Genomic DNA, 57,671 nt, shown 5'->3' with positions numbered 1-57,671 from the left:
TTAAAAACTCGAAAATTCTTGAGAAGATTGAAGTGTCTCTGGGTCCAATCTACACGGTTGTTTTCCTATCCAAACAATTTGGCTTTTATATATCTGGCATTCATTTCAGCAATGCTGTTGATTGATATTTCTGCAGGACATTCCACTTCACAAGCAGCTGTAAAGGTACAACTGCCAAAGTTCTCCAATTCCATTTGAGCCACCATATCCAGCAAACGCGAGTGCTCTTCCGGACGCCCTTGGGGCAATTGGTTCAGGTGATTGATTTTAGCGGACGTAAATAATGCTGCCGAAGCATTCTTACACGCTGCCACACAAGCGCCGCACCCGATGCAAGCGGCAACATCCATAGCACGTTCCGAAATCTCCTTGGAAATTGGGATGGCGTATGCTTCTGGAGCAGTTCCTGTTTTTGCGGTGATATAAGCGCCTTGTTGAATAATACGATCAAAAGCACTCCGATCTACCACCAAATCCTTAACAATGGGAAATGCTTCTGCCCGCCACGGTTCCACAACAATCGTATCGCCATCTTTAAAGCTTCGCATGTGCAATTGACAGGTGGTGATATGCTGATGTGGGCCATGGGCCCTACCGTTTATAAACACACCACACTGCCCACAAATGCCTTCTCGACAATCAGATTCAAAAGCGATGACTTTTTCGTTTATTAAGACCAGCGTTTCATTGAGGTGATCCAAAGCCTCTAAAAATGACATGTCTTCTGTAAGACCATCAACCTCGTAAGTTTTAAAATACCCTTCGACTGCGGCATGCTCTTGTCTCCAAATTTTAAATATGACATTCATAGTAAAATTATTTATAGCTTCTTACTGTGGGCTGCACATATTCAAATTCCAAGAATTCCTTGTGCAATTTAAAATCCCCCTTGTTATATTCCCAAACGGAGACGTAGGCGAAATCGTCGTCATTTCGCAGGGCTTCTCCTTCGTTGGTTTGATATTCTTCCCTAAAATGGGCTCCGCATGATTCGTCGCGCTGTAAAGCATCTGTACACATCAAGATAGCGAGCTCGATAAAATCGGCAAGACGCAAAGCTTTTTCTAACTCCGTATTCATTTCGTTAGCTTGTCCTGTCACTTTTACATTCTTCCAGAATTCTGTTTTGATATTTTTTATTTGGACAATGGCTTTCTCCAAACCTGCCTTGTTACGGCTCATAGCACATTCATGCCACATTACTTTGCCCAATTCACGATGGAAATCATCTACAGTTCTATGACCATAAACCTCCAAAATCTTTTTAATCAAATCACGCACCTCACTCTCAACCTTCATAAACTCTGGATGGTCCGCTCCTGGATGTTTCGCCCCCAACTCACCTGCGAGATAATTATTAATAGTATTTGGTAGAATAAAATAGCCGTCAATACTGGTTTGAAGCAATGAATTGGCGCCAAGACGGTTGGCCCCATGATCAGAGTAATTACATTCGCCTATGGCGTATAAACCAGGAATACTAGTCATTAATTCATAATCAACCCACAGGCCGCCCATTGAGAAATGCGCGGCAGGTGAAATTGTCATGGGTTCGTGGTAGGCATCAATTCCTGTGATCTTTTCATACATATTAAATAAGTTCCCGTACCGCTCTTCAATGGTATCTTTTCCCAACCGCTCAATAGCATGTTTAAAATCCAAATATACAGCGTTCTTTAATTGTCCCACCCCATGTCCTGCATCAATACGCTCTTTAGCTGCGCGTGAAGCAATGTCTCTAGGCGCTAGATTTCCAAAACTTGGATAACGTCGTTCCAGATAATAGTCGCGCTCCTCTTCGGGAATATCCTTTGCTTTCCTACCGTCATCCTTTCTCTTCGGCACCCATATCCGACCATCATTTCGCAACGATTCTGACATCAAGGTCAATTTTGATTGGGCTTTACTGGTTTGGGGGAGCGCCGTAGGATGGATCTGGGTGAAACTAGGTGCAGCAAAATAGGCGCCTTTTTTATGGGCTTTCCAAATTGCACTTCCATTACAACCGACAGCCAATGTTGATAATCTAAAAACTCGGGAGTAACCACCCGTGGCAAGCACCACGGCATCCGCCACAAAACGCTTGATTTCGCCCGTGGCTAGATCTCTAGCAATCACACCTTTCGCTTTCCCTTCAATAAGAACAATATCAAGTACTTCATGCCTGGCTAGCATTTCTACTTTTTTGGCGCGGATCATTTTAGACAATTGAGAATACGCTGCCAAAACCAACTGTTGTCCAGTTTGTCCCCTAGCGTAAAACGTACGTTTTACCTGTACACCACCAAAACTCCTATTCTCTAAAACGCCACCATATTCCCGGGCAAACGGAACGCCTTGTTGCACAAAATGATCAATTAACGGTGCCGAAAGTTCTGCAAGTCTATAGGTGTTTGCCTCACGAGATCTAAAATCGCCTCCCTTTAGGGTATCGTAAAACATTCGCCACACACTATCGCCGTCATGCTGATAGTTTTTTGCCGCATTGATACCTCCTTGAGCCGCCACGGAATGTGCCCGGCGTGCGGAATCCTGATAACAAAAGCATTGCACATTATAACCGAGCTCCGCTAAAGTGGCGGCAGCTCCAGCTCCGGCAAGCCCGGATCCCACTACAATAATATTTAATTTCTTTCGATTGGCTGGATTGATCAAATTGGAGGTCGCCTGATAGTTTTTCCATTTGTCTTCCAATTTCCCTTCAGGTATTTTCGCGTCTAGAGTCATAGAGTTACTATTTGAAATAAACAATTAAAGGAATAATTCCGAAACCGACACTTATGATAATAGCATAGATGAGCGCTACTGAAGCGAGTATTTTAAGTCCTTTTTTGTGATAGAAACCTAAGGTTTTAAAAGCACTTTTGAGGCCATGATGAAGATGAAATCCCAAAGGAATCATCAAAATGACATAAAATAGCATATAATAAATATTGTTGAACAACAGATATGCCACCTCATATACATCGGTATTACCATTGCTATCCACACCTACCTGCTCACCGATTCCCAATTTAACCCTGGCCCAAAAGTTAGCCAAATGGACCACAATAAAAATCAATATAAGCGTTCCCAAAACGGCCATATTCTGAGACGCCCAAGTACTGTATTCACTTTTACGGTTCACAGCATATTTTCCAATGCGGCATTTTCGATTTCTATAAGTTACGATGGCTGAATATATCACATGCAATATAATGGACAGATAAATTAAGTAGGCAATTACCGAGATTATCAAACTTTCTCTTAAGGTTGCTGAATATGAATTGTACAAACCTCTCGCCGTTTCCTCAGGAAGTAACAAGAGTGCATTGGCCGACAAATGAACAAGTAAAAAGATACATAGAAACAAACCTGTCGTAGCAATTACACCTTTTCTAAAAAACATGCTCATAAGTGGAAGTTTTATGCGAATTAGTAGCCATATAAGGCCTGATATATTTCATTTGTAAATCGTTAGATCTGTGTTGGACTTTCTAAAAATAGAAATTTTCATAACAAAATAAAGTGATAAATATCATCTCCTGTCGAAAACACCGATTAGCAGGGCTCTTTTGCGAGAATATTTATTTATTCTTGTGTATTGACATTAGAATCGTTCCAATCCCATAGCACAATGACCCATGGGGTCTGATACAAATCTGTATAAATATGGATTTCCTTGAACCCCACTTTTTTATGGGCATTTCTTGAACGATGGTTGGTCAAGGCGATTTCCGTGATGCAAAAGTCATAGCGATTGGCAAATGTATCTTTATAAAGTTGAAGACACTTTTCAAAAACGCCCTTGCCTCTGTAATTTTTGTGGACACAAACCTGTCCAACAACCATATAATTATATTCGGATACCAATTGACCCTTATAATCGATTTTCTCGAACTCCTCAAACATCGGGAGAATTATAGGAATATCAGACTTTGATTGTTTTGTCATCGCCAGCACATACCCAACAACTTCCTTATCGTCTTTTGCCACAATTTGGGGTTCAATGGCATTTAAGTTTTCAAGCATTTCAAGGCTATGGTCTACCGTCACAAATCCATAGGTCTCAATCTCCTGATCTGATAGATTCTTTTTCAAATTGGCTTTTTGCAAAGTACAAATACCTTTCAAATCGGCCATATTTCTATATGTCGTAGTATAGTTGATCATGTGGGCATGAAAATGTAGATGAATATAACTATATAATTCAAGGATTTTATCGCATCAGGACATAAAAATAATCTTTTGAATTTATAATTTTTTGTAGATACGCTGCCCTCATCGCTTCGATGGTTAAAGGCCTATTGGCATTGTTTAATTATGATCCTCAATTTTATCAGATTTCATTCAAAGATGTAAGATTCGATAATAGATTCTAAAATGCGTTTATACCCACCAGTGGTTTTTAATACGCCAAGGTTACCTCAAATGAAAAGACAATTCGTTACATACCTCGTAGATTACCCATAAAAAAACCAACAGCTCGTAAGTGTTGGTCTTTATAATAAAAACTGTTTAAGTCTTTATTGAATCACAATTTTTTGAGATGTCATAGCACTTCCTTTGGTGATGTTAGCTATATATACACCAGAGGACACACCTGTTAAGTATATAGTTTTAGTAAACTTAGCAGAATCATTATCGAATGTATTATTATATATCAGACGTCCGCTAAGGTCGTAAACATCTATTTTAATAGCATCATTACTATTTACATTAGAATTTAACCTGATTGTAAATTCCCCACTACTTGGATTAGGAAAGATTACAAATTCTTTGACAGAAAAACTCGAAACGTCCAGTTCAACAGGAATACCACCAGTAATAATAAGACTATAGTTTTGCGAGCCATTAGTCAGTGATCCTTTATGATTGATAGTTACGGTATAGGTACCATTCACAATCGGCGTGTCTATTTCAATTTTCTCAAAATTATCTACATCATTTGTAGAATTTCGTGTTGCTGCTGCCGAAGGATTCTCAGCATTTAATTTCCACGGAAAGTAATCTGTACCATCTCTGGTCATTTTCACATCTAAATCATTTACTAAAACAGGGGTTCTGTCATCAAGAAGCTCATCCACTACAACGCCTTCTGGATCTGTCCACGACATTGAAACCATTAAAGGTTCATTCCCTAAGGCTTTTACATAAAATGTTTTAGATTCATTATCGTTGAGGGTAGATTGCTCAATATGAGAACTTACTGTAGTATTAGAAATCGCCTGCGCCGCTTTTTCTCCATTGGCCAAACCCCATCCAAATTTATAGTCAGGACCTAGATAAGGGCCTGCTTCATCTGCAGTGTGGAGCAGTAAGCCTTTTGCCGTAGCGGCTAACATATATTCTGAATTCAAATTATTATAATGCTGTTGCAGCAGCAATAAGAGCCCTGTTGTGGCCGCAGATGCCATTGACGTACCACTTAATCTTTTATAAGCAGAGTTTGATGAGTCTGAAGACGACAACACATTAGTTCCCTGGGTCGAAATATCAGGTTTAATTCGTCCATCATCAGTGGGACCCCAACTACTGAAATTTGCAATTACCACACTTGTCGAATCTGAATAGCTCAGAACTTGATCAACCGCAGCAGTGGTAATAACGTTTTTTGCAATTTTATTTCCAGATAATAAGTCGTAACCGTCTTTAGTTGGATTAATAATCACATAAATATTTCGATCGTTGCCTACGGAAACAACAGGGAGATAATAAGGATATGTATGAGCAATTAAATCAAATTTATAAGACTCATCGGTATATGCTCCAAATTGCCATAAACTCAAATCTTCAGCAAGGTAACCATAAGCATGATTAGAAACCAACAAGCCAAGGCCAGCTTGTTCGGCCATTTCTGCTGCGTCATTATCGGAAGTTCCAGCTATAACACTAGCCTCATAAGCAATACCCCGTCCACTATTTAAGGGTGTACTATTTTCGCCGGAACTCATTATGGTTCCAGCTATATGAGTGGCATGCAGCTCAAAATTACCGTCATTATCAAAATATGATATTCTACCATTTAAATCAAAATGTCTAAAACTAGGAACGCCCTTACCCGCTTCCCAGACACCTGCAACCATATTTTGTCCGTTTAAATTTAAACCTAAGGCGCCATCTGAGTTTAATCTATCAACTCTTATGGTTTGGGCAGAAACACTATTATGGGAAGTATAGTATAATGGCTTGCCATCCAAAGTTATTTCTCTGATAGCCCCGACATCAATGTTTGAACGTTGATGGATGGACAGACTTTTCAAATAGTTTTGAATCCTAATTTGTTTTTCAGCATGCGCTTCTTCAAGGTATCGAATGACTTCTGCCGATTTTCCTCTGTCATAATTTGATGTGATTTTGGCCCTCTCAGCCTGTGTTTGACCCATTAAGAGTGAGGAACTCATAATAAAGAGTCCATAAATGTAAAACTTTAAATTCATAATGTCTGATTTAAAATATGTTAGTGATACGTTTGGCTTCATTTAAGGTTCATAATATCTATCCCTAATTAATGGACAACTCCTCGAAATCATTATTTCAAAATTGGAATAAGGACTGCTTATTTTTATAGCATCGCAGACTATTTAAAATGTCAGCATCAAGGGTCACATTTCTTCATGTTTCTTTATGCGACTTAGATAATTTTCTTTTAGCGAGGCAATATGGAGCACTGAAACTTGAGTCCTTATTTTCGGGCAATAACTCCTACTTACAACCTGCTTAGTACTTTTATTTCCAGATGTTATGATGGCTATATTTGGTCTTTAAGGTTAGTAACTTCCAAATGCCCTATAAATTAAAAGCTAAGCTCATGTTTAAAAATAATCCAATGTCAAATTTCATCACAAACAATAAAGAGATAAGAGCCAGCCTTTGTTCGATTAAGTTTTAACTTTGCGCGAAATAAATTAATACGAATTCATTTCATGACTGACAACGTCCAAAGCCAAAAAAGTAGAGGCTGGATATTAGCGGCTTTAATGATAACCATGGCTTTAGCAGCCATGGACAATACCATTGTAGCTACGGCCATTCCGCAAATTGTGGGCGATTTGGGTGGATTTTCATTATTCAGTTGGTTATTCTCTATTTATCTTCTGATCCAAACTATTACGATTCCCATTTACGGGAAACTCGCCGATATTTACGGACGCAAACCCATCCTTATTTATGGCGTCATTGTATTCCTTTTAGGCTCTGCTGCTTGTGCCGGGGCTTGGGATATGATTAGCTTGATTGTGTTTCGAGGCCTGCAAGCCGTTGGTGCAGGTGCCATTATGGCGACGGTCAATACCATTGCTGCCGACATTTATACACTTGAAGAACGCGCAAAAATCCAGGGTTGGCTTTCCAGTGTTTGGGGCGTTTCGGCGATTATGGGCCCAACCATAGGTGGTGCCTTGGCCGACTATGCCTCTTGGCGTTGGATTTTTCTGATCAATATTCCCGTTGGGATTGGTTCTATTATTATGATCAGCATATTTCTCAAGGAAAACAAACCGATTAAATATGCCAAAATCGATTGGCTTGGTGCTTTGGCGCTATTGGTCACGGGCGGATTTATCATGTTCGGACTGATGCAAGGGGGACAATCTTGGGATTGGATTTCTTATGAGACCCTAATTTTCACCGGAATTGCTGCCGTTTTAGTGTTTATTACCATGAAAATCGAGTCGCGCGCCGAAAGTCCCATCCTACCGAGATGGGTCTGGCGAAAGCGCGTTCTTGTGGGTGCCAATTTGGCTACCATAGGCATGGGCTGTATGACTATGGGACCCAATATGTTCTTACCTGTTTTTGCCCAATCGGTCATTGGCGTTGGGGCGATTATGGCAGGTTTTATTCTGGCGAGTATGAGTATCACCTGGCCAATATCGTCATCATTTTCGGGTAGACTGTATTTACGGATCGGGTTTAGAAACACTGCGCTGTGCGGTATTTCCATTGTGATTATCGCTGTGGCCAGTTTTCTGTTTATGCCTTACCCGGGTGCTGTATGGACGTTGGTGGCTATCCAGCTACTCATGGGTGCCGGATTTGGTTTGATCTCTACGCCTTTGATGGTTGGCGTGCAATCGACCGTAGACTGGGGAAAAAGAGGGGTTGTGACAGGCGCCAGCATGTTTTCGAGATATTTTGGCCAAAGTTTAGGCGCTGCCATTTTTGCCGCTATTTTCAATTCGGTGTTATTTGATAAAATGACTGAGGCTCCAGAAGGTTTGCAAAGCACGCTACCCAAAGTCAATGAGGTTGTAGAGGTATTGCAATCTGCACATTCAGATGATAGCGTTCAGAGCTATCTGCAACATGCATTTTTCGATTCCACACATACGGTCTATATTGGCTTATTGACCGTGGGGCTGCTTACGCTCATTATTTTATTGCTCACTCCGAAACACTTTGGGAAAATTGATTCGTTTTAGATGGCAGATGACAGATGACCGATGACAGGGGACGGAAGTACAAACTGGACACAGAATATAACTTATTTTTCTCCCGCAGATTATGCGGATTTTCGCAGAAGGAACCCTGAAAAAACAGAAAGTTGTCCACATAACTTAGTGGAACTGGGAAATTGATGGACTTGAACTTTAGATGAGAGACGACCGAGGACAGGGGATGGAAGTACAAACTGGACGCAGAATATACTTATTTTTCTCCCGCAGATTACGCGGATTTTCGCAGAAAGAACCTTGAGAAAACAGAAAGTTGTCCACGTAACATAGTGGAGCTGGGAAATTGATGGGCTTGAACTTTAGTTGACAGATGACCGATGACAGGGGACGGAAGTACAGAAAAACTGGACACAGAATATAACTAATTTTCTCCCGCAGATTACGCGGAATTTCGAAGAAAGAACCCTGAGAAAACAGAAAACTGTTCACTTAACATAATGGAACTGGGAAATTGATGGACTTGAACTTTAGATGGCAGATGACCGATGACAGGGGACGGAAATACAGACAAACTGGCCACAGAATGTAAATTATTTCTCTCTCGCAGATTACGCGGATTTTCGCAGAAAGAACCTTGCAAAACAGAAAGTTGTCCACATAACATAGTGGAGCTGGAAAATTGATGGGCTTGAACTTTAGATGACAGATGACAGCTGACGGAGGATGAAAGCCGACCGCCTACTGAAAAACCCTGAACTCTGAACTCTAAACTCATAACTTTACTTCCCCTTCCAGCTAAAACCTCCGAAATAGTGCCTATCTTGCGCCCTCAATTTTCCATATAAAATGGGACGTGGTTCGAAATTCTCCCACGTTAAAAAACTAAGAAAAAATTTATGTCCTCTATAAAACACTCGCTACTGGTATTATTACTGGTCGGATTTCATATTCTTATTATTGCGTCTAGCAATTACTTGGTACAGTTTCCAATCTCTGTTTTCGGTTTCAAGGCCACTTGGGGTGCGTTTACCTTTCCGTTCATCTTTTTGGCCACCGACTTAACCGTACGTTTGTTTGGAGCGCAAATGGGACGCCGAATTGTTTTTTATGCCATGTTTCCAGCCTTGGCCGTTTCCTATTTTATTACCGTTGCTTTTCGCCAAGGGGCTTGGCTGGGAATTGACACCTTACTCAGCTTTGATCTTTTTGTGGCACGAATCGCCATTGCCAGTTTTGCGGCTTATGTGGTGGGGCAGATTTTGGATGTGTTTGTGTTCAATAAACTTCGGCAGCATAAACAATGGTGGCATGCGCCATTGGCTTCCGGGATTTTTGGAAATTTTATGGACACTCTGACATTCTTCTTTATTGCCTTTTACAAAACATCAGACACCTATCTTGCAGAAAATTTGGTCGAAATTGCTACCGTCGATTTTATTTTTAAAATCATCATTAGCGCGCTGTTTTTCCTTCCGCTTTATAAAGTCATTTTAGATCGGGTGACAAAAAAATTAAAGGAAAGGAACCTTTAAGGCTAAATAATAGCTACTCTATTTTCTGCAATACATAAAATACCAGCCCTCCCAAACCGTAACAGACCACATCCCATATATCGCCCGTATAACGCTCATCCTGTTGTGGAAGATAGTACTCAAAAACAACGGAATACAGGACTACCAAACTAAGAATGGTAAAACCATTTAATCGTAAGGTCTTATCCTGTTTAATCAACCAAACTCCGTGCAAGCCTATTGTGGCAATTATTGGAATTGCTAAGAAATCATTGAGATAATGGAAAACCCAAGCCGGACCGGCAATAGAATAGTATTTTGAAGTCTGTACGACAAAAAACACGGTTAATGACAATAACACATAAATATGTAACCGCTTTAAAGGAAGAAGTCGTATCATATAAAAAGCATGGCAATCAACCACGCAATGAACATCCCGATGGCCATTACCACCGCCCAAATTGAATAGAAGATGTAATAAATGCCACGAACAAGAAAAAATCGATGATTTTTCATCCGATCAGAAAAAGACGCCTTCTTTATTGGCTTCGTCTTTAAATCAGGTGCCGATTCATTTGCGGTTGCGCTGTTTTCAGAAGCCAAAGTGGCATCGTCCAACTTTGAAACCGATTTGTTATGTGTGTTATTTATGTTTTCTATCTCCTCTGACATCCCTATAGAATTCAACTTACAAGAATACAAATAATTATTTACGATGCATACCAATTAAGCTATTGTTTAACATTTTATAACAAGAAATTTTGATTACTGAGACACGCGTAAAACCAATGAGCCTATTGTCGTTCTAATTTAAATTTCAAGTCCATTTACGGTCCAATCTGAAGTTCATGTGGGTTAGAATGAAACGATCAAACACCTCAATGCCACCTGACAAGTGCAAAAATTACGTTACTCAATTTTTTAATTCCGTAGCAAAAAAAAACAGGTTCAATTGTTATTGAACCTGTGTTTATATAATATTTCTATTATGGTTGTATCAACTAACAACCATCATTTCTTAAGCCTCACAACTCGCACAGTCTTTCTTCTGTGCAAACTTCTGCGCAGCATTCATACTGTGTTGGTAGTAAAGTGATTTCAATCCCAATTTCCAAGCGGTAACGTGAATTTTATTGATCTCCTTAACCGGCATTTCCGGATGCACAATGATGTTTACTGATTGGCCCTGATCAATATGATTCTGACGGTTGGCAGCTTGATAAATCAAGTCCAATTGGTCAATTTCCGAATAGGTTTTGAACACATCCTTTTCGTGATCGGTCAGGAAATCAAGATGCTGTACAGAGCCATCGTTGTTACGGATATCTCTCCAAACTTCCACATTATTATAACCTTTCTCTTCCAATAGCTCCTCCAGATAGGAGTTCTTGATCGTGGTTTTCACCTTTGCGATATCCTTCACATATACATTGGACCAAATCGGCTCAATACCTTGTGATACTTGACCCAAAATAAACGCCGATGATGTGGTTGGCGCAATGGCGTTCAACGTAGCATTCCGTCTGCCGTAGCCTTTAAGAACTGCTGGTTCTCCAAATTTCTCTGCCAACTCTTCTGAAGCTTTATATGATTTGTCTTGAATCACCTTAAAGATTTCACTGTTCAGGTTATAGGCTTCCTGACTGTTTAATGGCAACATTTTTGACTGTAGCAAAGAATGCCAGCCCAAAACACCAAGACCTAAGGCACGATTGTCCTTGGCAAAGTTATAGGCGCGTTCCATAAACAGAAACGTTTGTCGGTCTTCTCTACTATCAGAATCACGGTAAGTTTCCAATTTATCAACAAACTCGGTAATCACTGCATCCAAGAAATAGACCATAGTCTCTACCGCATCCGTATCTTTCCACTTATCATAATGCAATAAATTCACGGAGGAAAGCACGCAGACAAAAGACCAATCGTCATTGGACGGCAACATAATTTCCGTACATAAGTTACTGGCATAGATCGGAAGATTTTTGTCCTTATAAACATCGGCAGCACCAGTATTGGCATTGTCCTTAAAGAAAATGTAAGGATAGCCCATTTCGCCTCTTCGTTGAAGCACTTTAGCCCAAATAGAACGTTTTGCTTCATCGCCAGCAATCATTTCTTCCATCCACTCGTTAGTGACCGTCACACCGTGGGTCAGTTCCTGAATAGGATTCCCCTCCGTACCTATCTCCAAAAACTCCATGATGTCTGGATGCTCCACCGGCAAATATGGTGAAAAACGACCACGTCTCACAGATCCTTGACTCACAACATCTACCATAGATTCAAACAACTGCATGATATGTACGGCACCAGACGCTTGTCCGTTATTTTTTACTTCAGCACCACGATGACGGATTTTCCCAAAATACCCTGAAGTTCCTCCTCCGAGTTTAGACATCATGCCCACTTCAGATTGTGTATAAAGAATATTGCCCATGTCGTCACCAATATGCGATCCGAAACAGCTGATGGGAAGGCCTCTTTTCTTTCCGAAATTTGACCAAACTGGCGATGCCAAAGAGAAAAACCCTTCAGACATATAGCCATAAAATTTATCCGAATATCCAGGGATACCCAAAATTTGTTCGGCTCTATCGGCTATTTCACGAATACGTTCTTCAGCGGTAACACCTGGCGTTAGATAACCAGAGGCCAAAAAGTTACGGCTATGCTCATTAAGCCATTCAAAACCTTGTGATTTTGATTCTTCCTTTTTTTGGAGCGCTTCTTTTCGAGCGTTTACAAGGTTGTCAGTTTCTAAATTTGTTTTTGATGTTTGTGTGTCGAGGGTTTGGTTCAGATTGTTCATTTAAAAAAGGTCATCACTGGTTATACTTTGAGTTCTTTTACTGTAATTGATAGAGCGTTTCACGAAGAAGTCGCCATGCTTGGTCCCGATAATCTCGTCATCAAACCATTCTGTTTGTGCAATCAAGCTTTCGTCTATCTCAAATATTTTTGCTATCCCTATGCTCTCAAGGGAATTGTTAAATCGGTTCTTAATAAATTCATTAACCACGGCTTTTGGGAGGAAGTCCAACTCGCCATCTTCAAAAATCCAATCCACGATCCTGCTTTCAGATGCAAAAGCTTCTTTACAGACTTCCTGAATCATCGTGTTATAGCTGTCATCAAACCAATCTGGATTTTCGTCTTTGATTATTTTAATGAGATCAATTCCAAAATCGCCGTGAATTTGCTCTTCCTTAGAAGTTGCTTCTACCACATTAGAAATTCCTTTTAGCATATTCTTATGCTTATTAAAGGCCATAATGATTAAAAACTGAGAGAACAATGAGACATGCTCGATAAAGAGGGAGAATAACAAAACCGATTCGGCATACTCCTTATTATCTTCGCTTTTGGCGTTTTTAAGTGCGGTTTCCAAATATTGGACCCGCATCATAATGGCTGGCTTTTTCTTAAGAGTTTTAAATTCTTCATTCAGACCTAAGATTTCCAAGAGATGGGAATAAGCGTCATGGTGGCGCACCTCACTTTCGGCAAATGTGGCGCCTACGGAACCAATTTCCGGTTTTGGCATTCGGTGATAGATATCTCCCCAGAAACTCTTAACGGCAACCTCAATTTGTGAGATGGCAAGCATGGTGTTCTTGATAGCACTGCGCTCCACTTCCGTCAAACGCGTTTTGAAATCCTGAATATCACTTGTAAAATTAAATTCGGTATGGATCCAATATGAATGTCGGATGGCTGGCACATATTCATAGAGTGCAGGATACTCGTAAGGCTTCAGATTGATACGCTTTTCAAAGATGTTTAGTTTACGTCTTTGGGTCTGTTGATTTCTATAAAGTATATAGCCTTTTGCAACATCAAAAAATCCGCTTTCCATCAATTTTGTTTCCACAAAATCCTGAACCTCCTCTACGGTAGGAATATAGTTCCCATCCTGACGTTTCCGTTCTAGAAGTGCTTTATAGACCGTTTCAGATATGCGTTGTGCATCTTCCGGCCCTCCATGGTTTGCAGCGGTCATCGCTTTCAATATCGCATCAGTAATCTTTTGTAAATGAAAGGGTTTTGTGGCAAAATCCCTTTTAATCACCTGGGTAATCTCCATACAAATAAGTGCTAAAAATTAGAAAAAATCTCGAAGTGTAAAGATGCCTATTTTATAGATGACTTTTAGAGCATAGTAAAAATTGTTGTCAAATGGTTATCAACAATTGATAATAGAAAGAAAAAAATTAAGGCTGTAACCTCTAAAAACCAACAGCTATTTTTGAAACAAAATTAATCTAATAATGTGCTCATAGTTGCTTCAATAAGTTGAAATATCACATTTTAAAAGCATTGAAATTTTTGAATTCAAACATCATCATGATGACATTTTAGATCTATACGATGTTTATAAAATACTAATAACAACTCAATTTCACTTTTAACAAATTAACCCATGAGAACTAAAATTATTTTACTACGTTTTACCTTAATGACTTTTATAGGTATAGCCCCATTATCGGCTCAGATTCCAACCTTTACTTGGGTAAAGCATACTGTTGGAGCGGAGCGGGGCCGCATTAATAGCAATGCTATCACCTCCGATGCCGATGGCAATGTGTACACCATTGGTAGATTTTCTGACACGATCGATTTTGGCTTGGGAGACGTCAAAGCTGAACTAACCTCTGCGGGTCAGGATGATATATTTATTCAAAAATTAGATCGTGACGGCAATTTCCTTTGGGTAAAACAAATGGGGAGCACAGGATTTGATGAAGGAACGTCAATCACTATTGATAAAATAGGAAACTTGATCAGTACAGGTTACTTTGTAGGAACGGTGGATTTTGATCCCGGCGTCGGAGCGGCGACATTAACATCAGCAGGTAAAAGCGATGTATTTATTTTAAAACTAGATCCTAACGGGAATTTTATTTGGGTAAAGCAAATGGGAGGTCCAAAAAGCGAGGAATGCAATGCTGTCACTACAGATGACGCCGGAAATATTTATGCCACAGGAAGTTTTTCCACCACTGCCCATTTCGATCCGGGATCCGGAATTGCGAATCTAACCGCTGTTGGCGAAGAAGATGTCTTTGTCTTAAAATTGGATCCGGAAGGACATTTTATCTGGGCCAAACAAATGGGTGGTACTGACGATGACGAGGGTTTTTCCATAGCCGTCGATACAAAAGGGAATGTCTTTACTGGCGGATATTTTCGGGACACAGCCGATTTTGACCCAGGGACGGCAACCCATCTTTTAACCTCCGAGGGAAGAAGAGACATCTTTATCCAAAAACTTGATTCCGATGGAAATTTCCTTTGGGCACATCGTTTCGGAAGTCTGGAACGCGACTCTGCCGAAGCGATTTCAGTTGACAGCGATGATAATGTAATTCTTACCGGGAGTTTTAACGGTTCGGTAGATTTCGATCCTGGAACTGAAACTTTAATTTTGGAGGCTGAAGGTTATTATAACACTTTCATCCAAAAAATCACAAACGACGGAGATTTACTATGGGCAAAAAAAATTGGGGGCCCGGGAAATAATTATGGACGGTCTATTACTGTGGATTCCAACCGAGATGTTTACACTTTTGGATTATTTACCAGTACTGCAGATTTCGACCCTGGTGCTGGAACTTCGTATTTAACATCCGCCAGAGCTTTTGACATGTATATTCAAAAACTGGACAGGAATGGCAACTTTTTGTGGGTTGCACAAATTGGTGGTATGGGTGATGGGCGGGCCAGTTCGATTGCCATTGATGCAAGTGCGAACCTCTACACAACGGGATCTTTTAGAGGTGATTTAGATTTCGATCCTAGCACGGGAAACCATACTATTGACGGTGGAGAATTGTCGGATCTATTCGTTCAGAAATTCGGTCAACCTCAACTAAACATTTTAGAAAATTCGCTATCTGAAACATTCGTAATACATCCCAATCCTACAAAAGGTGCATTTGCGGTTGAATTTAAATCTGTTCAAAAAGCAATGAAAGCAAGAGTGTTTTCAGTGACCGGTAAAATGCTAATGGAAAAAGAATTTCGAAATACGAAATACCTAGAATTGCAACTTGAACATGCCGCCGGAATATATCTTCTGGAATTAACCAATTCACAAAACCAGAAAGCAACGGTCCGCATTTTAAGACACTAACTTTTTAAAGAAGAATGTGTTAATTTGTTAACAATCGTCTAAGGTAGTTTATTTGAGCCAGTGGTTCCAGGTTGTCCATTGGCCTACTAATATCACACTTTGTTAAAAATTTTTTCGGGATTTACGTTTTATGGAAAGAGACGCATAAAAGTTATGAAACGCTCTGTTTTATTTATTTTTCAAACGGTTACGCAACATACAAAGTACCCCAATTTCCTCTTTGGACAGGTTTTCGGCATCTTTGAGCAAGGCTTGGATTTCCTTTTCAAAATAATGCAGCGTACGACCCTCTAAATAGTCGTCGATAATACGCGGATCAATGTAGGAACTACGGGCGACGGCCGGCGTATTGCCCAAGCGTTCTGACACTTGGTTAACGGCCTCCTTAATGTTTTTGTCCAATAACTTTTGGTCGCTTTCTTCCACCACACCCAATTCGCCCAAAGCAATGGCAGCAATCATCGTACCGGCCCAAGTGCGAAAGTCTTTTGCCGAAAACTCCTCTCCCATGACTTCCCGAATAGGAATTAAGGTCGTCACTTTTGACGTCCACAATGTTACCATCTTCATCCAAGTACTTCAAGATCTCATACCCGGGCATGTCGTCAATGGCTTTGACTATTTTAGCAAGTTTTTTATCCACCACGTGTTTTTCCTGTTCTTTCCCCGACTTTCCTGTGTAGGAAAAAAATAAGCTCGTCGCCATTTATTGTTAAATGTTTGTTCCGAATGGTGGTAAGGCCGTACGATTGGTTTTCTTTGGCGTAAACCTCACTGCCCGGTCTTAAAAATGCCGACTCCATCAACCGGAGCATGGTGGCTAAAACTTTATAGCGAAAGAACTTTCTCTGTCTCAGATGCTGTCCGGTCACCCGCCTCATATGCTCCAACTGATCGTCGAAAGCAATAATCCTATCTAATTTTTCGCCATTTTGATGTTCAATATAATCGGGTGGATAAATGTACTGTTTTCGGTCCTTGTCATCCCGCCCAGTCACCAGCAAATCGGCCTTAGTGTTTGCATTGATTTATACCTCGTTCCATGCAGATGGAATCACCAAGCGTTTGATCCAATCCCGGATCTCTCCAACTTTGACGGTAGCACCGTTTTCGTTGCGATAAGTAAAGTCTTTACCACGCTATTTTCTGTAGTACATGCTATAATTTTGAATTAAACTTAATATAAAACGTGGTTGTTACTCATAAAAAATGCAACACATAAGTATTTTTTTCCGTAACGAAAAGACAAGGTTACGCCTCCAAAAGCATTAAGCATGCATAGTATAGAAAGTAGGTTCACAGAGCCAGGATATCTTTTAACCATTATTTTTCCAACGGAAGGTAGACTTAGTCCATTTTTGTAAAGAGGCGTAAAAAGCTTAATTTTGGTAGCATCTTTTTAACAGGATTACGGATTATCTTTCGCTAACTTAAATTTTGCACCATGCGCAGCATTTCCCCGCTCTTAGTATTGTTTTTGTTATTTTATTTGGGATTTCAAAGCTGTGCCGTAAAAAAATCGGAGCCTGCTACCCCACCTAATATTATTCTGTTTTTAATTGACGATATGGGCCTGATGGACACCTCGGTCCCTTTTTTGACCGATGCTGCCGGCCAGCCACATTCTTATCCTTTAAACGATTTTTACATCACCCCAAACATGGAAAACCTTTCCGCACAAGGCATTCGGTTTACTAATTTTTATGCACATTCGGTCTGTTCGCCATCACGTACCTCGATAATGACGGGACAAAATTCGGCACGGCACGGAGTGACCAACTGGATTCGTTCAGAGTCTGACAATCGTACTACTTATGGGCCCTCGTCGTGGAACTGGAAAGGCTTGACCAAGGCATCTCTGACCCTTCCCCGACTTTTACAAACGCTCGGTTATAAAACCATTCACGTGGGCAAAGCGCATTTTGGACCGTTTGATAGCGAAGGCGAAGATCCGCTTAACATTGGTTTTGAGGTCAATATTGCAGGCAGTTCTATTGGGCAGCCGGGCAGCTATTTGGGTACCGAAGGCTTTGGCCATACGGGCGGTAATAAAAGCAGGGCCGTTCCGGGACTTGAAAAATACCACGGGAAAGACATCTTTTTAACTGAAGCCTTAACGTTGGAAGCCAATCAAGCCATTTCCGAAGCCAAAAAAGACGGTAAACCATTTTTTCTCAATATGTCACATTATGCCGTGCATGCTCCGTTTTATTCCGATAAGCGTTTTGCCGATCATTATAAGAATTCGGGGTATTCAGATCAAGCTCAAGCTTATGCCACGCTTATTGAAGGCATTGACAAATCTCTCGGAGATATTATGCAACACGTCAAAGAGTTGGGAATTGGAGAAAACACTCTTCTGATTTTTTTAGGCGACAATGGATCGGATGCCCCACTTCCTATTGAAGATAATTACAGCAGCTCCTCCCCTTTAAAAGGTAAAAAAGGAAATCATTGGGAAGGCGGTATGCGGGTTCCATTTATTGCAGCATGGGTAACTCCCGATGTCAAGAACAAAAACCAACAATTACTACCCATTTCCCAAGGAGCGGTACAGCCCCAATTGGGGACCATATTGGATATTTTTCCAACCATTAATCGCGTGGCCGGAGTGCAAACGCCACCCGCCTATCCACTTGACGGTTTTGATCTGCATCAGCAACTTTCCGGAAAGTACAATCAAGATCGGGACCTAATCTTTTTAAACCATTTTCCACATGGCGACCATAGAAGTAATTATTTCACGAGTATGGTTCAGGCTGATTGGAAATTGGTTTATCATTACCATCCCGAAAGCAATCAGCCCAGCTACGAACTTTTTTACTTAAAGGACGATCCGTTTGAAAGCAAAAATTTAGCGGACACCCAGCCAGAACGCCTCAAATCCATGATGCAGGCCTTAGCTAAAGAACTGGCCGACAAACAGGCCCTTCTCCCCGAAAAAGATAATCATCCTTTACCATTGATAATCCCTGAATAAAACAGATCTTTTACGGTTCAATAAAGATGAAGAACGACAACATAAACCCTATATTACCGACCAAAAAATCAACAAAAAACCATCCTGAAACTCTGGTTGGTCTGTCAAATTTGCAGGAACTAAAATCTATCCAGCGTAAAAAAAACCATAAAAAACACCCACATCGGCAAGCACGAAACTCATCGTCTACGTCAACAATGACTTAATCTTAAGAACCTTGGCAAAAACACTATATACCATTTATGTCATCGAACTTTCCAAGCGTGTATTTACAGAAAACACAAAATTTCGGAAGGCCAATCCACAGTTTAATGGTGTGCTGCAATGTTTGTACGTTGGTCAGACCAGCAAAACACCAAAAGAGCGCTTCCTTCAACACAAATCAGGCTATCGCAATAAAAAAGGCCATAAATTATCGGCCAACCTCGTGGAAAAATACGGTTTATATTTAAGGCCAAGTTTATACACCCATATCGATCCATTTCTGACCAGAGCGGAAGCCGAGGAAGCAGAAGAACAGATTGCCTTAGAGCTTCGTCGGGAAGGTTATGCGGTTTGGTTTAATTGAATTAATTGATCGTCTTAAAACCTTAAGTCACACGGATCTTTCTCCCTTTCGCATTTAATATAATAATAAGATCCTAACTTGAAAACTAAAGTATTTCCAAAAACCAAATAAAACATTTTCATTTTATCTTAATGAAAATTAAAAACCCCGAGAAGTAAATCCCGAGGTTCTTAATACTTTGACTATTTAATTGTTACTGAACAATTAAGCGTTTATTGACGATTCGTCCGTCTTGTTTTAGACTTACAAAATAGACGCCGCTATCCAATGGGCTCTTTGGGTGAATAGCAATTTTATTCGCATCAAATTGGGTTAGGGCTGTAAAAACTGTTTTGCCCAACATATCAGTGATGCTCACTGTGACTTTTTTGCCTTCAAATTGCGCAGCGCTCAGATAAAATGAGGCTCCTGATGCTACGGGATTGGGATGTAATTGAATAGCTTCATCCTTATTAAAATCCTCAACAGACAAAGGAGCGCCGTTGCTTACTTCTAAACCAAAGGTGCCCGATTCTGAGCCAAGAGCCGCCACTTGAATATAATAAAGGGCGCCTGGAGTGAGTTGGTCAAGATCAGGCAGTGCAGAGCCTCTAAATTCCACGCCCTCCTTCTCTGCATCACAAAAAAGCTGATTTCCAAGCGTAGACATATCAGTACAGTCGGTAGGTGCATTATATACAGCAATTGTATAATGTTCCAATGTTCCAGAAATGGTGTTAAAAACCACCTTACCACTTGTTGGTGCAACAAATTTAAACCAAGCGGTCTGTAAATTATCAGTGATGTTCCAACACACTCCAAAAGGTTCGTCCGGTTGCACTGTTCCATTTATTATGGTAAAAGCATCCGCAGCAGAAGTCTCATCGAGGGTTAGAGGTATGGCATCACATAAATCATCATTATTCTCCTTGGTCAAAAACGTAATTGGGCCAGCGATAACACTGTCGCCGTCGCTGCCACCACATTGTGCTTGGACATAGAATTCATACTCGGTATTTGGTTCGAGATTATTTAACATTGTACTTGGCGTTCCGTTAACTTCATGCGTTTGAAAGGTGTTTGGATCCTGAAGATCAACCCCTGTTTTGCCGTACATCACCAACCAGTCGTTTTCCGCTCCTTTAGAAGTCCAAGAGATGTCTGCCGTTGCCGCCGACACATCATCAACCTGCAAGTCTTGAGGTTTTGCACATGGCGAAATGGGCTCCCAGTGCACATCATCCAAATAGATGAAATAATAGTAATCACGTCCATCATAATTGGCGTATGCACTAATACCGATGTATTCCCCCTCATAGCTTTGATCAAATTTTACAACATACTCGGTAAACTCCGTAGGCGACGGGATGGTTTCAATAGATTTAAATTTGGCCATATACCCTGTACCACTTACCGTTCCAATCCTTAAAAAGGTAAAACTATGCCCTTGTGGTTGAAAAATAGGCGATTTAAATGTGAACCGCAATTGGTGATCACCATCAGAGAGATTATTAACTTTTGGAGAAATTAATGTTTTAGAGGCGCTGCTCATAAACGAATCATGACGACTATAGAAGCTAAACACATGCGGTGCCGAGGGTGCCGTCGGATTTTCACGAACTTCCTCGTGATTGGCAATATGACTATCATTCCCCACAACCCTCCAACAGTACGGTACCATTCCGGCACCTGTAGTGTCAAAGTTTTCTGTGAAACTATCAACGGCCTCGCATTCCGTCCAAAATTTCTCCGGCCCCGTTAAAGTGCTGTTTCCATCACTACCATTACATACGGAGTGAACATAAAACTCGTAGGTATTATGAATGTTTAGATCGGTCAACATAAGGTTGGGCGCACCGCTAACTTCTATGGCTGTGCCTTGGGTTAACGGATCAAAGTTTTCAATATTACTATACGTCACTACCCAATTGGTTTCATTGGCTCCAGGTGTCCAAGAAATATTTGCGCTATCTGACGACACGGCATCCACCGTTACATTTGTAGGTCGGAAACAGCTGGGCGCTTCCAATGAAATATTATCAATGAAAAGCTGATGACTTACAGCATTCAACGTGCCTTTTATCCCTATAAAATAGACACCGTCATTATCTGGTGTAAACGTGCCAAAAATATCCTGATAGCCATCGGAAGTTATTTCGGTGGACGGAATAATTTCCGTAGTCATTGCCATTGCCGAATCATCCGTTCCAAGACTTGCCATAACAGTTGCTACACTTCCTGAATCGGAGTTTTCATCATTCTTCATAGCATAGAAACTTAACTGGTAAGTCGTTCCACCCGTCAACTCAAAGCTATGAAAAATCCAGTTCTCATTATTATAATCAAGTCGCGCAAAATAACCTCCAGCATAAGTATTATACCACTCATCTACGGCTTGCCATTGGCTCGTACCTGAGATACTCTCATGCGTCCAACAACCGTCCAACGGCCGCCTTGGCAAGTAGCCTTCCTCAAAGCCTTCATGGAATGGTAGGCTTGGCGAGCAGAGGGTCTGAAAATTAATTGGACCAATAAAAACGCTGTTTTCAGTGGCATTACATTGGGCCTGCACATATACCTCATAGGCCGTATTTGGCGTCAGTGTAGGTAAAGTTACTTCAGGACTATCGGTAACAGAAATGGTATGCCCTTCGGTTTCAGGATCAAATCCAATCACATCGCTATAGCTTACCAACCATTCATTTTCATTGCTGTTGCCTGCAAGCCAAGACACATCAGCACTGGTATTTAGGACCTTATCAACCATTAGGTCAGAGGGTTTTAAACAGGTGGGGATTGGTTCCCAACTAACGTTATCCACATAGAGGTTGGTGGTAGTGTACGCGGTTCCAAAGTTAACCTTAAAAGCAATATGGGTATCTGTATAACCTGCATCAAAATTGATGATATATTCATTATAATCTACACCACTGATCATTCCAAAGGTCTCAATGGACGTAAAAGTCGTTTCATCATCCGGATCAGTCATGGTACCAATGCTCATAGTTGCAGATTCACTTCCGCGTGCCATAAAGCGCAAACGGTGGGTGGCATTAGATAGGTTGTTAACTTGAGGTGAAACCAAATAGAAATCGGCTGGATTTGCCACATTGTTCTTAAAATGGAAGACATTTGGTGCCGAAGGCGATGTACTACTTGATTGTACACCCAGGGATGTGACAGGTCGGACGGAATTGATCAATAATGTATTCCAACATTCGGGAACGGAACCTCGTCCTGTGGTGTCAAAATTTTCCATAAAATCACTTACGGGATCACATGGTGCCATCTGTTCCAAGAGCTTCATTGAAGCTTGACTCGGACTTGCCATTAAAAAAGTCAACAGTAAACTGCTTAAAAAAGTAAAGTTTTTCATCATAAATAGAATTAGTTAGATTATCGTGTGGGGAGATAATAACAGGTGATTAAATGCCATGTGAATGCCTTCAAATAATCAAACACGTTTATAATGAGGGAAATGGATATTGAAAAACTTTTAATCCAAGAATAAACAGAAATCACCACTACTAAGAGAGATGAAAGGATGCTAACGACGAAGACATCAGCGACCAATATAAGTAAAATACATGATTGTAACCAAACTGATCATTACCAAAATTGATTAATTCGATGTTCTACACGTCTTATAACTGGGGTCTAATTTACACAGCGAACTTATAACCAGAAAGTTAGAATCAAAATCTGGGTTTTTGTTTTTTAAAAAACTTAGTAGGGCAAAAAATTGTTTGAAACTTACACAATCTCAATTGTACTATATCCAGACCCTGTTTTCTCCAATCGGATTTGAGTTGTGATCCGCTCCTTTAAGGCTTCTACGTGCGAAATCACGCCAATAGATTTGTCGCCCTCGTTTTGCATTTTCTCCAAAATAGTAATGGCTTGATTTAAAGTCTCCGGATCTAAAGTACCAAAACCTTCATCAATAAAAATAGATTCAATCTTGACGTTTTTTGCGGCCAAATCAGATAGCGCAAAGGCCATGGCCAAACTTACCATAAAGGTTTCGCCGCCGGATAAAGTGTTAATGGATCTTCGGGCATCCCCTTGATGACTGTCAAACACTTTTAAAGAATCATTTTTATCGGCTTCATCTGCGGTTGGGATGTCCAAAAGATAGCGGTCGCTCATATCTTTTAAGCGCAGATTTGTATAACCAATTAATTGTTCGAGGGTTAAATCCTGAACGAAATTTGAAAATCGTTTACCACTGGAGTCGCCAATTAACCCATTCATGGTTTTCCATAAGTTTTCTTCCTTCTTCAGGTCTTTTAACTTTTCAAGTAGCACTTGTTGTTTTTCCTTGGCTTTTGCATCTGCTTCCAAGGTGGTTTTTAGCCTGCCAATCTGTTGGTTCAAACTACCGAACGCCTCTTCCAATTTGGCGTAATCAGCTTCCAAAGCGGACAAGGGAGCATCGGACTTGATCAACTTTTTATATAACGCAATTTCTTTGATTGCGTTGTCCTTTTCTGTAGTTAATCGCTCCTGTCGCAATTCTATGCGTTTCTTTTTATTTCGGATGTCCTCTGCCTGTGATTCTGTTAAAATAAACGATTTTAATTGCTGCAGCGACGCAATAGCCTCCTTGTCTAAAATGGCGTTCAACTGCTTATTAAAAAGGTCTTTCTCTTTGGATGCAGTCTCCAGTTTTGCTTTTAAAGTCGCCAAGGTCCGATTTGAATTTTTGATATTCTCGAGATTGGCTGACCACCCAGAAAGTAATCTTTGAACTTTGCCGTCTAAGCCATCACCCTCGAAAAGTTTTTTTCGTTTTGCTTCCTTCTCAGTTTTTAATTCAGTGCTCTGTTGCCACTGTTTGGCAACCTGATTTAGATTTTCCAATAAAGTCCGTAATTCAAAGGCCTTTTTCACTTGCTCAACCAGCTGCACCTCCTTCATAAGCTGGTTTTCTAAATCCTGAAGGGCCTGAGCATCAGGAATATCTTTTAGCCTTAAGGCTTTGCAGAGTTTTTCAACCTCATCGAGTTGCGGTGCAATCAAGGCTTTAAGTTCCGTAATCTCTTTCGATAAAAGCTTGCTTCTTTTTACTTCGTTTTCCCAATTGGTCTGTGTAGCCGTTTTTAAGGCACGCTTGGTGGTCAATAATTCCGATTTCGATTTGAGGAGGGTTTCTTGCGGATTAAAAACTGGTTCGTTTATAGCAAACGGATGTTCCAAGGCGCCGCACAGCGGACAAGCTTCGCCATCCACCAAAGCAGTTCGGTGCGCCTCCAAACTTTGGTGTTTTTTACGATGCTCTTCGGCTTTGGTCAATTGCTCGACCTTAGTCTCCAAGAATTTTAATTCGTCAGTTAAGACTTTGAGCTGGCCATTATATTTTTCAACCAACTCTCCACAGGTTTTCAACTCGGACGCTTTGGAGTTTTTATTTTTTAATTCGGAATTATAGTGGGTCAAGGCTATTTTGAGCGCTTGGATCCGTTGCGATTTTTCTCTAAACTGAATTTCCTTTTCCTCTGCAGCCGCCTTAGTATAGATCTGGGATTTAGCTATAAAATTTTCAATTTTTTCCTCGATTGGATGAATCCCCTCCTTAAAAACCTTAGGTTGGGAATCCCAACGAAGGCGTTGCGTATCTTTATTAACATCGGATAGGATTTTTTTGACCGTGTCTTCGTGCAGCTTTGCCTCTGCCCGCGCCAGATCCTCTTCTTTTTTTAGTTCGACCACCTCTTTATTAAATGCGGTCAGGGCGTTGACAAGGTCTTCCGCAGTCAATTCGCGCTTTACTAAAATCGAGCCTTCTTGAAGCAGACGCTCCTTTTCTCTGATGATGTTGGTTTGGTTGACCTTTTCGCGTTCGAGTTCTCCAGTCTGCTCCTTAAGGTACTTTTCTTTTTGATCAACCTCCGAAATCAATGGGGCATGTACCACATATTTCGTGTGGTTCTTTAAAGTGACTTCTTCCTTCTTGAAGTTTTCGATATCTTGAATCAACTCCTTTTGCTGGGCTTCATTTGTAGCTAATACCGTTTGGTGTTTAAGAATGCCCTTCTGGTTTTCAATCTCCAGTTTTAAAGCATCCAATTCTTTTTTTTGACTGACTTTGGATGCATTTAAAGCGATTTCCTGAGCTGTTAATTTCTTTCTATCCTCCTCTTGCAGCAATTCGACCCCTTCAAGCCTGACCTCATGCTTAAAACGTAAATCCAAAACTTCTCTATATCTTCTGTACACGGCAATACCAATTGCTCTATAGTCTTTTGCACCCGTAATATCTTCCAGCAATGTATTGCGTTCATCCCTCTTCGCCTGTAATAATTTGCTGAATTGCCCTTGAGACAATACCATCGCCTTTACAAACTGATCATAACTGAGCCCGATTAATTCTTCATTTTTAACGGGCACCGCAGATTTTCCACTCTCAAGAATTGCACCAGTGGCCACATCGATGATTTCCTGCTTTCTATCGTTAAGATTGTTGTTCCGATTTCTTTGAATCGACCAATGCGAGCGGTAGGTTTTTTGTTTGACGATATATTCTACCTCAGCATAGCAATCGGTGGCATTACGGGTCATAATTCCTCCTTCATGATCAATTACCGATTTACTGATGGAGCCTATCCGGGGGACTTTATTATATAGCGCCAATGTAATGACATCCAGCAAGGTCGATTTCCCAGAACCTGTAGCACCAGTAATCGCAAAAAGTCCGCTTTCTGCCAAAGGCCCAGATAAAAAATCGATATGATGTTCGCCACGAAGGGAGTGAATATTTTTAAAACTGATTTTACTGATTTTCATATCTACAGATTTAGCTCTTCTAAAATTTGACGAAATGCATGCTTCAATTCCTCGGTGTTTTCCTGATGCCCATCAAGTTCCAATCGTTTTTCAAACATCTCCATGGGCGTCACATCAGCAACACTAATTCCTGGCTCAAAGGCTTCTGAAGCGCCACGTATTTTATTAAGGAAATTCAATTTTGATTTGACGATTTTAAGATGATCGTTCTCGTAGTTTTCCAATAAATCGTCCAAATCGCGGCGGATCTGTATATTTTCATTGGGTTCATTCACAATGATTTCGGCAAGGGAAACGAGATCTGTATGCGACGTATAACTATATAATTGTGATTTAACGTCTTCGAGGGTGCCTTGAAACGCCAGCAAATGTCTGAACTTCGGGATGGGCAGGATATCCACCTGAACCTGTTGTCCGCTGACTGAAATAACATTGACCTGTTTCACCTCTTCTTTTTCACTAAAACTCAAAGAAATTGGCGAGCCCGAATAATAAATATTTTTTGATACGGCATAAGGTTTATGGATATGCCCCAAAGCTACGTAATGTGGCGCATCGCCAAAAATAGTTCCTGAAACGCCTGCCTGATTGCCAATTTGGATATCTCTCATACTATCAGAAACCTGAGCGCCCTGAACGTATAAATGCCCCATGACTATGAAGCAAGTTCCCGGATAATGTTGCGCGTAATGCAAATTGACATTAGAAAAATAAGATTTAATCCCGTCCCGAATCTGCTCAATCTTATCGCTATAAGATTCCCCAGCCACGGCATTCCTGATATCCTTATCTCTTAAAAATGGCACCGCGGCAATCACTACCTCCTCGTCTTTCTTAGTATATTTTATAAAGAGATCATTGATAGCCTCAGGCGCACCACCAATCACATCAATATTCAGAAACCCAAGAATGTCCTTTGGCGCATTTAAAACCAAGGCAGAATCATGATTGCCACCGGTCAAAATAATTTTACATTCGGTAGCAAGCATACGTTTTAGAAACCCGTAATATTGTTTTAGTGAGGCTTGCGAGGGATTGGCTTGATCAAATACATCGCCTGAAACCAATAGTAAATCGATGTCTTCTTTCGCAATGGTATCCAATAGCCAATCGAAAAACAATTCCAAATCGTCGGACAAGTCTACCTTATGCAACTGTTTACCTATATGCCAATCGGCCGTGTGTAATATTTTCATTTAAAATCAATTAGGATCTGAATTCAAGATTTATGGTTAGGCTCATTTCGCTAATGCAAACCAAATTTAAAACAAAAAAACGTTTGGTAATAAAGATGGAAAAACCCTCAGAAAGCGCATAATTTTTATACTGTTTCAATCAGACCCTAAACTTAAGAATATTTGATTGAAGTGGATACAGATTTCCGCAAAAGAGGACCAAACTTTGGTATTTAATGAACTATCTCGACCCGTGTATACGAGGTATCAAATTCGAATTATTTTTTTACATCGACGCAGAGCATCGGGGAATACAACCCAAATATCCCGCATTGCTTCGTAACTTTTTAAAATTGAGTTTCACTAATTTAAACCAGTCCAATTTCAAACATCCGAAAAGATAGTTGATAAATCATGCTGACATTTTAGAAGGTCTCACGATGGTTATTATTGAATACCAATCTTCAATATTTATAAATCCTTAGTTAGGATAATAAAAAGAAACTTTCAATGTCAATTATTAAACTCATTAAAAACTAAATTATGAACGTAAAATTAAACTTTGTATTCTCATTCGCAGTGCTCATGATAACGTCCTCAGCACTATTTAGCCAATCGCACGAATTGGATTGGGTGGTTCCCCTGGGAGCTGAAGGAAGAGAAGAAGGAAAATCGATTGTCACGGACGTGGAGGGCAACGTGTATACTGTTGGGTATTTTGAAAATACCATTGATTTCGATCCCGGTGAAAACACCTATAATTTAACCTCCGCCGGATTTTTCGACATATTTATCCAAAAGCTCAACCCCAATGGCGAGTTTTTATGGGCTAAGCGTATTGGAGGCATAACAGCCGATGTAGCCAACGACATTACCATTGATGCCACAGGAGATCTCTATATTACTGGAACGTTTACTGAAACCGTAGATTTTGATCCTGGCGAAGACACTTATAATTTGACTACCGGAGCAACAACTCCGCACGTAACGAACATTTTCGTACTCAAACTTGATGCCGATGGCGATTTTATTTGGGCAAAACATATGGTAGGTGATGGCTATTCAAGTGCGCAATCTATCACCACGGATACCAATGGACATATTTTAGTGACAGGAGGATTTTCTGGCACTGTGGATTTTGACCCGGGAGAAGGCACCGTCAACTTAACCTCATCTGGAAACCAAGACCTCTTTATTCTCAAAATTGACAGCAACGGCAATTTGATTTGGGTAAAACAAATGAGCGGTGCATCAAAAGCCTTTTCTATAGACACAGATGCAAATAGCAATATCCTTACTACCGGTTATTTTTGGGAAACCGTAGATTTTGATCCCAATGATGGAACCGTCAATTTGACATCGCATGGTTTTAATGACATTTTTGTGCAAAAACTTGATGTGGATGGCAACCTTCTTTGGGTGAAGCAGATGGGATCGGAAAAAACAGATCAAGGCATTGCACTCACCGTCGATATGGATGGCAATGTGTATATCACAGGTGGATTTAGTGGCACGGTGGATTTCAATCCCGATGCAGAAACTTTAAGCCTGACCTCTAACGGTCAATCGGATATCTTTATTCAAAAGCTCGATCCAAATGGCAATCTACTCTGGGTAAAGCAAATTGGTGGCACACATTACGACATAGGGAACGCTATAAAAACAGATGCCAATGGTGATGTATACATTCTTGGGAACTTTAATAACACGATAGATTTTGATCCTGGGGAAGGCATCTTTAATATGACAGGAAGTAGCCACGATATGTTTTTGTTAAAATTAACGAGCGACGGCAGTTTTATTTGGGCAAAAAACAGCTTTGGAAATTTTGAATCCGGGTCAAGCGCAAATTCCATGGTCATTGATGGCGATACTATTTACTGCACTGGTTCTTTTACCGGGATGACAGATTTTAACCCATTAGGTGACGCATATGAACTTACATCCAAAGGTTATTGGGACATCTTCATTCTGAAATTCAGTCTTCCGTCACTCAATCTCGTTGAAAATTCACTTTTGGATAACTTTATAATACATCCAAATCCCACCAAGGGCAAATTCTCCATAGAATTCAAAAGCCTACAAACCTCAATGGACGTCCAATTATATAATCTTGCAGGCCAATTGCTTATGGAAAAACGATTCCAAGACCTTAAAATACTACCGTTAGAGATTCAGCAAGCCGACGGCATTTACCTTCTTGAACTCAAAGATGGTCAAGGTCGAAAAGCCACGGTTAAACTGGTGAAAAATTAAAGTAGCGAATAATTAAAAATTAAAAAACTATAATAAGAACATTGGAATAATGTAAGATTTTACATTTGGTCCGACGACTGTAAAATAATCGCCATTGCCCAATCAGAATATGGTCTTATAATCTTTCCTGATTTTGGTCTCTTAAGCCACTCAAGTCTATATTCTTGATTCTATCGGCGAAGCGGTCCTGATGTACTTCCCTATTCTTTTTTCTAAATACTTAATCCTATGAACTCAATTTTTCAAATCATGCATCACTAAAATCGGTACTTTACTGCTATAGGCAATTCCTTTAACGAGAGGCTGATTGAGAATGCTGGCAAAAAACGAATGCTTGCTATTTATAAAAGCCACCATATCACTTTCTCTACTTTCCACAAAACAATTAATGGCAGCAGGAACAGACAGCTGACTCAATAAGTGGAAAGAATGGCTAACCTCTTCAAAATATTCGTCCAAGAGCTTTTTGTTATTGGTCTGCTGCTCGTTTAATTTATCTTCTTCTGAAACGTGTAATACTTTTATGGAGGCATGACTGCTTTTTGCAATATTGATCAAATGTTTTAATTCCTGTTTCTTAAAACTGGTTTTATAGTTTGTTGGAAAAACAATCTCCTTAGGAATTTCACGCTTAGCCAGTTGTGGCACCACAATCACCGGGCAATTCCGTACCTATTCCATAACATCAATTGCCGTACTGCCGTAAATCTTACTTCTGGCATTGGTCTGACCACGGGTGCCCATCACAATCAATTCTATGTCTTTTTCTTCCACAGCAGCTTTAATGGCCTGTAATGGCTCATTAAAAGTGGAAATTGTTCGAAAACTGTGTTTCGAGTTTCCATGGTCATTAAAGGCCACTTCACTCAACAGTTTGGCCAGCTGATTATCAGAGTTACTTTTTGTGGCTTCATATAAATCGCTGCCCGGCTCCATCCCAATCAGACTCTCAAGATTGGTTGGTTTTATAAAAAAGACGTTTAAAAGATAAAAAATACATTCTTGATCTTTATATAGTTCCAAGGCATATTTGATGGCCTGTAGCGCATTGTCTGAAAAATCAGTAGGTAATAATATTTTTCTTTTCATGGATGTTTATTTAATTCATTGTTGTTGCCTAAAATCTTGACCTTATCAAAACATTGTTCGCCAACGTTGCTATTTAATAAGCGCCCTAATACTTAGTACTTGATACTCGATACTTGATACTTAATACTTTATTCTGGTATCACCAAAAAAGGTACGATCGGTTGGAATCCAATCTTTTTGATTACCGGTTCCTTGATGACTTTTTCAACAAAACTATGTTTGTAATTGACCATAGCAAGCACATCAATATCAAAGTCAACCACAAACTCATTGATCTCATCAGATTTTGTCCCAGATTTTTCCATCCAGTGAAATGTATATTGATGGTTTACCAAATGGGCTTGAAGGTCTCTCATGTTGGTTTCTTGCAGGACATTTAATCCACCTTGCAAACTGAGGTGCAAAATATAGATATGTGCTCGGTATAAATCGGCAAAATTGAGCAATGCCTGTATTTCTTTCGCTTCAAAAACACGCGTGAAATCAGTAGGAAATGCAATGTGTTTTGGCACTTTAAACTCATGGGCATCGGGTACGGCTATCATCGGGCAACTTTTCAAACTTTGCATAATCTTGACCGTATTGCTTCCTAAAAAATATCTATTCACGCCAGTGGCTCCTTTAGTTCCGGTAATAACCATGTCAATGCCATTAATCTTTACCGCTCTTTTAATGGCCTGTGAAATCTCTTCAGAAGTACTAATGACCTCAAACCCGTGCTTGGGATTATTTAATTGCGCTGCACGATCTTTCAAGGCATCCAACTCGTTTTTTGAAGTTTCAGCTAAAGTGTCCAAATACTTTGCGGTTATATAGGATCTTGAGTCTGAATGGGCGAGGGAAATAGAATTTAAAAAATAAAAAGTACAATCACGATCAGCGTATAGGTTTAAAGCATACTGGGTGGCCGTCCAGGCATTGGCCGAGAAGTCGGTTGGAATTAATATATTAAGTTTATCTAATGACATCATATTCTAATTTTTATTGCTGTTTTGAGGGAATGACAAGAAATGGAATATTTAAATAAAAGCCAATCTGATTGATGGTATCCTTAAAAAACAAATTCTCAAAAAATGAATGTTTATTATTGATCATGACCAACAAATCAATGTCGTGTTCTTCCTTAAATTTGTCAATAGCTGCAGGAATCTCCATGTCTTCAACATCATGAAACTCATAGGCCATTTTATCAAAGAAGGTTGGCAATTTGTTTTTGTTCTGATGTTGCTCATCACTAAAACCATAGCCGGTATTAACGTGCAAGGCATTGATTTTGGAATTGTGCAGTTTGGCTATTTCCTTAAGTGCATGTAGTTGTGTTGCGCTAAACTCCACTTCTAAATCGGTTGGGAATAATATTTCCTTTGGCACTACATATTCAAAGTCTGAAGGAATGGCCAATACAGGAAACTTAACCTCTCTAAATACTTGAACCGTATTAGAACCAAACAGTATTTTCTTTGCGCCCGTTGCGCCTTTGGTTCCCATAACCACCAGGTCAATATTCCGCTCAGAAATCAGCTCTTTAATCCCCGCAATCAGGGTTTCAAATCTTGCAATGGTTTCAAATTTATGGTTTGGATTGGTTCCAAATGCTTTTAAAAGCTTCGTTATAAGGTCATCCAGACCTTTTTGAGAGGCCGCTCTTATGGGATCACGAAGTCCAAATTGCGCAGGACTTTGCAATACGTAGGTCAGATCATAAACCACTGGTGTATAAGCATTGAACAGATGAAAGGTACACTGATGATGTTCAAAAAGTTGAATGGTATATCTAATAGCATTCAAAGAATTGTCAGAAAAATCAGTAGGTAGAAGGATATTTTTCATAATCAATTTTTAAGACGCATGGCTTGAACGTGTCGAATTCTGCATTGCCAATAACGGAATCTTAAGATCAAGACTTACTTTATCGATAGTGGACGGGAACAACATATTTTCTAAAAACGAATGCTGGGTGTTCACCATAACCAACATATCAACATCATGTTTTTTAATATATCCTTGAATGGTTTCAGCCACCTGCCTGCTATTCTCAGTAATGAAGTTTATTTCCGTTTTACAGATGGTGCCTTTCATAAACGCCTGATTGTCTTCCTGTCTGAGCGATAATTTCTCAACTTTAGAAACATATAAAACATCAATAATACTTCGGTAAGGCGAGGCCAAATCACATAACAACTTTAATTCTCTACGTTTGTAAGGAATCAGGTAATCGGTTGGAAACAAAATACGGTTTGGCTGGGTGTTGGTATAATTCTTGGGTATGGCCAAAACCGGACATTGTACATATTTTAAAACTTGGAAGGTTTGGCTGCCAAAAACAATTTTACGATCATCAGACTTACCTTTTGTTCCCATGACAATTAAATCGATATTTTTAGTGTCTGCAATAGTGTTGGCTTCTTCTACCAGACTACCAAAAGCTGAAATACTGTGATAGGTGTATCGCGGATTAGGTGCCAGCTCCTTCACCGTTTTAAGCAGCTCTTTCAAGCTCGCTTCAGATTCGGTTTTTACACGCTCCAGAACCTCATCAAAATTGTCACGGGACACCAAATCCTTATGTTCATAGACATCTTTCTGATAGGCGTGCATAAAATAAAACTCAACCTTTTCATATTTAAAAAACTCCAAGGCATAGTTGATGGCATTCATTGAGTTTTTAGAAAAATCTGTTGGAAAAAGAATAGAAATCATAGTGAATAATTTTGATTGATATGGGATAAAGTTAACAGAATAAAATCACAAAAACTATGATATATGTCATTTGGAGGGCTGCCTAATTGCCGCGCCGGCCTCGTCGGCAGACAGGAAAGCAAAAAGCCTTCAGATTCAGCGAAGCTAATTACAGGTTAAAACAGACCAAAATAATAAATGACACAATCATTTCACAAAGAATCACTTCACCATTGGTTGAAGTTCATGTACGCTAAAGAGCTCTACGTGGAACCTGTGTGATTCTGTTTTTCGACCACCTCGCCAGCATGAACGGACGGGCAGGCCTTCTGCTTCTTTGCTGAAGCAAAAGCCACTCCCCTTTAAAAAAAGGAGCATTTTAAATTGAGCATGACAGCTAATTTATTAATCCGTTGAATTCTCTCAATACTTGCCCTGAGTTCTCGTTTCTCAAAAATCAATCTCCGTGTTGCTCTGTGAACGCTCCGTGCAACTCTGTGTCAAAACTAAAAATCTACGCAAGAAAAAGTAGGCACAGGATAGACATAAATAAGATTCCTGCGAAAACAGGAATTAGTCTATTTGTCGTGCATCACCAAAAATGGAATATGCGTATGGTATGTCATTTCCTCAATTTTATTATGGAACAAAATCCGCTGAAAGTAATTCAGGTTCTTGGCTACCATGGCCACCATTTTGATATCCCTACTCTGCACAAAACATTCAATGGCATCTTCGACGTTTCTATTGGTAAGTTTATGAAATTGGGTATCAAATTTATGGAAATATTCATTGAGCACATCTTTATTGTCTTGCTGTGCAATAGTTAGCGTATCCTCATTGCTCGTAACATGCAACACCTGTAAACTTGACTTATGAGCTTCCAGAATATTATAAAGTGGCTGTAAAAGATCTACCGCATAGGTTAGCAGATAATCGGTTGGAAAGGCCACTTCTTTCAAATCGGTGAATTTTGCATCCTCAGGAACCACCAGTGCAGGACACTGAACTTTTTTTATAACATCGGCGGCATTACTTCCAATAATAACCTTTCTCAATCCACTGGCGCCCTTAGTTCCCATAACAATCATATCTATCTTCTTTTCCACCACATGGTTACGGACGGAATCCACAAAAAAGTTATAATCGGTTAAGGTGAAAAAATGATGGTTGGAATTCGCCGGGAATTCTTTTGAGATGCGCTTCAATAAAGTATTTAATTGCTTTTTTGCGGGTTTGGTAAACGTTTTTTCAACAAAATCCTTCGTTTGAACATAGGGCGAATCTGTCGCAGTCACATAACTTAAAGAGTTGACATGCAATAGATAAAAAGTACATGGTGTTTTTTCAAAAAATTTGAGCGCAAAGCCAATAGCATTCCATGCGTTTTCAGAAAAGTCAGTTGGTAAAAGTATGTTTTTCATGTTTTACAATCATTAGAGTAAGCAAAACAAATATATAAGGAAGAATACTCCCATTAAATGATATCGGTCATATATGTCCGATTTTAGATTATTAAAAATCAATACTGCCCGAGAAAAGTACATATTTCACTGAATTGTATTGGCAAATCACTCAATTTTGAGTGACTCCTTTTAAGATTGGAGACCTTCAAGTGGTCAACTCCATGGCTGTTAAGCAATAGAAATGTAACATTGTTTAGCCGGTCACAACAAATCGGATCAATAAATCTCCTGAAGTTTTTTGAGATCTAAGATTTTAATATTTCTACCTTCAATCTCTATCAGACCGTCTTTTCTAAAATTGGAAATAGTTCGTATCAATGTTTCGGTAGCAATACCAGCCACACTTGCCAAATCACTACGGGAAATTTTTATGGAAGCTCCTGCTTTTGGATCTATTTTTTCTGCGAATTTTAAAATGGTGCTTGCCGTTTTCTTTTGAACAGAACTGTAGGCCATTTGCAGCAATTGATCTTTAACACCCTTTAAATCATCGGTCAACAGTTCAATAAGTTCATAAGTAATATGCGGATTCTTATCTAAAATCTTTTTAAGCTCTTCTTTTGAAATGCCAACCGCTTCAGTGTTTTCAAGGGCGGTTGACGTCTCTTGATACGGAATATTTTGAAGAAAGGAAGTATAACCAAATATATCGGAAGCTTTATATAAAGCTGTAGTCAACTCTTTCCCCTGTTCATCGAGTTTATACGATTTTACAATCCCTTTGTTTATCAAAAAAATGATGTTGGAATTTTGGCCTTCCTCATAAATCACTTCCCCTTTCTTAAAGTCATAAACTGTTCCGTTTACCTCAAAAAAGCTCTTCAAATCGCTAAGCGTATTTAATTCGTCGGTATTGTCTTCTTCAGCTAAATGGGTCTCCTTACCCCTTATTTCCTGTAAGATTGCGGCTTTGGCCAACCGACTTTCAATGGCACTCACCAATTCATCTTCACTAAAAGGCTTGGTAATATAATCGTCAGCTCCCAAGTTCATTCCTTTTCTTACATCCTGTCGTTCTGTTTTTGCAGATAAAAAAATAAACGGAATATGCTTGGTATGATCATTCTTGGCCAGCTGTTCCAAAACCCCATAACCATCCAGTTCTGGCATCATAATGTCACAAACAATAAGGTCAGGGTGTACATTTTTTGCTTTCTCTACGCCTATCAGACCATTAGCTGCCACATCAACCTGATAGCTTAACAGTTCCAAAAGTTCTGCCGTATTGTCTCTTAATACAGCATCGTCTTCAATTAATAATATCTTTTTAATCATTGTGCTTTATTTGGGATGGTTAATATAAACGTTGACCCTACGTTTTCTTCACTTTTAAAACTTATGGCACCACCTAAATTCTCAATATGCGATTTAACAATGTTCAATCCAATGCCAGTGCCTTGGGTGGTCAACACATTTTCTGATCTAAAATAACGGTTAAATATATTTTTTTGATCCTTTTCAGGGATACCAATCCCTGTATCTGATATTTCAAAAATAGTGTCCTGACTATTTTGGGTGATCTTAATGGTAACATCAGAATGTTCTGGAGAATATTTAATGGCATTATGCACCAAATTTGACAAGGCCAATTCTATCGTTTTTTCGTCTTGAACAATCGTAATCTCATCAATATTTTCGGGATATTTTATCTGCTGCCCTTCTTTTAAGAGCATATTGGCATTGTAAACCACTTCATTGAGCACCTTACTCAATCTAAACTTTGTGAACTTATAGTTTACCTTTCCTGTTTCCAATCGTTCTATGGACAAGAAATCGTTTAAAATGGTATTCAGGTAATTGACTTTGTCTTTTATGATTTTTATATGCTTATCCCGATTGCCTTGCTGTGTTTCCAAGGTGTATTTCCCCAAAAGGATGGACGAGGTCAAAATACCGCTCAACGGAGTTTTGAATTCGTGGGAAACCAAGGATAAAAATTTGGTTTTTAACTCGTTGAGCTCCTTTTCCTTTTCAAGTGCTATTTCCAATTGCTTGGTTCTTAATTCCACCGTTTCCTCTAACTTTCTGGTGTAATTCTTTTGTTCGGTGATATCCAAAACAATAGAAATAAACACTTCCCGATCACCTAACATCGATAATTCCAAAGTAATATGCACCGGATACAACGTGCCATCTTTCCGCTCATGAACGGTTTCAAACTCCATTTTGTCGCCGCTATCATTTATTAAAGAGGTCAGCAATGCCTTAAATTCCGTTTCAGAAAAATCCGGTTTAATATCTACAGGCGTCATGGTTTTGAGGGTTTCAAGACTGTAGCCCAGGTTTTTTTGTGCCCCATAGTTCACATTCAAAAACTTTAAAGTATCTGAATCAAAAACAAAAATTTCATTGAGCGAATCGTCAAAAATTTTAGTGAGGTAGTTGCGTTCCTCTTCGGCCTTTTTGCGTTGGGTAATATCATTCTGAATGCCTATAAAATGCGTCACCAAGCCATTTTTATCCTTAATTGGGTTGATGTACAATTCATTCCAAAATAAAGTGCCGTCCTTTTTATAGTTTCTTAAGGTCACCTGGCAGCTATTCCCGTTTTTGATAGCGGCACGCACGGCGCTCAAATTTTCTTGATGTCTATCGTCAGCTTGTAAAAACCGACAATTTTTTCCGATAATTTCATCCGTTGCATATCCCGTCAAGGTCTGAAAGGCAGGATTGAAATAAATGATGGGATAATCCTTTATGGCCGCGTCACATATAACAATACCATTTCCAGCCGATTGGAGTGCCTCACTTCTTAAATTCAGATTTTCTTCAATGGCCCGACGCTCGGTAATATCCACAACCAGTGCCATAACCAAAGTTTTACCGTAAAGCTTGAAAGGGTTCAACCCCACCTCAACCGGAAAACGAAGGTTACTTTTGGTAAGCCCATATAAATTACGGCCGTGACCCATGCTCCGTTTTTCGCTATGCTTATAGAACTCATTAAAATGTCCAACATGCTTTTGGTGATACTCTTTGGGAATTAAAGTGTTCAAAGTCATCCCAACAAGCTCATGGTCATTGTACCCAAACATGGCATTGGCAGAGGCGTTGGTAGACACGATGTTCTGGTGTTCATCCACAATTATAATCCCTTCAGAAACGGCGTCTGAAAGTATTTGTAAAATATCCTCTCTCTTTTGGAACATTATGGAAACGTAGATTGATTTTTAAAAGATGTGAAGATAGTAACAAATTATAAAATTATTTAAATTTTTGTGATTTCTGTTTTTGAAGGTCATGGGATAAACACCCGAATTTTATAGAGTTTATAAGGCATAAATATATTAATATGGAAATAGAAACTAACTGGTCCGTTACTGTCGAGATGCTTTTAAGAATAATGAGTGAGCTTCGACTCCAATAGCAGATTCTAATTATATAAACAAGACGTGTTTAATTAACTACTGACCGTTATCTGTTTTTTAAGCATGGATTTTAAGATGAAGACATGAATGAAAAAGTAATTTAAGTTGTAGTTGAAATTGTAATTATAAAAGTTGAAATTTACGCGGTTTGATGGCCATTCGCAGATGCCGGCAGACTTACTCATAGTAACGCGACATAGTGTCGTTATTATAAAATGTTTAATTTTGTTGAAACCGCAGGTCAACTCATAATTTTAAACAGTTGGAAATTTGAACTCTAAAACACAATCACACATGACTAAATCCCTCTTTTTAAGCTTCCTCTTTTCGGTGCTTTTCATCAATCTGTTCGCGCAACAAAGCGAACTATCAGTAGAAAAAATAATGCAGGACCCCAAGTGGATGGGTACATTTCCATCCAACGTCAAATGGGATCAAAATAGTAGCGGCATCTATTTTAACTATAATAAAGAGGCTGATCCTGCCGATTCTTTATACCGCATCCGATTGGCATCGCCTAAAAAAATTGAGAAAGTAAGTTGGACGGAAGAAAAGGAGATTGATTTTGCACGTGGCACCTATAACAAATCAAAATCCAAAAAGATTTATTCCAAAGGTAATACCTTGGTTATATTTGACATCAAATCCGGACAGGAGACTGAACTGCTACAATTCCCAGAAAATATTAGTCGCCCAAATTTCTTGGCCAATGAGGACTGGATTGCCTTTTCTGCCGATAATAATGCCTATATCTATTCTCAAAAAAGCGGCATCCTAAAAAAACTCACCCAAATAAAATCGGGGGATGCTCCTAAGGATAAGGATCCAAAATCATCAGACAAAGCCGCTTATTTGGAGGCAGAGAATCTTAAACTGTTAAGCGTCGTAAAAGAACGCGAGGATACAAAAAAAACAACAAAAGAAATTAGAGAGGCACGCAAAGAAAAAGAAGCCTATACCTACTATTCGGGGGATAGCCGTGTGACCAATCTGCAAGTCTCTCCAGACGCCAAATTTGTGACCTTAACCCTATTCAATCGTGGTAAAAGTGACGCCACCATCGTTCCAGATTATATTGACGCATCCAGTTATACCAGAGACTTGAATACGCGGTCTAAAGTGGGTGCCGATGAAACCACGGTAGCGCTAGCTATCTACAATATTGAAAAAGATACCGTTTATCAAGTTCAAACAAGCACTCTGCCAGGCATCAAGGATTTACCAGACTACGTCACCGATTATCCAGATAAAGAATGGGAAGCCAAGGAACGAGAAGTCATCACCTCACAAGCCTATTTCTCTGACAACGGTCAACACGCCATTGTCAATGTACGTTCAAAAGACAATAAGGACCGATGGATAGCAAGGTTGGATTTAGCTACTGGCGAATTGACCTCTTTAGACCGCCAGCGCGATGAAGCATGGATTGCCGGCCCAGGGATTGGTTGGTCTATGGGCGGCGGCACTTTGGGCTGGTTACCAGACAATAAGCATATTTATTTTCAATCGGAAGCTACAGGCTATTCCCATTTATATCTTTTAAATGTTTCTAATGGAACAAAAAAAGCATTGACTTCAGGAAATTATGAGGTTTTTGATCCCTTCATTTCCAAAGATCAAAAGAGCTGGTATTTAACTACTTCTGAAGTTGGCCCTGGCGAGAGACATTTTTACAAAATGCCACTAATGGGAGGAAAAATGGAAAAACTTACCTCCATGACGGGAAATAATGATGTCACCCTTTCTCCCGATGAAAAACACATGGCTATTTTATATTCCTACAGTAATCAACCATGGGAATTGTATTATAAAAAGAATAGTGCCAAAGCCGAAGCCGTTCAATTGACTTCAGGCCAATCGGAGGTCTTTCAATCCTATAATTGGAGAGACCCTCAGCTCATCACGTTTAGAGCGGAGGATGGCGCCCAAGTACCGGCACGACTTTATGTTCCTGAGGCGTCCGTTAAAAATAATGCAGCAGTTATTTTCGTCCACGGTGCGGGTTATCTTCAGAACGTCCATAAATGGTGGTCGTCTTACTTTAGAGAATATATGTTCCACAATTTGTTGACCGATCTGGGTTATACCGTTATCGATATCGATTACAGAGGTAGCGCAGGTTACGGTAGAGATTGGCGTACCGGAATTTACAGACATATGGGCGGAAAGGATTTATCTGACCAGGTAGATGGCGCTAAATATTTAGTTGAAAACTATGGCATTGATAAAGATAAGATTGGAATTTATGGTGGCAGTTATGGTGGCTTCATCACGTTAATGGCATTGTTCAATGAGGCGGACACGTTTACATCTGGTGCTGCCTTAAGATCGGTTACGGATTGGGCACACTACAATCATGGCTATACTTCCAATATCTTAAATGAACCTTTTAACGACCCAATTGCCTATGAGCGCTCCTCTCCTATCTATTTTGCAGAAGGCTTAAAAGGCAATTTGCTCATAGCTCACGGCATGGTGGATGTGAACGTTCATTTTCAAGATGTGGTCCGACTGGCGCAACGCCTGATTGAATTGGGCAAAGACAATTGGGAGATGGCCGTTTATCCGGCAGAAGATCACGGATTTGTGGAACCAAGCAGTTGGACGGATGAATACAAACGTATTCTGAAGCTATTTAATACCACCTTGCTTGACAATTAAATCCGCAAGCTGTGGAGTATATGAGCCAGAGAGAATTAACAACCTAATTATCAGCGCCTGGCCTACAGTCTCTTATGACCTATTGGTAGGTTAATGAAACGCTAAAACAGTATGTGAAAATGCATTTGAATTGCAAAACCTATCCATTTTGACTACTTTTGCACTATCTAAATAGCACTATATGCAAACGACGCCACAAACAACCAAAGACATATCCTTTGAGGAATTTCAAGATGAAATCCTCCAAGACTACAAAACTGCTGTAACCAGCAGAGAATGCAGTTTATTAGGCCGAAGAGAGGTTTTAACCGGGAAGGCAAAATTTGGAATTTTTGGCGATGGTAAGGAGGTCCCACAACTGGCATGGGCCAAGGTGTTTCAAAACGGCGATTTCCGTTCTGGCTATTACCGTGACCAAACCTTTATGATGGCCATTGGTGCTTTGAGTATTCAACAGTTTTTTGCTGGACTTTATGGCAATTTAAATATTGAACACGATCCAATGTCGGCAGGACGCCAAATGGGCGGTCACTTTGGCACCCACAGTTTGGATGAAAAAGGCGATTGGAAAAATCTGTTGGAACAAAAAAATTCAAGTGCGGACATCTCACCCACTGCTGGGCAAATGCCGCGACTCTTAGGATTGGCGCAAGCTTCAAAAATTTATAGAAAGGTCAAGGGCATCCACAGCCCAAAATTCTCAAAAAATGGCAATGAAGTAGCTTGGGGCACCATTGGAAACGCGAGTACCAGCGAAGGTTTATTTTTTGAAACCATTAATGCCGCTGGCGTATTACAAGTTCCTATGGTCATTAGCATTTGGGATGATGAATATGGCATCTCCGTACATGCCAAGCACCAAACGACCAAAGAAAATATCTCAGAAATCTTAAAAGGTTTCCAACGAGATAATGCTCATAAAGGCTATGAAATCTTGAGGGTTAAAGGTTGGGATTACGTGGCTTTGGTTGAAACTTACCAGCGTGCTTCAAAAATAGCGAGAGAAGAACATGTGCCAGTCATGATTCATGTTGTTGAATTGACCCAGCCGCAAGGCCATTCCACTTCTGGTTCTCATGAACGTTATAAAACTAAGGAACGTTTGGATTGGGAGATGGAAAATGATTGTATCCGTAAAATGCGTGATTGGATTATTAGCAGCAATATTTCCACAGAACTGGAACTGGATACCATAGATAAAAACATCAAAAAACAAGTACGGGAAGGCAAAAAATTAGCTTGGGAAGCCTATCAAAACCCTATAAAGGAGGAACAGCAAGAAGCCCTTAAACTAATCACTAATTTAGCAAACTCCAGCGTTAATAAAGTATTTATTGACCGTGTGATTACAGAGTTGGCCAATGTTTCCGATCCCATTAGAAAAGACATTGCCTCCGCTGTTCGAAAATCCTTGCGATATGTGATTTCCGAAACCTCTACCGAAAAACAAATGCTCCATGATTGGATTGACGCCTATATGAAACGGATTCAGCCACATTACAGCTCCCATTTATATAGCCATTCCAAAAAATCAGCGCAATATATTAAGGAAGTCCTACCGACTTATGATTCGGAGGCAGAGGTTGTAGATGGCAGATTGGTACTTCGCGATAATTTTGACTTTTTATTCAATAAATATCCACAGGCCCTAATTTTTGGTGAGGATGCCGGGAAAATTGGCGATGTCAATCAAGGCTTAGAGGGACTACAGGAAAAATATGGCGAACTTAGGGTTGCTGATGTAGGCATCCGGGAAGCCACAATTTTGGGCCAAGGCATCGGAATGGCGATGCGCGGGTTACGCCCAATTGCTGAGATTCAATATTTAGACTATATCCTATACGCACTTCAGATTATGAGCGACGATCTTGCCACATTACATTATAGGACCAAAGGCAAGCAAAAAGCCCCTGTGATTGTAAGAACGAGAGGCCACCGATTGGAAGGTATTTGGCATTCCGGATCGCAATTGGGAGGTGTTTTGAATTTAATAAGAGGCATGCATGTTTTAGTCCCTCGGAATATGACAAAAGCCGCTGGCTTTTACAACACACTTTTAGAATGTGATGAGCCTGCATTGGTGGTTGAATGTTTAAATGGCTACCGACTCAAAGAAAAATTACCAACGAATTTGGGAGAGTTTAAAACGCCGGTTGGTGTTGTAGAAACACTTAAAAATGGAACTGATATCACCTTGGTTTCCTATGGCTCCACCCTACGATTGGTTCAACAAGCCGCCAAAGAATTGTTGGAAGTTGGTATTGACGCCGAAGTTATTGATGTACAATCCTTATTGCCTTTGGATTTGAATCATGATATTGTAAAAAGTGTCGCCAAAACCAACCGACTGATGGTCATTGATGAGGATGTTCCAGGAGGGGCATCAGCCTATCTTCTCAATGCTATCTTGGACGAACAAAACGCTTACCAATATTTAGACAGTCAGCCAAAAACCTTGACCGCCCGTCCGCACAGACCGGCTTATGGCACAGATGGCGATTATTTCTCAAAACCTTCAGCAGAAGATATTTTTGAAAGTGTTTATGCTGTGATGCATGAAGTCAATCCTAACAAATATCCAAAATTGAGATAATTCTAAAAAACCTTGTTTTTTTGGAAATGAAGACTTTATTTTATTTCTAATTTAACCCTAACCTTTTTAACCCAGTTGTAAATGAAAACTAGATTTAATGATTTGGCGCTTGCTGTTTTAAGAGTAGGCTTCTCAGGAATGTTATTGACCCATGGCGTTCCTAAAATAAATATCCTTCTCGAAAATCCCAGTGGTTTTCCTGACCCTCTTGGTGTAGGCAATGTGGTATCGCTTATTTTAGCGCTCATCGGAGAGGTTGTGGCGCCAATTTTGGTATTAATCGGATTTAAAACAAGAATATCAGCCATACCCGCTATCGCCACCATGGCTGTAGCTGCCTTTATTGTACATGCCCAAGACAGTTTTGGGACGAAGGAAAAAGCCTTATTATATTTAATCGGGTTCATTGCCATTGCTTTGGCTGGTGCTGGAAAATATTCAGTGGACAGAAAATAACAGTTTTAAATGAAAGCAGTTTCGGTTGTTACTATTAGGAAAGAATTAAAACACCGTTCTCCAGAAGAATTACTGGAGCTTTGTTTGCGTCTTTCCAAATTTAAAAAGGAAAACAAGGAACTGCTTACTTATTTATTATTTGAATCGCATGACGAAGCGGGTTATATTGAAACGGTAAAAACCGAGATTGACGAACAGTTCCAAAACATCAACACCAACAGTTACTATTATATAAAAAAGAGTGTCCGGAAAATTCTAAGGAATCTTAAGAAATTTGCCAGATACTCGTTAAAAAAAGAGACCGAAGTAGAGTTACTGCTTCATTTCTGCGCTGTTCTTAAAGACTTTCAACCTTCTATTTTTAAAAATATTGCGCTCAACAATATCTATGACCGTCAAATTTTGGCCATCAGGAAAATTGTGGACGGCTTGCACGAAGACTTGCAGTACGATTATAATTTAAAGTTGGAAGAATTAAACACGGTAGATCATACTTTCAAACGGCACCACCGCTGATTGTCAAAGCAGCACTAAAACATCTACACCTTTACTCTTTTCGCCGTGGTTCATAATGTAAACTACGTGCTTTTCGCCATCCTAAAAATCTGCTTACCAAACTAATCACAAGGAATTAAAGCGCCATAAGCTTCTAAAAACAGATTGAAAATCGTATCCATTCCTCAACAAAAGAAACCTTCGATGCCAATTTGTAAGACTTGAGAAAATTAATGGAATAGTTTACCAGGTTTTAGAATAAAAAAATACGTCAGACACTATTAACAGTGTCTGACGTATTTTATTTAAATAAGAATGACTTCCAACCGAGAACTATCAGTATAGATTCCCAAGAAGCTCTTAATTATGAAGCTCTTAATTATTTCGTAGGGCGTGGATCAATTCGTCCTTGTTCATTTTACTACGGCCCTTGATGCCTACTTCTTTGGCTTTTTCATAAAGGGCACTTCGCGTTCGATTTTCATAAATTTCGGCCTTGCCTCCCTTTTTGCCCGGATTCTTGGTGTTGGCAATCCTGGCAGCCTTTTGTTTACTATACCCTTCGTCCCTTAGAGCTTCGTAGCGTTCGTCATCCTTTATGCTTGGTCCATGGCTTTTTTGTTCATCCATTTTTCGTTGTTTTTAAGTTTTAAAAATTGAACATAAATACCATGAGATCTCAAATGTCGCCACCCAATCACTGAAATACTATTTAAAGGTCATTTGTGACAAATGGCCACATTTAAAATCATTGACGGTATTATGCATCGGTATTATGCTGTTTGTTCTTCGTGTTTACCTTCGTAGACCTCTTCAACCAACTTGGCGTTAAACGCTGGTAAATCTTTTGGTGTTCTACTGGTCACCAGACCTTCATCCACAACCACTTCTTCATCTACCCAATTGGCACCTGCATTGATCATATCGGTTTTTATTGAACTATAAGAGGTGATTTTTCGATCTTTAAGCACATCAGCTTCAGCTAATAACCAAGGACCATGACAGATAGCACCAACCGGTTTCTGATTTTCAAAAAACGATTTGATGAAATTCACCGCCTTTGGGTTTCTTCTTAAAGTATCCGGATTAATCACGCCACCTGGAAGCATCAAGGCATTATAATCCTTCTGATTGACCTCATCCAAAGTTTTGTCAACATTAAACCCTGATCCCCAATTGCCATCGGTCCAAGATTTTATAGTTCCTGATTTCTCAGAAACGATATGGACTTCAGCGCCTGCTTTTTCTAAAGCTGCTTTCGGCTCAGTTAATTCACTTTCTTCAAATCCGTTGGTTGCTAAAATTGCAACAGTCTTTTTATTTAGGTTTTCCATAATATATAGTTTTAAGATTAATATTTGATTTGTTTTTAAAGTAACAAAAAAACAACCCATACAAAAATCATAGAGCGGCTTTAACCTAAGCTTAGCATAAGATGTTAACAAATCAAAAAAATATAGGTGACTGTATAATAAATTGAATTTATGGGCGTACACCGATGAAGTTAAAATAGCTCAACCATTCATTTTTGACACAGGAATTTTGATGCTCCAATATGGATATGCGATAAAAAAGGAAAAGCCAATTATTTTAACCAGGTTCTGAGCGTCCGATAATTTGGAATTAATTGAGGAATTCAACATTCAAAACCCAAAAATCACACGCCAAAACCCATAATATAAAAACTACGATTTTTCCTACAATTAAAAAAAATATTGATATTTTTACTATGAAATAGCACTCTTGACGGATTTTTTGGTATTTTTATCGGAATTATTATGATCTTGACTTAACCTTTAAACATTAGCGAATAAAATGAAGCGACTTTTTCAATGTTTTACGCTATTATTCTTATGTTTCTATTCAAGCATTGCTCAAGAAGGCCTTAAAAAGCATACCGTGAGTAGTGGCGAAACGTTGTTTTCCATTGCGAAAAAATACAACGTCACGCCTTACGATCTTCAAAAGATGAATCCAGAGATCATTAATGGCATTAATGTAGACGCCGTACTTCTGATTCCAGAAAGCAAAATAAAAACACCAATCCTTGAAAGCGCCTCCGATTCCATAAAAGCATCGGTAACATCCTCTTCAATCAGCTATACCGTTAAAAAGGGCGATACCAAATTCAGCGTATCAAAACGGTTTGGCCTGACCATAACCCAACTCGAATCACAGAATCCACAGATTATTGAAGGCTTAAACCTCGGCGATGTTTTGGAAATATATCCTGCGCCTTCGTATGTCTCGACAAAAACATCAAGTGGCAGTTCTAATCCCGAACACGCTACACCGACTTCACCGCAAATCTCATCAAAAACGACCCGTATGGCACCCGACGGAAAACGTCATTTGGTCCGTGCCGGTGAAACGTTTGCCCGAATCGCCAATGCCAATGGTCTGACGGTGGACCAATTAAAGAACGCCAATTCGAGAATATTGTCCCGTGGATTAATTGCTGGTCAAACCTTATGGATACCAAGTAGTGATCAGTTGGGTGTTGCTGGTGATACCGTCAGCTACGTTGTAAAAAATGGCGATACAAAATTCATACTTTCCAGACGGTTTAATACGTCTATCCGCCAATTGGAGCGCAACAATCCTCATATTGCCAATGTGCTCGAAATAGGCCATGTCATCACGATGCCATCGGCTTCAGGATCATCGTCTAGCGCTCAGGCTCCTGTTAAGCAGAGCATCACAAATCCTGTTGATCAAACCCCAGTAACAAAAGAAGAAGTCGGTAAATCAGAGCCAAAGAAAACGACGCCAACAGTCGCGACAACTATTGATACGCCGAAAACACAGCCCAAAATAGCGGAGGCCAAATCGAAAACACCAGAAGTGGTCGTTGCAGAAAAGACAGAAACAAAAGATTCTGAAGTCGCACCTAAAGATCCGGAGGTCACCACTGTTGAAACTCCTGATAAAAAGAAAGCCGTTCCTACTCCCCCTAAAAAAGTTGTAACCCAGAAGGCAGAAGCAAAAAAAACGGTCACTCAGAAACAAGAATCACAACCAGCGGTAACCACTTCAGATAAGCAAATCGAAACCGCCACCGGAGCCACACCATCGGAGATATCAGCCACGGAATACATCGCCTACACTATCCAACCCAAGGAAACCATTTATGGATTGGCGGCAAAATCGGGCATGTCTATTGCCGATTTTCTTATTTTAAATCCGAAATTAAAAGAATCCGTACAAGCAGGCACCGTCATCAAAATGCCTAAATCTGTGACGTCTTTTGAACCACCTTCAGAGAACTTAAGTACGGCAAAGGTGCCGCGGGACTTCTCGGTTCCTGTCGATTTAAGCACCACTGCAAACACTTCCCAACTAAAGCGATTGCTCTTTATTCTTCCATTTTCACAAGCGGAATATCAAAGCCTTGATGGGAACAATGACAACTTTAAGGACGTTTCCGATGATTTTAAACGGGTTCATTTGGAGTTTTATAAAGGTGCCAATATTGCTTTTGACTCCATCAAAAAAATGTATCTTTCTTTAAACGTTGATATTATTGAAGCACAAAGCAACCTGCGGACCTCTAAAATTATGCCGTTGCTTGAAGAAGGCCGAGTTACCAACTATGATGCCATCATCCTACCGTTTTATGACACTGTGGAAGAAGATGTAGCCGCGTTTACGGCCGAAAGCAAGACTCCTGTCATCAGCGCATCACCGATAGCTTCAAAAAGCACCGCAAACAATTTGTATAGCGCTGTGCCTTCGGTGGATTTCCAACGAAAAAAGACCCTTGATTATATCCTTTCAAAAGGTGCCCATATTGTTGTGCTTAACGACGCCAACCGTGCCGAAAGCAAGGCTTTTATTTCTGAACACGCACCAAGCGCAGAATTTGTCAGCATCAAAAAAAACGGTTCCTTTAGTGAAAACGAATTGATTGCCAGTCTTAAAAAAGACCAACGTAATGTTGTGGTTATTGACAGCGAAAGAACCAGTGTCTTTTTAAATGCCACCAACACTCTTTTAAGCGAACTTTCCAACTTCAATATTCAGTTGGCCGTATTGGAATCGGCATTAATCCCAGAAGATGGTCATGTATCCGAAAAAAGATTCCGCATCTTAAATATGGTTTTCCCGTCGCTAATTCCTGCCAAATCAACCGCAAGTTCAAAACAATTTTTAAGTGCATATCAAAAAAAATATAATTTACTGCCTTCGGCAAATGTTATGTTAGGATTTGATATTACATTTGACAGCTTGTTAAGACTGCTCCAAAAGCAAACCTTTGAAAATTCTGCTGAACGAGATATCACCGAATACACGCAGCTGAAATTCGATTATGAAAAAAACAATTTAGGGGGTTTTAGCAATGAGGGTATTTACATTTTACAATATGATTCAGAAGCCAACGTTCGGGAAGCCAATTAATTTTAAAGACCTGGTTTTGATTTAGTGAATCGCCTTTTATGCTTATGAGAAAAATTACAAAAGCCAATCTTTATACACAACTTTTAGTTGCCTTCATTTGTTTTATTGGCGTTAGCTTACATTCATTTGGTCAATGTCCGACGGTCACCAATCCGACGCAAAGCTTTTGTGATATTGAAGCACCTAAGATATCTGATCTTGTAGCTACTGATAATGGTGGCGGCATCAGATGGTATGAGACCAGCACATCAACAACCCCCCTTTCAAATACTGTGGGTCTTGTCAATGGCAATACGTATTATGCTGATGACAGTTCTGGAACTTGTGGCTCACGCCAACCTGTAAACATTGTTATATACGGCGTCCCTTTTGGACTGGGTTTTCAGGGGGTATGTGTTGACGACCCGTCAGAAGCTACCATTGCCGACTTATACGCTATAGGAAACGATCTCCAATGGTATAGCCAGGCCACTGGTGGTACACCGCTTGATCCGAGCACCAATTTAGTGGATAGCACCGTTTATTACGTCAATCAATCCAATCCGGATACAGGCTGTAGAACGTCACGACTTTCTGTTTTTGTGAACGTTGGTTTGGTACCTGTACCCACAGGCGAAGCGCATCAAATATTTTGTGGTGACATACAACCTACCGTTGCCGATTTAGTAGCCTCAGGAAACAATAATTGGTATAGCACCCTTTCGTCAGGATCGCCGTTAGACCCTTCAACGCCTTTGGTGGATGGTGAAAGTTATTTCGCCACTACCCGCGACCTTCCTTGTGAAAGCTTAGAGCGTTTTGAAGTGACGGTTGAAATTGCCGAACCAAACGATGCAGGTAGCAATGGTGAAATGGAAATTTGCGAATCCGGATTGACCAGTACCGGATCAATTAATTTATTTGACGCCCTTTTAGGAACCCCAGACACCAATGGTGTTTGGTCCGGCCCTTTGCCAACTACCAACGGCACAACAGGAACAGTTGATGTAACTTCCATGAGCTCCGCTGCCAGTCCTTATGTTTTCAGTTATTCGGTCAGTTCTGAGGATTGTCCTACCAGCGTCGCCACCATTAGTATCTTCGTTATTGAAGGGCCTAATCCCGGTATGGACGGTTCCTTGATATTATGTAGCAGCGATGCCCCACAAGATCTTTTTGACAGTTTACAAGGTACGCCGGAACCTGGTGGTTTTTGGACTCCTGCTTTGGCAAGTGGCACTGGGGTTTTTGATCCCGCTCAAGATACCGCAGGCACCTATACCTACACCGTTCAGGGTGTTCCACCTTGTGGCGATGTTACTGCCACAGTAGAAGTATCGGTCAACCCTGAAGTTGATCCAGGAACTAACGGCGACTTAACGCTTTGTTTTGATAGTCCACCCACGAATTTATTTGACAGTTTAGGAGGGTCACCACAATCAGGTGGCACTTGGACACCAGCACTAGCAAGTGGAACAGGAATTTTTGATCCATCGCAAGATGCAGATGGTGTGTATACCTATACCGTTACCGGAATTTCACCTTGTGGTCCTGCCACAGCAACGGTTACCGTCACCACAATTCCGCCACCCGATCCTGGTACAAATGGCAATTTGATCTTATGTAGCAATGATGCCACTGTCGATCTGTTTGACAGCTTAGGAGGCACACCCGAAACTGGAGGTACTTGGTCGCCTGCCCTGGCAAGTGGCACCGGTGTCTTTGATCCGTCGCAAGATACCGCAGGCGTTTACACCTATACGCTTCAAGGCCCTGCTCCATGTGGGACGGTATCGTCAACGGTAACTGTTACCATCAACCCCGAAGCAGCGCCTGGAATAGATGGGACTTTAGCGCTCTGTATTGATAGTGCCCCTGAAGATTTATTTGACAGCTTGGGTGGCACACCAGAAACTGGAGGCACCTGGTCGCCAGCATTGGCCAGTGGTACGGGTGTTTTTGACCCGACGCAAGATACGGCAGGCGTTTACACTTATAAGGTTTCTGGAGTTGCGCCTTGCGCTGATGCCACAGCAACCGTTACCGTAACCGTCAATCCGTTGCCCAATCCAGGAACCGACGCCACCCTTATTTTATGTAGCCATGATGCTCCGCAAGATCTTTTTGAAAGTTTAGGTGGCAGTCCGGATGCTGGAGGTGTTTGGTCGCCAGCATTGGCAAGTGGCACCGGTGTTTTTGATCCCTCGCAGGATACAGCAGGCATCTATACCTATACTGTCCAAGGCGCAGCTCCTTGTGGCGCAGCTTCGGCAATAGTAGAAGTTACCGTTAATCCTGGGGTTGAACCTGGAACCAATGGGAGCCTAACCCTTTGTATGAACAGTGCACCTGAGAATTTATTTGATAGTTTGGGCGGCAATCCACAAGCGGGTGGCACCTGGTCGCCAGCACTGGCAAGTGGCACAGGGATTTTTGACCCGACGAAAGATGCGGAAGGCGTTTATACCTATACCATTGTTGGAATTTCACCTTGCGGCGATGCCACCGCAACGGTTACGGTGTCTATTAGCGAGTTATCGGATGCTGGAACTGACGGTAGTTTGGTATTATGCAGCAATGACACTTCCCAAGACCTTTTTGATAGTTTGGGAGGAACTCCTAAAACTGGAGGTGTTTGGTCGCCCGCATTGGCCAGTGGCACGGGTGTTTTTGATCCAACGCAAGATACAGCAGGCATCTATACTTATACCGTACAGGGCGTAGCACCTTGTGGAGAAGCCTCTGCAACCGTCGAAGTCAGCATTAACCCTGAAGCAGATCCTGGCACGAACGGCAGTTTAGCTTTATGTGTAGAAAGCGCTCCAGAAGATTTATTCAACAGCTTAGGTGGCAATCCAGAATCGGGTGGCACCTGGTCACCAGCATTGGCAAGCGGAACGGGTATATTTGACCCATCTCAAGATGTCGCCGGCACATATACCTATACTGTTGCAGGAATGACTCCTTGTAGTGATGCCACAGCAACCGTAACCGTTACCATCGCACAAGTTCCAGAAGCGGGTTCCAATGGCCGATTGGCAATTTGCACCAACGATGCGCCCCAAGACCTTATCGACAGTCTTGGCGGCACTCCAGACGCTGGTGGCACATGGACGCCTGCATTGTCAAGTGGTACCGGTGTTTTTGATCCAACGCAAGATGCTCCGGGGTCTTACACCTATTCGGTAACCACCATCTGTGGCACGGTTTCAGCAACAGTAATTGTGGCGCTGATACCACAACCAGACATCAGCGGACTCAGCTTAACTGCAGATACCATCTGTTTGGATGAGGCGCTTGACATCACCTTATCGGATGCAAGTCAACTTAATGACGGCAATTACAGTCTTAACTATGCGCTATCCGGAGCCAACGTGACTGAGCAAACCATTAACGTTACTATCGCTAATGGCAGTACGATCATTAATCTACCGGCATCGGAATTAACAACGGCGGGAACAACAACCTTCACCATTTTAAACCTATTGGATCCGGTAACCAATTGCGGTACCGCCTCCGGCACGCTTCCAACGGTAGATTTCAATGTAGAACAAGCACCAACCCCACAATTAATTGAAGATGGCGCATCCTTTTGCGATGACGCTGCGCCAACCATTGCCGATTTAACTAGTAATTTAACCAACGCCGAAAACATCACGTGGTATGATGCTTTAGAAAATGGCAATCCCTACCCTGAAGACACGCCATTAGTGGACGGCAACACCTATTACGCGGAAAATAGCACCACTAACGGCTGTACCACTGGTATCCGATTGGCGGCAACCATTAGTATTGATAGTTGCGAACCTTTAGAAATTATTATTCCCGATGGCTTTAGTCCAAATGGCGATACCATCAATGATGAGTTTGTGATTATAAACCTAAGAGGGCTGTATCCGAATTTCAAATTACAAATTTATAACCGTTACGGCAACATCCTTTTTAAAGGCGACAACAATACGCCAGATTGGGATGGCACCTCCAATCAAGGACGGGAAGTTGGCAATGGTGAATTGCCGGTAGGGGTCTATTTTTATATTCTGGAACTCAAAGACACTAACAATAAAACGATACAAGGTAGAGTCTACCTGAGCAGGTAATCTGAATAAAGGTATCTATGATAATTAAACGTTTAAAATATACAATCCTCGGTTTGCTGCTCATGGCAGGGATATCCACTATGGCGCAACAAGACCCTCAGTACACCCATTATATGTACAATATGAGTGTCATCAATCCTGCGTATGCTACTGAAGGAAACGACATCAATTTGGGCGCTTTGTACCGCGCACAATGGGTGGGTTCCGTTGGCGGACCAACCACGGGTACCTTTTTTGCCCACGTCCCGTTGCAGGAAAAAATTCAGGTAGGCCTCTCGGTGGTCAACGATCAAATTGGTGATGTGGTGAACGAAACCAACGTCTATGCCGATTTCGCCTATATCCTGAACCTGGGCAACGCCACCAAACTATCATTGGGGGTTAAGGCGGGTGCCACTTTTTTCAACACCAATTTTGATGGCTTTATCTATTCTGACGTCTTGCCAGACCCCGCATTTGCCAATAACCTGAGTAAAACATTCCCAAATATTGGCGCAGGAGCATACTTATTTGGGGACAATTATTACGTCGGACTTTCAGCACCCAACCTTTTGAACTCTAAACATCTTGAAAATAATAGTGGCATTGTAGCCAACGGTGTTGAAGAGATGCACTTTTTTCTGACCGGCGGTTATGTGTTTGATATCAATGAGAACTTAAAATTAAAGCCGGCCTTTATGACCAAAGCGGTATCTGGCGCACCAGTATCGGTTGACCTAACGGCCAACGTACTGTTCAATAATATGCTTGAGGTTGGCGCAGGCTATCGTCTTGATGATGCGGTATCGGGATTGGTCAACTTCCGGATTAACCCATCGCTACGGATTGGCTATGCTTACGACTATACCCTTTCCAATTTGGGGAAATTCAATTCAGGATCGCATGAAATTATGATTTTATTTGACATCAATAGATTAGGAACCCCGAAAGGATATGATAAATCGCCAAGATTTTTCTAAAATATTAGCTATGAAAAACGTTTGCCTACTTCTCTGTTTACTTGCTGCCTCTTGGACGGTCCATGCGCAACGACCGAGCATTAAAAAGGCCAACCAGCTTTTTGCACAAAAATCGTATGTTGAGGCCGCAAAAATGTACCAAACCCTTGGTCAAAGTCAAGAGGTGCTTCAAAACCTCGCCGATTCCTATTATTACAATTCTGAAATGAAATTGGCAAGAACCCCTTACACAGGGCTGTTTACCCATTATAAAGACAGTCTGAAACCAGAGGTCTATTTCCGGTATGCCCAAGCTTTAAAAGGGGTTAAAGACTACGCCAAGGCCGATGAAATTATGGGTGAATACTTAGGCTTTGCCGTTGATACCGAAAAATTCATCACCAACCTCAGCCAATTGGTGCCGTATAATTACGAGATTCAAATCATGACCCAAAGCTCACGAACGGGCGATTTTGGTATTGCTTACTATGGCGATAAGGTCGTGTTCTCATCGTATAGAAATCGTGAAAATCCAATCTTCAGTTGGAATAAACAGCCATATTTAGATTTATATCAAGCCGAAGTGACCAAGGATAAGAAACTAGTCAATATCCAGCCGTTTTCCGAAGACATCAATACCAAAACCCACGAGAGTAACGCCACGTTTACCAAGGATGGCAAAACCATGTACTTTTCAAGAACCAGTGAAAATCGTGTGCATATTGGCGAAGAACTTGTGGCCACGGTTAAATTATATAGAGCAGAATTGGTAAATGACGTCTGGACCCACATTACCGAACTCCCTTTTAGCAGCGACCACTACTCTACCCAACACCCGGTGCTCAATCCTGAAAACACACGATTGTATTTTTCAAGTGATATGCCAGGAACCATAGGCTCATTTGATATTTTTTATGTGGATATAATCCAACCTTTCGAAGGGTATGTGGACGAAAGCTACAGTGAACCCGTTAATCTGGGAAAAACCATCAACACCGCCCATAGAGAACAGTTTCCGTTTGTGGGCGCAGAAGGCACTCTTTATTTTGCCTCTGACGGCCATCAAGGCATGGGCGGATTGGATCTTTTTGTGAGTAAATTTTACAATAATGCCTATTCCAAACCCTTGAATCTTGGTGCAACCATCAATTCTGAAATGGACGACTTTGGGTATGTGCTCAAAGAAGATGATGACACGGGCTATTTTGCTTCCAACCGGATGGGCCATGACAATCTGTATGCTTTTACACGCACTGAAAACGAACGTCAATTTACAGTGGAAGGTTATGTGCAGGATAAAGTTTCAAAGGATCTGCTCCCGGGGACCACGGTTACTCTATTTGACGAAAATGATGTTTTAGTGGACCAAATGGTTGTGGGTGAAGATGCTCAATATATATTCAACACCCAACCCAACAAGGATTATTCCATTGAGGCACATCGTAATTTTTATATCCCGACCACCGAACAGTTTACCACCAATGACGATGGCAACATCACCTTTAATATTGAGCTCTCCATTGAATCTTATGACGATGCCGAAGACATTGTTGTGACCAAGGATGATGGGTATATTTATATTGAACTGGAGAATATCTATTTTGATTTCGGGAAATACGACATCAAACCAGAGGCAGAACGCATTTTGGATATTTTGGTTTATCTCCTGAACAAATACCCGCGCATGGAAATCCAATTAGGAGCGCATACCGATAACAGATCGTCCGATTTGTTCAACCTTCACCTTTCGCATAATAGAGCTGCAGCCACACTTGAGTATTTGGTGGAGAATGGCATTGACCGCAAACGCTTACGTTCTAAAGGCTACGGCAAACACGTTCCACTTGTGGATTGTGGCGATGACTGTACCGAAGCTGAACATTCCATCAATAGACGTTGTGAGTTCTTGATCCTAAAATAAAGGATTTGATTGGTGTGATTGGTGTGCCTGAAAAATGTTTCGCAGAGTGTCGCAAAGAATGCACGGAGATTCACGGAGAGGATGGGACGTTGAGGTTGGAGTTGAAGTTGAAACTGACTGCGCGTCCACTGGCCCGAAAGTTATGTAGAGGTGGGTAGTGAAACGAAGGCGGGGAATTGAAAGGTTTGAACTTGGAATGATGGATGACGGAGGACCGAGGACCGAAGACTGCGGTTGGAAGACTCGAATTCTCTCCCGCAGATTACGCGGATTTTCGCAGATAAGCTCTTGCCGGAAAGAAATATTACTCATGGATTTCTGACAAAAAGGGCATCGAATTACTCATAGCAATCAGTGATAATTGCACATCATATTTTTATTCGAATTTAATTGCGATTTTCTACTGACGCTAGCCATGCACTATCCATACACTATCCATGGCGTATCTATGGCGTATCCATGCACTATCTATAACGTATATAGAAGCCTTGACCCGTCCTTAAATCTTGAATATCGCATATCGAAAGCTGAACGCCGAATATTGAAGTGTAATTTAACTTAATAGGCGGTATCTGAGCACAGGCGGGACCGAACGAGTAGAACGATGTGCAGACGGGAAATAAACTCTGAACAACATTTTGAACCTTGGACAATCATTTTTTAAGGTTTACCGCAAATGTCGCAAGACTGCACGCCAAGAACACAATGCACTTAATCGGCCAACAACCGCACATTATTTAAACCGACAACATCCCCCACAACAGTCATCCGAAAACCCACCACCAACCCACAACCGCCAATCTCCGACCACCATATTCGCAATTTCAGCCGTCTAACGCTCAATTAATTACATCTCTATTAACAACTGTTTAACAGGTATCCATTCACTTGTAGTTTATAATAGCATTTCAACGAGTTTTTTTCTTCCGACTACTCCATGCACTTATGTTTGTATATCCCTCGCTGAGCGGTGAATTTAAGCATTTCCCGTTTTTCTATTCCTTTGATAAAACAGTTGGAATGGATTTTTGTGTTAACATTATTTTATGATTATGAAAAAAAATTACCGCTACGTTCTGCAATTGATTTTGCTAACACTTATTACCGGGGCTTCATTCCATACCAAGGCCGAGAACACTTCAATTCGTGATCCCCATAATGCTTTATATCAATTAGAACAATCTTTTATAAAGACGCTGATTGATGAGGATTTGGAGAGGAGTTTTGCAAGGAGGGAGGCTTCTTCTATGACTGTTTTTAATTGTCCTACTTCATTTTCTCAAAATGCTGATCCAGGGACTTGTAGTGCTGTGGTTACCTATACTTTACCAACGACAGATATTCCTAGTGGTAGTATGATTTTAATTACCTCTCTTGGTAGTGGTGATATTTTCCCGGTGGGCATAACAACTGTTACTTATGAAGAACGTGATAATAATAATGAAGCCACAGGTTTGACTTGTAGTTTTAATGTGACTGTTGATGATGATGTGCCACCATCCCTTGTTGGAGTACCTGCTGATGTTACGGTAGAATGTGATGCCATTCCAACGGTACCTACAGTAACCGCTACAGATAACTGCGATACGACACTTACGGTCAGCTATTCTGAAATCAGTAATACTGTCGTGGACGGTATCGGAACTATTGTACGTGAATGGACTGTAACCGACAACGGCGGGAATACAGCTACTGATACGCAGACTATTACAGTTATCGATTCAACGGATCCAATCCTTGTCGGCGTACCTGCTGATGTTACGGT

The 57,671-nt window shown here is 40.6% G+C and carries 39 protein-coding genes and 1 riboswitch; of the genes, 15 read left to right on the top strand and 24 right to left on the bottom strand.

What is annotated here, in order from left to right:
• Positions 1-65: 65 nt before the first annotated feature.
• The 5 genes from H3Z82_RS06430 to H3Z82_RS06410 form a co-directional block, all read right to left on the bottom strand.
• Positions 66-809 carry a succinate dehydrogenase/fumarate reductase iron-sulfur subunit gene (locus H3Z82_RS06430; RefSeq protein ID WP_182203850.1) on the bottom strand — a complete coding sequence of 248 codons (744 nt, stop codon included), beginning with the start codon at positions 807-809 and terminating at the stop codon, positions 66-68.
• Positions 810-816: 7 nt separating this feature from the next.
• Positions 817-2,727, bottom strand: a complete 1,911-nt coding sequence (locus H3Z82_RS06425) for a fumarate reductase/succinate dehydrogenase flavoprotein subunit (RefSeq protein ID WP_182203847.1) — start codon at positions 2,725-2,727, stop codon at positions 817-819.
• 7 nt (positions 2,728-2,734) lie between these two features.
• Complete coding sequence (locus H3Z82_RS06420; protein ID WP_182203845.1) at positions 2,735-3,394, bottom strand: succinate dehydrogenase cytochrome b subunit; 660 nt, start codon at positions 3,392-3,394, stop codon at positions 2,735-2,737.
• A gap of 176 nt (positions 3,395-3,570) precedes the next feature.
• Entirely contained in the window at positions 3,571-4,152 is a 582-nt protein-coding gene (locus H3Z82_RS06415) for a GNAT family N-acetyltransferase (protein ID WP_182203842.1), read from the bottom strand.
• A gap of 353 nt (positions 4,153-4,505) precedes the next feature.
• On the bottom strand, positions 4,506-6,419 hold the full coding sequence (locus H3Z82_RS06410; protein WP_182203840.1) for a S8 family serine peptidase: 1,914 nt from the start codon (positions 6,417-6,419) through the stop codon (positions 4,506-4,508).
• 486 nt (positions 6,420-6,905) lie between these two features.
• On the opposite strand from H3Z82_RS06410, the gene H3Z82_RS06405 reads away from it, so the two are divergent.
• Together H3Z82_RS06405 and H3Z82_RS06400 are read left to right on the top strand one after the other, a co-directional pair.
• Positions 6,906-8,402: an MDR family MFS transporter gene (locus tag H3Z82_RS06405; RefSeq protein ID WP_182203838.1), complete on the top strand. Its 1,497-nt coding sequence runs from the start codon at positions 6,906-6,908 to the stop codon at positions 8,400-8,402.
• Positions 8,403-9,222: 820 nt separating this feature from the next.
• A riboswitch (PreQ1 riboswitch) is annotated at positions 9,223-9,267 on the top strand.
• Positions 9,268-9,271: 4 nt separating this feature from the next.
• Positions 9,272-9,907, top strand: coding sequence for a 7-cyano-7-deazaguanine/7-aminomethyl-7-deazaguanine transporter (locus H3Z82_RS06400; RefSeq protein ID WP_182203836.1), 636 nt, complete (start codon positions 9,272-9,274; stop codon positions 9,905-9,907).
• 13 nt (positions 9,908-9,920) lie between these two features.
• Here H3Z82_RS06400 and H3Z82_RS06395 read toward each other — a convergent pair whose 3' ends face one another.
• From H3Z82_RS06395 to H3Z82_RS06380, 4 genes are all read right to left on the bottom strand, one after another.
• Complete coding sequence (locus tag H3Z82_RS06395) at positions 9,921-10,286, bottom strand: hypothetical protein (protein WP_182203833.1); 366 nt, start codon at positions 10,284-10,286, stop codon at positions 9,921-9,923.
• Positions 10,283-10,558 carry a hypothetical protein gene (locus H3Z82_RS06390; protein WP_182203831.1) on the bottom strand — a complete coding sequence of 92 codons (276 nt, stop codon included), beginning with the start codon at positions 10,556-10,558 and terminating at the stop codon, positions 10,283-10,285. The genes H3Z82_RS06395 and H3Z82_RS06390 overlap by 4 nt, the downstream gene beginning before the upstream one ends.
• 346 nt (positions 10,559-10,904) lie before the next feature.
• Positions 10,905-12,695: a ribonucleoside-diphosphate reductase subunit alpha gene (locus H3Z82_RS06385; RefSeq protein ID WP_182203828.1), complete on the bottom strand. Its 1,791-nt coding sequence runs from the start codon at positions 12,693-12,695 to the stop codon at positions 10,905-10,907.
• Positions 12,696-13,970, bottom strand: coding sequence for a ribonucleotide-diphosphate reductase subunit beta (locus tag H3Z82_RS06380; protein WP_182203825.1), 1,275 nt, complete (start codon positions 13,968-13,970; stop codon positions 12,696-12,698). It lies immediately after the preceding gene.
• Between the two features lie 336 nt (positions 13,971-14,306).
• Here H3Z82_RS06380 and H3Z82_RS06375 point away from each other — a divergent pair, with 336 nt between their 5' ends.
• Positions 14,307-16,019, top strand: coding sequence for an SBBP repeat-containing protein (locus tag H3Z82_RS06375; RefSeq protein WP_182203823.1), 1,713 nt, complete (start codon positions 14,307-14,309; stop codon positions 16,017-16,019).
• Positions 16,020-16,187: 168 nt separating this feature from the next.
• Here H3Z82_RS06375 and H3Z82_RS19515 read toward each other — a convergent pair whose 3' ends face one another.
• Together H3Z82_RS19515 and H3Z82_RS19510 are read right to left on the bottom strand one after the other, a co-directional pair.
• Entirely contained in the window at positions 16,188-16,589 is a 402-nt protein-coding gene (locus H3Z82_RS19515; protein ID WP_220459138.1) for a hypothetical protein, read from the bottom strand.
• Positions 16,590-16,654: 65 nt separating this feature from the next.
• Positions 16,655-17,017 carry a hypothetical protein gene (locus tag H3Z82_RS19510; RefSeq protein WP_317172435.1) on the bottom strand — a complete coding sequence of 121 codons (363 nt, stop codon included), beginning with the start codon at positions 17,015-17,017 and terminating at the stop codon, positions 16,655-16,657.
• Positions 17,018-17,463: 446 nt separating this feature from the next.
• On the opposite strand from H3Z82_RS19510, the gene H3Z82_RS06365 reads away from it, so the two are divergent.
• Both H3Z82_RS06365 and H3Z82_RS06360 read left to right on the top strand, forming a co-directional pair.
• Positions 17,464-18,999, top strand: a complete 1,536-nt coding sequence (locus H3Z82_RS06365) for a sulfatase-like hydrolase/transferase (protein WP_182203821.1) — start codon at positions 17,464-17,466, stop codon at positions 18,997-18,999.
• Positions 19,000-19,216: 217 nt separating this feature from the next.
• Entirely contained in the window at positions 19,217-19,567 is a 351-nt protein-coding gene (locus H3Z82_RS06360; RefSeq protein ID WP_182203818.1) for a GIY-YIG nuclease family protein, read from the top strand.
• A 193-nt stretch (positions 19,568-19,760) separates the two neighbouring features.
• On the opposite strand, the gene H3Z82_RS06355 is transcribed toward H3Z82_RS06360, so the two are convergent.
• The 3 genes from H3Z82_RS06355 to sbcD form a co-directional block, all read right to left on the bottom strand.
• The gene (locus tag H3Z82_RS06355) at positions 19,761-22,925 is read right to left on the bottom strand and encodes a fibronectin type III domain-containing protein (protein ID WP_182203816.1); all 3,165 of its coding nucleotides are present in this window, start codon (positions 22,923-22,925) and stop codon (positions 19,761-19,763) included.
• A gap of 374 nt (positions 22,926-23,299) precedes the next feature.
• Entirely contained in the window at positions 23,300-26,332 is a 3,033-nt protein-coding gene (locus tag H3Z82_RS06350) for an AAA family ATPase (protein WP_182203814.1), read from the bottom strand.
• A gap of 2 nt (positions 26,333-26,334) precedes the next feature.
• On the bottom strand, positions 26,335-27,528 hold the full coding sequence (gene sbcD, locus H3Z82_RS06345) for an exonuclease subunit SbcD (protein ID WP_182203812.1): 1,194 nt from the start codon (positions 27,526-27,528) through the stop codon (positions 26,335-26,337).
• Between the two features lie 522 nt (positions 27,529-28,050).
• Here sbcD and H3Z82_RS06340 point away from each other — a divergent pair.
• Positions 28,051-29,763, top strand: coding sequence for an SBBP repeat-containing protein (locus H3Z82_RS06340; protein ID WP_182203809.1), 1,713 nt, complete (start codon positions 28,051-28,053; stop codon positions 29,761-29,763).
• Between the two features lie 234 nt (positions 29,764-29,997).
• Here H3Z82_RS06340 and H3Z82_RS19630 read toward each other — a convergent pair whose 3' ends face one another.
• The 8 genes from H3Z82_RS19630 to H3Z82_RS06305 all read right to left on the bottom strand — a co-directional run bounded on the left by H3Z82_RS19630 (position 29,998) and on the right by H3Z82_RS06305 (position 38,146).
• A complete protein-coding gene (locus tag H3Z82_RS19630; protein ID WP_235982389.1) occupies positions 29,998-30,414 on the bottom strand; it encodes a hypothetical protein in 417 nt (138 codons plus the stop codon).
• A 21-nt stretch (positions 30,415-30,435) separates the two neighbouring features.
• Positions 30,436-30,852, bottom strand: a complete 417-nt coding sequence (locus H3Z82_RS19625) for a universal stress protein (protein ID WP_235982388.1) — start codon at positions 30,850-30,852, stop codon at positions 30,436-30,438.
• Between the two features lie 128 nt (positions 30,853-30,980).
• Entirely contained in the window at positions 30,981-31,823 is an 843-nt protein-coding gene (locus H3Z82_RS06330) for a universal stress protein (protein ID WP_182203807.1), read from the bottom strand.
• 10 nt (positions 31,824-31,833) lie between these two features.
• Positions 31,834-32,682 (bottom strand): universal stress protein, encoded by an 849-nt coding sequence (locus H3Z82_RS06325; protein ID WP_182203804.1) that lies wholly within the window; start codon positions 32,680-32,682, stop codon positions 31,834-31,836.
• A gap of 9 nt (positions 32,683-32,691) precedes the next feature.
• Positions 32,692-33,552, bottom strand: a complete 861-nt coding sequence (locus H3Z82_RS06320) for a universal stress protein (protein ID WP_182203802.1) — start codon at positions 33,550-33,552, stop codon at positions 32,692-32,694.
• A gap of 557 nt (positions 33,553-34,109) precedes the next feature.
• Positions 34,110-34,955 (bottom strand): universal stress protein, encoded by an 846-nt coding sequence (locus H3Z82_RS06315; protein WP_182203799.1) that lies wholly within the window; start codon positions 34,953-34,955, stop codon positions 34,110-34,112.
• Positions 34,956-35,213: 258 nt separating this feature from the next.
• The gene (locus tag H3Z82_RS06310) at positions 35,214-36,269 is read right to left on the bottom strand and encodes a response regulator (RefSeq protein WP_182204463.1); all 1,056 of its coding nucleotides are present in this window, start codon (positions 36,267-36,269) and stop codon (positions 35,214-35,216) included.
• Positions 36,269-38,146, bottom strand: coding sequence for a PAS domain-containing sensor histidine kinase (locus H3Z82_RS06305; protein ID WP_182203797.1), 1,878 nt, complete (start codon positions 38,144-38,146; stop codon positions 36,269-36,271). Before H3Z82_RS06305 ends, H3Z82_RS06310 begins: the two co-directional genes overlap by 1 nt.
• A 513-nt stretch (positions 38,147-38,659) precedes the next feature.
• On the opposite strand from H3Z82_RS06305, the gene H3Z82_RS06300 reads away from it, so the two are divergent.
• The 4 genes from H3Z82_RS06300 to H3Z82_RS06285 all read left to right on the top strand — a co-directional run bounded on the left by H3Z82_RS06300 (position 38,660) and on the right by H3Z82_RS06285 (position 44,591).
• Positions 38,660-41,026 (top strand): S9 family peptidase, encoded by a 2,367-nt coding sequence (locus tag H3Z82_RS06300; protein WP_182203794.1) that lies wholly within the window; start codon positions 38,660-38,662, stop codon positions 41,024-41,026.
• A gap of 181 nt (positions 41,027-41,207) precedes the next feature.
• Positions 41,208-43,619 carry an alpha-ketoacid dehydrogenase subunit alpha/beta gene (locus tag H3Z82_RS06295; protein WP_182203792.1) on the top strand — a complete coding sequence of 804 codons (2,412 nt, stop codon included), beginning with the start codon at positions 41,208-41,210 and terminating at the stop codon, positions 43,617-43,619.
• A gap of 81 nt (positions 43,620-43,700) precedes the next feature.
• A complete protein-coding gene (locus tag H3Z82_RS06290; RefSeq protein ID WP_182203790.1) occupies positions 43,701-44,075 on the top strand; it encodes a DoxX family protein in 375 nt (124 codons plus the stop codon).
• 9 nt (positions 44,076-44,084) lie between these two features.
• Positions 44,085-44,591, top strand: a complete 507-nt coding sequence (locus H3Z82_RS06285) for a hypothetical protein (protein WP_182203788.1) — start codon at positions 44,085-44,087, stop codon at positions 44,589-44,591.
• A gap of 354 nt (positions 44,592-44,945) precedes the next feature.
• Here H3Z82_RS06285 and H3Z82_RS06280 read toward each other — a convergent pair whose 3' ends face one another.
• Together H3Z82_RS06280 and H3Z82_RS06275 are read right to left on the bottom strand one after the other, a co-directional pair.
• Entirely contained in the window at positions 44,946-45,200 is a 255-nt protein-coding gene (locus tag H3Z82_RS06280) for a DUF7218 family protein (protein ID WP_182203787.1), read from the bottom strand.
• 143 nt (positions 45,201-45,343) lie between these two features.
• Positions 45,344-45,904: a type 1 glutamine amidotransferase domain-containing protein gene (locus tag H3Z82_RS06275; RefSeq protein ID WP_182203785.1), complete on the bottom strand. Its 561-nt coding sequence runs from the start codon at positions 45,902-45,904 to the stop codon at positions 45,344-45,346.
• 481 nt (positions 45,905-46,385) lie between these two features.
• On the opposite strand from H3Z82_RS06275, the gene H3Z82_RS06270 reads away from it, so the two are divergent.
• The 5 genes from H3Z82_RS06270 to H3Z82_RS06250 all read left to right on the top strand — a co-directional run.
• Positions 46,386-48,968, top strand: coding sequence for a LysM peptidoglycan-binding domain-containing protein (locus tag H3Z82_RS06270; RefSeq protein WP_182203783.1), 2,583 nt, complete (start codon positions 46,386-46,388; stop codon positions 48,966-48,968).
• Between the two features lie 44 nt (positions 48,969-49,012).
• On the top strand, positions 49,013-53,047 hold the full coding sequence (locus tag H3Z82_RS06265) for a gliding motility-associated C-terminal domain-containing protein (RefSeq protein ID WP_182203782.1): 4,035 nt from the start codon (positions 49,013-49,015) through the stop codon (positions 53,045-53,047).
• 17 nt (positions 53,048-53,064) lie between these two features.
• Positions 53,065-54,006, top strand: a complete 942-nt coding sequence (locus H3Z82_RS06260) for a PorP/SprF family type IX secretion system membrane protein (protein WP_182203780.1) — start codon at positions 53,065-53,067, stop codon at positions 54,004-54,006.
• 10 nt (positions 54,007-54,016) lie between these two features.
• A complete protein-coding gene (locus H3Z82_RS06255) occupies positions 54,017-55,906 on the top strand; it encodes an OmpA family protein (protein WP_182203778.1) in 1,890 nt (629 codons plus the stop codon).
• A gap of 1,247 nt (positions 55,907-57,153) precedes the next feature.
• Positions 57,154-57,671, top strand: a 518-nt coding sequence (locus H3Z82_RS06250) for an HYR domain-containing protein (RefSeq protein ID WP_182203775.1), incomplete at its 3' end; no start/stop codon positions are given.

Source organism: Gelidibacter maritimus (assembly GCF_014062315.1).
Classification (GTDB): Bacteria; Bacteroidota; Bacteroidia; order Flavobacteriales; family Flavobacteriaceae; genus Gelidibacter; species Gelidibacter maritimus.
Note: the sequence above shows the minus strand (reverse complement) of the source record. Positions and strands in the feature narration are given on the sequence as shown.

Coding starts and splice junctions, on each gene's coding strand:
- H3Z82_RS06425 (WP_182203847.1), bottom strand. CDS start 2,727: ATGACTCTAGACGCGAAAATACCTGAAGGGAAATTGGAAGACAAATGG.
- H3Z82_RS19625 (WP_235982388.1), bottom strand. CDS start 30,852: ATGAAAAGAAAAATATTATTACCTACTGATTTTTCAGACAATGCGCTA.
- H3Z82_RS06325 (WP_182203804.1), bottom strand. CDS start 32,682: ATGAAAAATATCCTTCTACCTACTGATTTTTCTGACAATTCTTTGAAT.
- H3Z82_RS06385 (WP_182203828.1), bottom strand. CDS start 12,695: ATGAACAATCTGAACCAAACCCTCGACACACAAACATCAAAAACAAAT.
- H3Z82_RS06400 (WP_182203836.1), top strand. CDS start 9,272: ATGTCCTCTATAAAACACTCGCTACTGGTATTATTACTGGTCGGATTT.
- H3Z82_RS06305 (WP_182203797.1), bottom strand. CDS start 38,146: ATGTTCCAAAAGAGAGAGGATATTTTACAAATACTTTCAGACGCCGTT.
- H3Z82_RS06350 (WP_182203814.1), bottom strand. CDS start 26,332: ATGAAAATCAGTAAAATCAGTTTTAAAAATATTCACTCCCTTCGTGGC.
- H3Z82_RS19515 (WP_220459138.1), bottom strand. CDS start 16,589: ATGAAGATGGTAACATTGTGGACGTCAAAAGTGACGACCTTAATTCCT.
- sbcD (WP_182203812.1), bottom strand. CDS start 27,528: ATGAAAATATTACACACGGCCGATTGGCATATAGGTAAACAGTTGCAT.
- H3Z82_RS06295 (WP_182203792.1), top strand. CDS start 41,208: ATGCAAACGACGCCACAAACAACCAAAGACATATCCTTTGAGGAATTT.
- H3Z82_RS06280 (WP_182203787.1), bottom strand. CDS start 45,200: ATGGATGAACAAAAAAGCCATGGACCAAGCATAAAGGATGACGAACGC.
- H3Z82_RS06430 (WP_182203850.1), bottom strand. CDS start 809: ATGAATGTCATATTTAAAATTTGGAGACAAGAGCATGCCGCAGTCGAA.
- H3Z82_RS06405 (WP_182203838.1), top strand. CDS start 6,906: ATGACTGACAACGTCCAAAGCCAAAAAAGTAGAGGCTGGATATTAGCG.
- H3Z82_RS06395 (WP_182203833.1), bottom strand. CDS start 10,286: ATGATACGACTTCTTCCTTTAAAGCGGTTACATATTTATGTGTTATTG.
- H3Z82_RS06255 (WP_182203778.1), top strand. CDS start 54,017: ATGAAAAACGTTTGCCTACTTCTCTGTTTACTTGCTGCCTCTTGGACG.
- H3Z82_RS06275 (WP_182203785.1), bottom strand. CDS start 45,904: ATGGAAAACCTAAATAAAAAGACTGTTGCAATTTTAGCAACCAACGGA.
- H3Z82_RS06270 (WP_182203783.1), top strand. CDS start 46,386: ATGAAGCGACTTTTTCAATGTTTTACGCTATTATTCTTATGTTTCTAT.
- H3Z82_RS06390 (WP_182203831.1), bottom strand. CDS start 10,558: ATGTCAGAGGAGATAGAAAACATAAATAACACACATAACAAATCGGTT.
- H3Z82_RS06315 (WP_182203799.1), bottom strand. CDS start 34,955: ATGAAAAACATACTTTTACCAACTGACTTTTCTGAAAACGCATGGAAT.
- H3Z82_RS06365 (WP_182203821.1), top strand. CDS start 17,464: ATGCGCAGCATTTCCCCGCTCTTAGTATTGTTTTTGTTATTTTATTTG.
- H3Z82_RS06265 (WP_182203782.1), top strand. CDS start 49,013: ATGAGAAAAATTACAAAAGCCAATCTTTATACACAACTTTTAGTTGCC.
- H3Z82_RS06410 (WP_182203840.1), bottom strand. CDS start 6,419: ATGAATTTAAAGTTTTACATTTATGGACTCTTTATTATGAGTTCCTCA.
- H3Z82_RS06285 (WP_182203788.1), top strand. CDS start 44,085: ATGAAAGCAGTTTCGGTTGTTACTATTAGGAAAGAATTAAAACACCGT.
- H3Z82_RS06420 (WP_182203845.1), bottom strand. CDS start 3,394: ATGAGCATGTTTTTTAGAAAAGGTGTAATTGCTACGACAGGTTTGTTT.
- H3Z82_RS06290 (WP_182203790.1), top strand. CDS start 43,701: ATGAAAACTAGATTTAATGATTTGGCGCTTGCTGTTTTAAGAGTAGGC.
- H3Z82_RS06300 (WP_182203794.1), top strand. CDS start 38,660: ATGACTAAATCCCTCTTTTTAAGCTTCCTCTTTTCGGTGCTTTTCATC.
- H3Z82_RS06340 (WP_182203809.1), top strand. CDS start 28,051: ATGAACGTAAAATTAAACTTTGTATTCTCATTCGCAGTGCTCATGATA.
- H3Z82_RS06415 (WP_182203842.1), bottom strand. CDS start 4,152: ATGATCAACTATACTACGACATATAGAAATATGGCCGATTTGAAAGGT.
- H3Z82_RS06260 (WP_182203780.1), top strand. CDS start 53,065: ATGATAATTAAACGTTTAAAATATACAATCCTCGGTTTGCTGCTCATG.
- H3Z82_RS06330 (WP_182203807.1), bottom strand. CDS start 31,823: ATGATGTCATTAGATAAACTTAATATATTAATTCCAACCGACTTCTCG.
- H3Z82_RS06380 (WP_182203825.1), bottom strand. CDS start 13,970: ATGGAGATTACCCAGGTGATTAAAAGGGATTTTGCCACAAAACCCTTT.
- H3Z82_RS06320 (WP_182203802.1), bottom strand. CDS start 33,552: ATGATTTCTATTCTTTTTCCAACAGATTTTTCTAAAAACTCAATGAAT.
- H3Z82_RS06355 (WP_182203816.1), bottom strand. CDS start 22,925: ATGATGAAAAACTTTACTTTTTTAAGCAGTTTACTGTTGACTTTTTTA.
- H3Z82_RS06375 (WP_182203823.1), top strand. CDS start 14,307: ATGAGAACTAAAATTATTTTACTACGTTTTACCTTAATGACTTTTATA.